Annotated in this window: 53 protein-coding genes and 3 tRNA genes (1 of these 56 only partly in view); 32 read left to right on the top strand and 24 right to left on the bottom strand. The window is 64.7% G+C overall.

Features of this window, described 5'->3' with window-relative positions; all coding sequences use genetic code 11:
• Nucleotides 1-55: 55 nt before the first annotated feature.
• Nucleotides 56-406: a PilZ domain-containing protein gene (locus tag MRBLSP13_RS09190; RefSeq protein WP_363735028.1), complete on the top strand. Its 351-nt coding sequence runs from the start codon at nucleotides 56-58 to the stop codon at nucleotides 404-406.
• On the opposite strand, the gene MRBLSP13_RS09185 is transcribed toward MRBLSP13_RS09190, so the two are convergent.
• Nucleotides 378-1469 (bottom strand): mechanosensitive ion channel family protein, encoded by a 1092-nt coding sequence (locus tag MRBLSP13_RS09185; RefSeq protein WP_363754091.1) that lies wholly within the window; start codon nucleotides 1467-1469, stop codon nucleotides 378-380. The genes MRBLSP13_RS09190 and MRBLSP13_RS09185 overlap by 29 nt on opposite strands.
• 134 nt (nucleotides 1470-1603) lie before the next feature.
• Nucleotides 1604-3667: an ATP-dependent DNA helicase RecG gene (gene recG / locus MRBLSP13_RS09180; RefSeq protein WP_363754089.1), complete on the bottom strand. Its 2064-nt coding sequence runs from the start codon at nucleotides 3665-3667 to the stop codon at nucleotides 1604-1606.
• A 144-nt stretch (nucleotides 3668-3811) separates the two neighbouring features.
• Here recG and MRBLSP13_RS09175 point away from each other — a divergent pair, with 144 nt between their 5' ends.
• From MRBLSP13_RS09175 to MRBLSP13_RS09160, 4 genes are all read left to right on the top strand, one after another.
• Complete coding sequence (locus tag MRBLSP13_RS09175) at nucleotides 3812-4081, top strand: succinate dehydrogenase assembly factor 2 (RefSeq protein WP_363735032.1); 270 nt, start codon at nucleotides 3812-3814, stop codon at nucleotides 4079-4081.
• A gap of 95 nt (nucleotides 4082-4176) precedes the next feature.
• Nucleotides 4177-7641: a transcription-repair coupling factor gene (mfd, locus tag MRBLSP13_RS09170; protein WP_363754087.1), complete on the top strand. Its 3465-nt coding sequence runs from the start codon at nucleotides 4177-4179 to the stop codon at nucleotides 7639-7641.
• Between the two features lie 223 nt (nucleotides 7642-7864).
• Nucleotides 7865-8275, top strand: a complete 411-nt coding sequence (locus MRBLSP13_RS09165) for a hypothetical protein (protein WP_363754085.1) — start codon at nucleotides 7865-7867, stop codon at nucleotides 8273-8275.
• Nucleotides 8262-8993 (top strand): TorF family putative porin, encoded by a 732-nt coding sequence (locus MRBLSP13_RS09160; protein ID WP_363754082.1) that lies wholly within the window; start codon nucleotides 8262-8264, stop codon nucleotides 8991-8993. The genes MRBLSP13_RS09165 and MRBLSP13_RS09160 overlap by 14 nt, the downstream gene beginning before the upstream one ends.
• 21 nt (nucleotides 8994-9014) lie before the next feature.
• Here MRBLSP13_RS09160 and MRBLSP13_RS09155 read toward each other — a convergent pair whose 3' ends face one another.
• Nucleotides 9015-11027 carry a putative bifunctional diguanylate cyclase/phosphodiesterase gene (locus tag MRBLSP13_RS09155; RefSeq protein WP_363754080.1) on the bottom strand — a complete coding sequence of 671 codons (2013 nt, stop codon included), beginning with the start codon at nucleotides 11025-11027 and terminating at the stop codon, nucleotides 9015-9017.
• Nucleotides 11028-11146: 119 nt separating this feature from the next.
• Here MRBLSP13_RS09155 and moaA point away from each other — a divergent pair, with 119 nt between their 5' ends.
• The 4 genes from moaA (at nucleotide 11147) to MRBLSP13_RS09135 (ending at nucleotide 13332) form a co-directional block, all read left to right on the top strand.
• Nucleotides 11147-12157 carry a GTP 3',8-cyclase MoaA gene (moaA, locus tag MRBLSP13_RS09150; RefSeq protein ID WP_133651891.1) on the top strand — a complete coding sequence of 337 codons (1011 nt, stop codon included), beginning with the start codon at nucleotides 11147-11149 and terminating at the stop codon, nucleotides 12155-12157.
• Nucleotides 12154-12930, top strand: coding sequence for an NAD kinase (locus MRBLSP13_RS09145; protein WP_363735038.1), 777 nt, complete (start codon nucleotides 12154-12156; stop codon nucleotides 12928-12930). Before moaA ends, MRBLSP13_RS09145 begins: the two co-directional genes overlap by 4 nt.
• 78 nt (nucleotides 12931-13008) lie before the next feature.
• Nucleotides 13009-13083, top strand: a tRNA-Asn gene (locus tag MRBLSP13_RS09140).
• A 174-nt stretch (nucleotides 13084-13257) separates the two neighbouring features.
• A tRNA-Asn gene (locus MRBLSP13_RS09135) sits at nucleotides 13258-13332 on the top strand.
• Nucleotides 13333-13395: 63 nt separating this feature from the next.
• Here the strand turns inward: MRBLSP13_RS09135 and MRBLSP13_RS09130 are convergent.
• The 7 genes from MRBLSP13_RS09130 to MRBLSP13_RS09100 all read right to left on the bottom strand — a co-directional run bounded on the left by MRBLSP13_RS09130 (nucleotide 13396) and on the right by MRBLSP13_RS09100 (nucleotide 20466).
• Nucleotides 13396-14370 carry a fumarylacetoacetate hydrolase family protein gene (locus MRBLSP13_RS09130; RefSeq protein WP_363754078.1) on the bottom strand — a complete coding sequence of 325 codons (975 nt, stop codon included), beginning with the start codon at nucleotides 14368-14370 and terminating at the stop codon, nucleotides 13396-13398.
• Nucleotides 14367-15395, bottom strand: coding sequence for an aromatic ring-hydroxylating dioxygenase subunit alpha (locus MRBLSP13_RS09125; protein ID WP_363754076.1), 1029 nt, complete (start codon nucleotides 15393-15395; stop codon nucleotides 14367-14369). The genes MRBLSP13_RS09130 and MRBLSP13_RS09125 overlap by 4 nt, the downstream gene beginning before the upstream one ends.
• Nucleotides 15396-15400: 5 nt before the next feature.
• The gene (locus MRBLSP13_RS09120; protein WP_363754073.1) at nucleotides 15401-16180 is read right to left on the bottom strand and encodes a cyclase family protein; all 780 of its coding nucleotides are present in this window, start codon (nucleotides 16178-16180) and stop codon (nucleotides 15401-15403) included.
• Nucleotides 16177-17334, bottom strand: a complete 1158-nt coding sequence (locus MRBLSP13_RS09115) for an alpha/beta hydrolase family protein (protein WP_363754071.1) — start codon at nucleotides 17332-17334, stop codon at nucleotides 16177-16179. The genes MRBLSP13_RS09120 and MRBLSP13_RS09115 overlap by 4 nt, the downstream gene beginning before the upstream one ends.
• 4 nt (nucleotides 17335-17338) lie before the next feature.
• Nucleotides 17339-18241, bottom strand: coding sequence for a VOC family protein (locus MRBLSP13_RS09110; protein ID WP_363754068.1), 903 nt, complete (start codon nucleotides 18239-18241; stop codon nucleotides 17339-17341).
• A gap of 28 nt (nucleotides 18242-18269) precedes the next feature.
• Complete coding sequence (locus tag MRBLSP13_RS09105) at nucleotides 18270-19385, bottom strand: FAD-dependent oxidoreductase (protein ID WP_363754066.1); 1116 nt, start codon at nucleotides 19383-19385, stop codon at nucleotides 18270-18272.
• A 172-nt stretch (nucleotides 19386-19557) separates the two neighbouring features.
• Entirely contained in the window at nucleotides 19558-20466 is a 909-nt protein-coding gene (locus MRBLSP13_RS09100) for a LysR family transcriptional regulator (RefSeq protein ID WP_363754063.1), read from the bottom strand.
• A gap of 123 nt (nucleotides 20467-20589) precedes the next feature.
• On the opposite strand from MRBLSP13_RS09100, the gene MRBLSP13_RS09095 reads away from it, so the two are divergent.
• Together MRBLSP13_RS09095 and MRBLSP13_RS09090 are read left to right on the top strand one after the other, a co-directional pair.
• Nucleotides 20590-22884, top strand: a complete 2295-nt coding sequence (locus MRBLSP13_RS09095; RefSeq protein ID WP_363754060.1) for a TonB-dependent receptor — start codon at nucleotides 20590-20592, stop codon at nucleotides 22882-22884.
• A 173-nt stretch (nucleotides 22885-23057) separates the two neighbouring features.
• Nucleotides 23058-24152 (top strand): amidohydrolase family protein, encoded by a 1095-nt coding sequence (locus tag MRBLSP13_RS09090; protein WP_363754057.1) that lies wholly within the window; start codon nucleotides 23058-23060, stop codon nucleotides 24150-24152.
• Between the two features lie 67 nt (nucleotides 24153-24219).
• Here the strand turns inward: MRBLSP13_RS09090 and MRBLSP13_RS09085 are convergent, their stop codons facing one another.
• Genes MRBLSP13_RS09085 through MRBLSP13_RS09075 form a run of 3 tightly spaced genes read right to left on the bottom strand, consistent with a single transcriptional unit; the run spans nucleotide 24220 to nucleotide 26821 of the window.
• Nucleotides 24220-25536 carry an SPOR domain-containing protein gene (locus tag MRBLSP13_RS09085; protein WP_363754054.1) on the bottom strand — a complete coding sequence of 439 codons (1317 nt, stop codon included), beginning with the start codon at nucleotides 25534-25536 and terminating at the stop codon, nucleotides 24220-24222.
• A gap of 13 nt (nucleotides 25537-25549) precedes the next feature.
• On the bottom strand, nucleotides 25550-26086 hold the full coding sequence (locus MRBLSP13_RS09080; protein ID WP_363735050.1) for a hypothetical protein: 537 nt from the start codon (nucleotides 26084-26086) through the stop codon (nucleotides 25550-25552).
• Nucleotides 26087-26101: 15 nt separating this feature from the next.
• Nucleotides 26102-26821, bottom strand: a complete 720-nt coding sequence (locus MRBLSP13_RS09075; protein WP_363754052.1) for a ParA family protein — start codon at nucleotides 26819-26821, stop codon at nucleotides 26102-26104.
• 164 nt (nucleotides 26822-26985) lie between these two features.
• On the opposite strand from MRBLSP13_RS09075, the gene MRBLSP13_RS09070 reads away from it, so the two are divergent.
• The 3 genes from MRBLSP13_RS09070 (at nucleotide 26986) to purU (ending at nucleotide 30022) form a co-directional block, all read left to right on the top strand.
• A complete protein-coding gene (locus MRBLSP13_RS09070; protein WP_363754049.1) occupies nucleotides 26986-27999 on the top strand; it encodes an SPOR domain-containing protein in 1014 nt (337 codons plus the stop codon).
• Between the two features lie 65 nt (nucleotides 28000-28064).
• Nucleotides 28065-29102 (top strand): 2-oxoadipate dioxygenase/decarboxylase family protein, encoded by a 1038-nt coding sequence (locus tag MRBLSP13_RS09065; protein WP_363735053.1) that lies wholly within the window; start codon nucleotides 28065-28067, stop codon nucleotides 29100-29102.
• An 80-nt stretch (nucleotides 29103-29182) separates the two neighbouring features.
• The gene (purU, locus tag MRBLSP13_RS09060) at nucleotides 29183-30022 is read left to right on the top strand and encodes a formyltetrahydrofolate deformylase (protein WP_414714705.1); all 840 of its coding nucleotides are present in this window, start codon (nucleotides 29183-29185) and stop codon (nucleotides 30020-30022) included.
• Between the two features lie 111 nt (nucleotides 30023-30133).
• Here purU and MRBLSP13_RS09055 read toward each other — a convergent pair whose 3' ends face one another.
• Nucleotides 30134-30784 carry an MOSC domain-containing protein gene (locus MRBLSP13_RS09055; RefSeq protein ID WP_363754044.1) on the bottom strand — a complete coding sequence of 217 codons (651 nt, stop codon included), beginning with the start codon at nucleotides 30782-30784 and terminating at the stop codon, nucleotides 30134-30136.
• Between the two features lie 57 nt (nucleotides 30785-30841).
• Nucleotides 30842-31060 carry a DUF2945 domain-containing protein gene (locus MRBLSP13_RS09050; RefSeq protein WP_133651874.1) on the bottom strand — a complete coding sequence of 73 codons (219 nt, stop codon included), beginning with the start codon at nucleotides 31058-31060 and terminating at the stop codon, nucleotides 30842-30844.
• A 285-nt stretch (nucleotides 31061-31345) separates the two neighbouring features.
• On the opposite strand from MRBLSP13_RS09050, the gene MRBLSP13_RS09045 reads away from it, so the two are divergent.
• The 5 genes from MRBLSP13_RS09045 (at nucleotide 31346) to MRBLSP13_RS09025 (ending at nucleotide 35990) form a co-directional block, all read left to right on the top strand.
• Nucleotides 31346-32524, top strand: coding sequence for a glycosyltransferase family 4 protein (locus MRBLSP13_RS09045; protein ID WP_363735056.1), 1179 nt, complete (start codon nucleotides 31346-31348; stop codon nucleotides 32522-32524).
• 28 nt (nucleotides 32525-32552) lie between these two features.
• Complete coding sequence (locus tag MRBLSP13_RS09040) at nucleotides 32553-33863, top strand: replication-associated recombination protein A (RefSeq protein WP_363735057.1); 1311 nt, start codon at nucleotides 32553-32555, stop codon at nucleotides 33861-33863.
• Nucleotides 33860-34720, top strand: a complete 861-nt coding sequence (locus MRBLSP13_RS09035; RefSeq protein ID WP_363754041.1) for a hypothetical protein — start codon at nucleotides 33860-33862, stop codon at nucleotides 34718-34720. Before MRBLSP13_RS09040 ends, MRBLSP13_RS09035 begins: the two co-directional genes overlap by 4 nt.
• A 31-nt stretch (nucleotides 34721-34751) precedes the next feature.
• Nucleotides 34752-34826: transfer RNA gene (locus MRBLSP13_RS09030), tRNA-Thr, on the top strand.
• An 861-nt stretch (nucleotides 34827-35687) separates the two neighbouring features.
• Entirely contained in the window at nucleotides 35688-35990 is a 303-nt protein-coding gene (locus MRBLSP13_RS09025) for a glycine zipper 2TM domain-containing protein (RefSeq protein ID WP_363735060.1), read from the top strand.
• Between the two features lie 70 nt (nucleotides 35991-36060).
• On the opposite strand, the gene MRBLSP13_RS09020 is transcribed toward MRBLSP13_RS09025, so the two are convergent.
• Together MRBLSP13_RS09020 and MRBLSP13_RS09015 are read right to left on the bottom strand one after the other, a co-directional pair.
• Nucleotides 36061-36345, bottom strand: a complete 285-nt coding sequence (locus MRBLSP13_RS09020; RefSeq protein WP_414714701.1) for a hypothetical protein — start codon at nucleotides 36343-36345, stop codon at nucleotides 36061-36063.
• Nucleotides 36346-36494: 149 nt separating this feature from the next.
• On the bottom strand, nucleotides 36495-36902 hold the full coding sequence (locus MRBLSP13_RS09015) for an EVE domain-containing protein (protein WP_363754039.1): 408 nt from the start codon (nucleotides 36900-36902) through the stop codon (nucleotides 36495-36497).
• 105 nt (nucleotides 36903-37007) lie between these two features.
• Between MRBLSP13_RS09015 and MRBLSP13_RS09010 the strand changes: the two genes are divergently transcribed.
• Nucleotides 37008-37952: an isopenicillin N synthase family dioxygenase gene (locus tag MRBLSP13_RS09010; protein ID WP_363754036.1), complete on the top strand. Its 945-nt coding sequence runs from the start codon at nucleotides 37008-37010 to the stop codon at nucleotides 37950-37952.
• Between the two features lie 48 nt (nucleotides 37953-38000).
• Here the strand turns inward: MRBLSP13_RS09010 and MRBLSP13_RS09005 are convergent, their stop codons facing one another.
• The gene (locus tag MRBLSP13_RS09005; protein WP_363735064.1) at nucleotides 38001-38384 is read right to left on the bottom strand and encodes a dihydroneopterin aldolase; all 384 of its coding nucleotides are present in this window, start codon (nucleotides 38382-38384) and stop codon (nucleotides 38001-38003) included.
• 151 nt (nucleotides 38385-38535) lie between these two features.
• Between MRBLSP13_RS09005 and MRBLSP13_RS09000 the strand changes: the two genes are divergently transcribed.
• The 4 genes from MRBLSP13_RS09000 to MRBLSP13_RS08985 are packed head-to-tail and all read left to right on the top strand — an operon-like array spanning nucleotide 38536 to nucleotide 41442.
• Complete coding sequence (locus MRBLSP13_RS09000) at nucleotides 38536-39030, top strand: GNAT family N-acetyltransferase (RefSeq protein WP_208108029.1); 495 nt, start codon at nucleotides 38536-38538, stop codon at nucleotides 39028-39030.
• Between the two features lie 45 nt (nucleotides 39031-39075).
• Entirely contained in the window at nucleotides 39076-39642 is a 567-nt protein-coding gene (locus MRBLSP13_RS08995) for a DUF1285 domain-containing protein (protein WP_363754033.1), read from the top strand.
• Nucleotides 39639-40250 carry a CoA pyrophosphatase gene (locus MRBLSP13_RS08990; RefSeq protein WP_363735067.1) on the top strand — a complete coding sequence of 204 codons (612 nt, stop codon included), beginning with the start codon at nucleotides 39639-39641 and terminating at the stop codon, nucleotides 40248-40250. Before MRBLSP13_RS08995 ends, MRBLSP13_RS08990 begins: the two co-directional genes overlap by 4 nt.
• Nucleotides 40231-41442, top strand: coding sequence for a CCA tRNA nucleotidyltransferase (locus MRBLSP13_RS08985; RefSeq protein WP_363735069.1), 1212 nt, complete (start codon nucleotides 40231-40233; stop codon nucleotides 41440-41442). Before MRBLSP13_RS08990 ends, MRBLSP13_RS08985 begins: the two co-directional genes overlap by 20 nt.
• On the opposite strand, the gene MRBLSP13_RS08980 is transcribed toward MRBLSP13_RS08985, so the two are convergent.
• The 3 genes from MRBLSP13_RS08980 to MRBLSP13_RS08970 all read right to left on the bottom strand — a co-directional run bounded on the left by MRBLSP13_RS08980 (nucleotide 41406) and on the right by MRBLSP13_RS08970 (nucleotide 46707).
• Nucleotides 41406-43148, bottom strand: a complete 1743-nt coding sequence (locus MRBLSP13_RS08980) for a putative bifunctional diguanylate cyclase/phosphodiesterase (RefSeq protein WP_414714611.1) — start codon at nucleotides 43146-43148, stop codon at nucleotides 41406-41408. The two genes, MRBLSP13_RS08985 and MRBLSP13_RS08980, sit on opposite strands and share 37 nt — an antisense overlap.
• Before the next feature lie 92 nt (nucleotides 43149-43240).
• Nucleotides 43241-45529: a DNA topoisomerase IV subunit A gene (gene parC / locus MRBLSP13_RS08975; protein ID WP_363754031.1), complete on the bottom strand. Its 2289-nt coding sequence runs from the start codon at nucleotides 45527-45529 to the stop codon at nucleotides 43241-43243.
• Nucleotides 45530-45786: 257 nt separating this feature from the next.
• Nucleotides 45787-46707: a LysR substrate-binding domain-containing protein gene (locus MRBLSP13_RS08970; RefSeq protein WP_363735074.1), complete on the bottom strand. Its 921-nt coding sequence runs from the start codon at nucleotides 46705-46707 to the stop codon at nucleotides 45787-45789.
• Nucleotides 46708-46818: 111 nt separating this feature from the next.
• Between MRBLSP13_RS08970 and MRBLSP13_RS08965 the strand changes: the two genes are divergently transcribed.
• The 6 genes from MRBLSP13_RS08965 to purC all read left to right on the top strand — a co-directional run bounded on the left by MRBLSP13_RS08965 (nucleotide 46819) and on the right by purC (nucleotide 52308).
• Complete coding sequence (locus tag MRBLSP13_RS08965) at nucleotides 46819-46980, top strand: hypothetical protein (protein ID WP_363735076.1); 162 nt, start codon at nucleotides 46819-46821, stop codon at nucleotides 46978-46980.
• A gap of 70 nt (nucleotides 46981-47050) precedes the next feature.
• Nucleotides 47051-47815, top strand: coding sequence for a trehalose-phosphatase (gene otsB, locus MRBLSP13_RS08960; protein ID WP_363735077.1), 765 nt, complete (start codon nucleotides 47051-47053; stop codon nucleotides 47813-47815).
• Nucleotides 47816-47914: 99 nt separating this feature from the next.
• Complete coding sequence (locus MRBLSP13_RS08955; protein WP_363735396.1) at nucleotides 47915-49693, top strand: glycoside hydrolase family 15 protein; 1779 nt, start codon at nucleotides 47915-47917, stop codon at nucleotides 49691-49693.
• A 25-nt stretch (nucleotides 49694-49718) separates the two neighbouring features.
• A complete protein-coding gene (gene otsA, locus MRBLSP13_RS08950; RefSeq protein ID WP_363735078.1) occupies nucleotides 49719-51122 on the top strand; it encodes an alpha,alpha-trehalose-phosphate synthase (UDP-forming) in 1404 nt (467 codons plus the stop codon).
• 31 nt (nucleotides 51123-51153) lie between these two features.
• The gene (locus MRBLSP13_RS08945) at nucleotides 51154-51282 is read left to right on the top strand and encodes a hypothetical protein (RefSeq protein WP_363735079.1); all 129 of its coding nucleotides are present in this window, start codon (nucleotides 51154-51156) and stop codon (nucleotides 51280-51282) included.
• Between the two features lie 243 nt (nucleotides 51283-51525).
• Nucleotides 51526-52308, top strand: a complete 783-nt coding sequence (gene purC / locus MRBLSP13_RS08940; protein ID WP_133651858.1) for a phosphoribosylaminoimidazolesuccinocarboxamide synthase — start codon at nucleotides 51526-51528, stop codon at nucleotides 52306-52308.
• 21 nt (nucleotides 52309-52329) lie between these two features.
• On the opposite strand, the gene MRBLSP13_RS08935 is transcribed toward purC, so the two are convergent.
• On the bottom strand, nucleotides 52330-53082 hold the full coding sequence (locus MRBLSP13_RS08935) for a sulfite exporter TauE/SafE family protein (protein WP_363735080.1): 753 nt from the start codon (nucleotides 53080-53082) through the stop codon (nucleotides 52330-52332).
• A gap of 56 nt (nucleotides 53083-53138) precedes the next feature.
• Nucleotides 53139-53288, bottom strand: coding sequence for a hypothetical protein (locus MRBLSP13_RS08930; RefSeq protein WP_363754028.1), 150 nt, complete (start codon nucleotides 53286-53288; stop codon nucleotides 53139-53141).
• 273 nt (nucleotides 53289-53561) lie between these two features.
• Here MRBLSP13_RS08930 and purS point away from each other — a divergent pair, with 273 nt between their 5' ends.
• A complete protein-coding gene (purS, locus tag MRBLSP13_RS08925; protein ID WP_133651856.1) occupies nucleotides 53562-53795 on the top strand; it encodes a phosphoribosylformylglycinamidine synthase subunit PurS in 234 nt (77 codons plus the stop codon).
• Nucleotides 53796-53798: 3 nt separating this feature from the next.
• A complete protein-coding gene (gene purQ, locus MRBLSP13_RS08920) occupies nucleotides 53799-54473 on the top strand; it encodes a phosphoribosylformylglycinamidine synthase subunit PurQ (protein ID WP_363735081.1) in 675 nt (224 codons plus the stop codon).
• 131 nt (nucleotides 54474-54604) lie between these two features.
• On the opposite strand, the gene MRBLSP13_RS08915 is transcribed toward purQ, so the two are convergent.
• Nucleotides 54605-55942, bottom strand: partial view of a GumC family protein gene (locus MRBLSP13_RS08915; protein ID WP_363754025.1) — the 3' portion only. The gene runs 771 nt beyond the window's last position; only the last 1338 of its 2109 coding nucleotides appear in the window; its start codon lies off the right edge, out of view — the gene reads right to left on this strand; the stop codon is at nucleotides 54605-54607.

The raw sequence follows: 55942 nt of genomic DNA, 5'->3' as shown, positions 1-55942 counted from the left end.
GGCCTTAACCACAATAGGTAAGGAAGAGGCCATCTTCCCTACCTATCCTGTTTCCATGCCTTCAGTGTTCGCCAGCCTTTCCCATCTGAACGAGCGGGGTCCCGCGGTCAGCCAGCGGCGCGTGCAGCGAGATCTGGTCGATATGGTCAGCCATATCACGGCAAAGGGCCGCAGCCATGGTGTGCGGATCATCAACATCTCTGCCCTGGGCCTGATGTGCCGGACAGAGGCGCCCCTGACCATTGGCGAGCGGGTAACGATATGGCTGCCCGTGGTGAAGAACCAGGCCGCGGAAGTGCGCTGGTCGGAAGAAGGGCGGATCGGCGTGGAGTTCCTGCAGCGGATCGAGCCCGAGGTCTATGACGCCATGCTCGCCCTCATACCGCCGCGCCAGACGGCCTGGTAAACGCCTTACCCAGATCATCCCCCGCCTCCAGCCGCTGACGCGATCGCACCAGCGCCTGCGGCATTTGCGTACGCAGGAAATGCATCATCGCCTCTCGCACCTCGCAGCGCAGGTCAAAGGCTATGCCGGCGTTGCGGGCGCTCAGAAGGCCGCGCAGTTCCAGCGCATCGGCGCGCTGGTCGGTCACCTGCATGATGGCGACGCGGCCGTCCCAGCGGCTGTTGGCCTGGACCGCCTCGATGAATCGCGCCCGTATCGCCTCTATGTCCGCGGCAGGATCGACATAAAGGAAGACGGTGCCGAGCAGGTCGGAGGTTTTCGTCGTCCAGTTCTGGAAGGGCTTTTCGAGGAAATAGGATACCGGCACAATCATCCGCCGGTCGTCCCAGATGCGGACGACGACATAGGTCAGCTTGATATCCTCGATCCGGCCCCATTCACCCTCGACGATGACGACATCATCCAGCCGGATCGGTTCGGAAAAGGCCATCTGTATGCCCGCGATCAGATTCTTGAGCGCGGGCTGCGCGGCGGCGCCGACGGCCAGCCCCGCCAGCCCCGCCGATGCCATCAGCGTAACGCCGATGCTCCGTACGCCGGGAATGGCGATCAGCATCAGCGAGAGGATCAGGAAGCCGACGATGAACTGCGTCACGCGGTAGAGGATACGGATTCGGGTATGCTGCCGCCGCGCCTTGAGATTGTCCGCCACGCTGATGTCGCTGCGGCGCTCCAGGATGATGCGCCCCGCCCGCATCAGGGAAAAGATCAGCCATCCCATGAGCAGGATGAACAGCATCCTGGAACCGATGGACCAGATCGCCTCCACGGTCGGGGTGAAGGTCAGCGGCTGGACGCCCGCCGACAAGGTCATCAGGACGATCAGCCAGCGCGTGGGGTGATAGAGGGCGGGCAGGATCACCGGTTCCATCCGCATCCGGTGGACGATGCGGGTCGCCAGCCAATAGGCCAGCCAATGGAGCAGGAAGGCGACGACGACCGACAGGCCGATCGAGATCGCCGCCATCGACGTGACATGGTGCAGGCTGATGTCGGATTGCATGGCGATGCAACGACAGGGCGGCGGGATGGTTTCGCACCTGCGGCAAGACGTTGTTTTCACAATATGTGCCGCGCCGTCCTGTCCCGTTCCTGGCCCTGTTCCTGGACCTGTTCCTGAAGGCAGGAGCAGGGACTCTACCCGCTGCGAAGCAGGCCCACCGCCGCGTCGCGTTCGAAAAGATAGAGGCAGGTTCTGGCTGCCTGCCCGCGTGCTTCGCTCAGGCCACCATCCCTGTCGATCAGCAAATGGGCGTCGTCCCGAGCCGGGTCCAGCAGGGCGGAGAGATGCTCCGGCGTAGCGAGCTTCAACTGCTGCTCGCCCGACTGGCGCGTGCCCAATATTTCGCCCGCGCCCCGCAGGCGCAGGTCTTCCTCGGCTATGCGGAACCCATCATTGGTTTCCCGCATCAGGGCAAGGCGCGCCCTCGCTGTTTCACTCAGCGCATTGCCGCGCAGGAGAATGCACACCGATTGATTCTGCCCCCGCCCGACGCGCCCGCGGAGCTGGTGAAGCTGGGCAAGGCCGAAGCGGTCTGCCCCTTCGATGATGATGAGGTTGCTGTTGGGAACATCGACGCCGACCTCGATCACGGTGGTCGCCACCAGGATTTTCGTGCGGGCCGAAGCGAAGGACTCCATCGCGGCGTCCTTTTCCGGCCCCTTCATCCGGCCATGCACGATGGCGACGCGTTCGCCAAAGCGCATCCGCAGCGTTTCCGCCCGCGCCTCTGCGGCGGCAAGGTCGCTATTCTCGCTTTCCTCGACCAGCGGGCAGACCCAATAAGCCTGTCCCCCGCCCTCCACATGGCGGGCCAGCGCCTCGACCACTTCGTCGAGACGTCCGGAGGACATGACGACGGTCTGGATCGGTTGCCGGCCCGGCGGCATCTCGTCCAGGCGCGACACGTCCATCTCGCCATAATAAGTGAGCGTCAGGGTGCGCGGGATCGGCGTGGCGGTCATCACCAGCAGATGCGGCGTGCGCTCCGCCTTGGCCGCCAGCATCATGCGCTGCGCAACGCCGAAGCGATGCTGCTCGTCGATCACTGCCAGGGCGAGGTTCCTGTAACGCACCGCATCCTGGAAAATGGCATGCGTGCCGACCAGAATGTCGATGCTGCCGTCGGCCAGCCCCATGAGGGTGGATTCGCGCGCCTTGCCCTTTTCCCGCCCGGTGAGGATGGCGATGTTCACCGGCAGGCCCGACGCCATCCTGCGCAGCGTTTCATAATGCTGGCGGGCCAGGATTTCGGTGGGAGCGAGGAGCGCGCCCTGGGCTCCCGCCTCCACCGTGTTGAGCAGGGCCATCAGCGCCACCAGCGTCTTGCCGGATCCTACGTCGCCCTGCAGCAGGCGGAGCATGGGGACAGGCTGGGCCATGTCCCCCTCGATTTCTCCGAAGGCGCGGCGCTGCGCGCCCGTCGGCGCGAAGGGCAGTTGCAGCATGGCGCGCAGTCGGCCGTCGCCGGCGATCGGCACGCCCCTGCGCTTGCGGGAGGACTGGCGGACCAGCATCAACGCAAGCTGGCCGGCGAAGATCTCGTCATAGGCAAGGCGCTCGCGGGCCATGGCGTCGCTGGGGTCGGCGTGGATGCGGGTGAGCGCTTCGCGCCATGTGGGCCAGCCCCTTTGCGCAAGGAGGCTGGGTTCGATCCATTCGGGGAGGTCAGGCGCGCGGGTCAGCGCCTGCGCCACCAGGTCGCGCAGGCGGTTGTTGCTGAGGCCTTCGGAGAGGCCGTAGACCGGCTCGCGCGCCGGGATGGTATCGGCTTCCTCCGGCGGGAGGACATGGTCGGGATGGACGATCTGAAGATTGTCGCCATAGGCCTCCAGCTTGCCGGAGACGAATTTGGGTTCGTTGAGCGGCAGCAGCTTGCGCGGCCATGCGCTGTTGCGGCCGAAATAGACCAGCGCGACGCTGTTGCCGTGCCTGTCCTGCGCGATCACGCGGAATGGGGCGCGGGCGCTGCCGGAGGCTCGGTAATCGGTCGGCGTCAGTTCAATGCCGATGACCCGGCCGGAGTCGGAGAGGATCAGTTCATCCACCATGCGGCGGTCGATGAAGCTGACCGGCAGGTGGAAGGCCACGTCCACGGCGCGAGCCAGCCCCAGCCGCTCCAGCGGTCGGGCGAGCGCGGGGCCGACGCCCTTCAGGGCTTCGATTTCGGTGAAGAGTGGGTTGAGGATATCGGGTCGCATGGCTATCTGAGGCGGTCTAGAGCATTTTCGAGCCGGACGGTACGTCTGGCAGCCCGGAAAATGCGCAAACAGAAAAACTCCAGCCGGGATGGTGGTTCAAACATCCGATCGGCGAATTTGTCATGTCCGCGCAAGGAACAAATTGTGAACGAAGACCCCCGCATCCGCCGCCTGCAATTCCGGGCCTGGCATCGTGGCATCAAGGAAGCGGACCTGGCGGTGGGCGGGTTCTTCGACCGCTACCATGGCGAATGGGGCGAAGCGGAACTCGACTGGTTCGAGCGGTTTATCGAGGAACAGGATGCCGACATCATGGCCTGGGCCCTGGGGACGCTGCCGCTGCCGGAAGAGTGGCGCGGGCCGATGTGGGACAGGTTCGTGAAGATGGATTTCGTGGAGATCGGCAGGAAGTAACCCCCTCCGTCCCGACCTGACCTGACCTGACCTGACCTGACCTGACCTGCCCTCCCCTGACCCCTCCCGTCTCCGGGCGGGCTACTGAGTAGCGAATGACCGACCTTCTCAAAATCCTCAAAGCATCCTCACCCATCACCCTTTCGGGCGTGCCTGCCGGTTTCCAGCCCTGGTTGCTGGCCGACATTGCGCGGGCGGCGCCTTCCCGCGCCCTGTTCGTCGCGCCTGACGAGCAACTCATGCGGGCGGTGGCGGACACGGCGCATTATTTCGCGCCGGAGATCGAGATTGTCGAGATTCCGGCCTGGGACTGCCTGCCCTATGACCGGGCCAGTCCTTCGCTGCGGACAGCGTCGGCGCGGCTGGCGGGGCTTCATGCCTTGCAGGCCAGGCCCAGGGGGCCGCAACTCGTCCTGACCACGCTCAACGCCCTCACCCAGCGCACCCTCACCCCGTTCCGCGTGCGGCAATTGGTGGCGAAGCTTGCGCCCAAGGAGCGGATCGCGATCTCGCGGCTGGCCGAAATGTTGCAGGCGAACGGCTATGTGCGCACCGACACCGTGCACGATCGCGGCGAATTCGCCATTCGCGGCGGCATTGTCGACCTGTTTCCGGGCGGCGAGGAACAGCCGCTCCGGCTTGATTTCTTCGGGGACGAGATAGAAACGGTCCGCCGCTTCGATCCCGCCGATCAGCGGACGAGCGGGAGTGTCGAGGGCTTCACCCTGCTGCCCGCGTCGGAGGCGTTGCTGGACGAGGAAACGATCAAGCGCTTCCGCGGCCGCTATCGCGAGATTTTCGGCGCCACGGCCACCGGCGACCCGCTCTACCAGGCGGTGAGCGACGGACGGCGACTGCAGGGCATGGAGCATTGGCTGCCGCTGTTCGAGGAACGGCTGGTGCCCCTGACCGATCATCTGGGCGACGACAGCCTTATCCTGCTGGACCACGGCGTCGCCGGCGCGGCAGAGGCGCGGTTCGAGGCGATCAGGGACTATCATGCCAATCGTGCGGCGGCGAAATCCTCCGATCCGGGGGCCTATCGGCCGCTGGAGCCCAAGGCACTTTATCTGGAGGCGGAGGAATGGGCCGCCCTCGCGCACGACTGGCCGATGCACGCCACCACGCCCTTCCATGAACCGGAAAGCGCTTCCGTCATCGACTTCGCCGTGGACGGCCCGCGCGACTTCGCACCGGAGAGGGCGCAGAACGCCAACGTCTATGAGGCGGTGGGCAAGCATATCGCCTCGCTTCAGCGGGCGAAGAAGAAGGTGGTGATCGCCAGCTATTCGGGCGGCGCGCGGGAACGGCTTTCCGGGCTGCTGGCCGACCATGGGCTGAAACGGATCGCCGCGGCGGACAGTTGGCAGGAGTCTCTGGGCCTCGCCGCCGGGGGCAGCACGGTGCTCACCGTCCTGCCGCTCGACCATGGCTTCACCGCCCCGGATGTCGCGGTGCTGACCGAGCAGGACATGCTGGGCGACCGGCTGGTGCGGCGGGCCCGGCGGAAGAAGAGCGCGGACGCCTTCCTGGCCGAACTGGCGACGCTCTCGCCGGGCGACCTGGTCGTGCATATGGACCATGGCATCGGCCGCTATGAGGGGCTGACCCAGATTCCCGTCGCCAAGGCGGCGCATGATTGCGTCGCGCTGGAATATGCCGGCGGCGACAAGCTCTATGTGCCGGTCGAGAATCTGGAGGTTCTCTCCCGCTACGGCTCCGAAAGCGAAGGCGTCAGCCTCGACAGGCTGGGCGGAGAGGCCTGGCAGCGGCGCAAGGCGCGGATGAAGGAACGCATCCGCGAGATCGCCGGGGAATTGCTCAAGACCGCGGCGGAGCGCGCCCTGCGGCCCGCGACCGTGGCGGAACCCGACAGCGCCGGCTATCCCGCCTTTGTCGATCGCTTCCCCTATCAGGAAACCGACGATCAGGATCGGGCGATCAGCGATGTGATCGAGGATCTGGGCGCGGGCAGGCCGATGGACCGGCTGGTCTGCGGCGATGTCGGATTCGGCAAGACGGAGGTCGCGCTGCGGGCCGCCTTCGTCGCGGCGATGGCGGGGATGCAGGTTGTGGTGATCTGCCCGACCACCCTGCTCGCCCGCCAGCATCACATGAATTTCGAGGAACGTTTCCGGGGCTTTCCGGTGAAGATCGGCCGCCTCTCCCGGCTGGTCCCGGACAAGGAGGCGAAGGCGGTGAAGGCCGGCCTGGCGGACGGCACCGTCGACATCGTCGTTGGCACCCACGCGCTGCTGGCCAAGGGGCTGGAATTCAAGCGGCTGGGCCTTGTCATCGTGGACGAGGAACAGCGGTTCGGCGTGACCCACAAGGAACGGCTCAAGTCGCTCAAGACCGACGTCCACGTGCTGACGCTGACCGCGACGCCCATACCGCGCACCCTGCAGATGGCGATGTCTGGCCTCCGGGAACTGTCGGTCATCCAGACGCCGCCGGTGGATCGCCTGGCGGTGCGGACCTACATCATGCCCTGGGACGGCGTGGTGGTACGCGAGGCGCTGCTGCGCGAACATTATCGCGGCGGCCAGAGCTTCTTCGTCGTGCCGCGCATTTCCGACCTGACGGAGATCGAGGAATTTCTCCGCACCGAAGTGCCGGAGGTGCGGCCGGTCGTCGCCCATGGACAGATGAGCGCGACGGAGGTGGAGGAACGCATGTCGGCCTTCTACGACAAGCGCTATGACGTTCTGCTCTCGACCACCATCGTCGAGAGCGGGCTCGACATCCCCTCCGCCAACACGCTCATCATCCATCGCGCCGACCGCTTCGGCCTGGCACAGCTCTACCAGCTTCGCGGACGCGTCGGACGCGCAAAGACCCGCGCCTATGCCTATTTCACCACGCCTGCCAACCGGGTGATCACCGAAACGGCGGAAAAGCGGCTGAAGGTCCTGTCAGACCTCGACACGCTGGGCGCCGGCTTCCAGCTCGCGTCCCACGATCTCGACATACGCGGCGCGGGCAATCTGGTCGGCGACGAGCAGTCCGGCCACATCAAGGAGGTGGGGTTCGAACTGTACCAGTCGATGCTGGAGGACGCGATCCTGGAGGCGAAGGCCGGCGGCGCGGGGCTGGACAAGGCGCGCGAGAGCTTCTCGCCGCAGATCACCGTCGATGCGCCCATCCTCATTCCGGAGGATTATGTGCCCGACCTCGACCTGCGCATGGGGCTCTACCGCCGCCTCAACGAAGTCGAGGACCGGCAGGGGCTGGAGGCCTTCGCCGCCGAACTGATCGACCGTTTCGGCAAGCTGCCCGCGCCGACGCAGAATCTGTTCAAGATCATCGAGATCAAGCAGAATTGCGTCACCGCCAACGTCGCGAAAATCGATGTCGGGCCAAAGGGCGCGCTGGTCAGTTTCTTCGAGGACCGCTTCCCCAGGCCGGAGGGGCTAGTCGCCTATATCCAGCGGCTGAACGGCGTGGCCCGGCTGCGGCCCGACAGCAAGGTGGTCGTGAACCGAGCCTGGGCCGATCCGGCCGCCCGCCTCAACGGCGCGTTGCAGCTTTCCAAGGGGTTGGCGAAGGCGGCGAACTAGAGCGATTTCCAAGCGATCGGAACCGATCGCTGGTTAAGAAATCGCGGCAAACAAGGAAACCAGAGCGGCAATCTGATTCAATCAGATCGAAACCCGCTCAGGCTGTATCGACATTCAGCCAGCACCCCTTTGTCATCCGCCAGACAACAGCCAGCAACAGTCGCAACCTAGATCCCGCTCTGACGACCGGACAGCAAAGTCCGGCGTCGAGCAGGAGATAGACATGAGTTTGACCCTTATTGCCCTGGCCGCGGCAGCGGCCACGCACAGCGTGCAGATCGACCATGGCGGAAAGCCGGTCGATGCGACCTACAGCGCCCGCGCCGAATTCCGCACGAGGACCATAGGCGCCCGAACCCCGAACCGCGCGGACGCGCAGCGGTGCCAATGGACCGCCACCATCCTGGTCGACCGGGCGCTCAGCCATGGACCTGCGCTCAGCCGCACGGTTTCCAGCGACAAGCAGTTTACGGGCAGCGAGCATGGCGCCTGCACGCCCGGCCGCCAATCGGGCGAGCGCAATCTGGCGCGCCATGAAGGCGAGATCCGCGCGCACCTGGTCGCGGTTGCGCAGGCGGACCACGCACCGCTACTGGCCGAGCTTGATGCCGTTCGCAATCTTGCCTCCAATTAAAAGGAAGGCTGCGCTGGCCTGCGCCTTTCTGGCCTCTGCCGGCGCCAGCCCCGCCTTCGCGCAATATGCCGATGGCGTATCTGGCACGATGGAGGCCGCCAGCGAGGAACGGCGCCGGGGACTGAGCTGGAGCGACGGCAACCTGGTGCTGCGCGGCACCCTCTCGGTACCCGTGGCGCAAGGGCTCAGCCTCGATGGCGCGGCCGTCTCGCTATGGGGCAGCGATCGGCATGGCGGAGCCGACGCTGTCGTCGACCTGGGTGCCACCTATGCGCGGCAGATCGGCGGATGGCGGCTGTCCGCCGAAGGTCGCTATCATCTTTTCCCCGGAAGTGCCGACCAGGCTTATGGCGAAATCGGCGCAGGCGCGGCTTTGCTGATCGGTCCGGCCAGCATCGATTTCAACGGTAGCTATGCCCCGCGGCAGTCGTCCATAGGCGGCGACAATCTCTATCTGTCCGCGTCGGCGACCATGGGGTTGCCCGGCACACCCTTGACCATCTCGGCGCGGATCGGCCGGTCTTCGGGCGATGTGCAAGACCCGGCCCGTGCCATGCGGCTGCGCCCCGATGGCACCTATTGGGATTATGGCGTGGGCGTCGATTATATGAAGGATCGCTGGTTCGCCGGGCTACGCTATGCCGACAGCAGCATCGCAGGCCCAGCCAGCCGACATGCGGGCGCAAGCCTGATCGCACGGATAGGACTGAGCCTTTAGCCTGCAACCGTGGCACGCCCCTTACGGTTTGAGCGCCAGCGCCACCAGATCGGCGGAGGACACCCCCGCCGAACGCAGGAAACCCTGATAATAATCGCAGCCTTCGCGCGTAAGGAGATCAAGCTGCTGCTCGGTTTCCACCCCCTCGGCGATCACCCGCAGACCCAGCGACTTCGCCATATGGATGACGCCGCGAACGACGATCCTGTCGCGGGACGTCCCGGCGATGTCCTGCGCCAGGCCGCTGTCGATCTTCAGATAATCAAGCGGCAGGCTCTTGAGATAGGCGAGGCTGGAATAGCCGGTGCCGAAATCGTCCACCGCCACCGCCAGCCCTTCTGCGCGCAACGCCGTCAGCAGCGCCGTGGCATTTTCGACATCCTCGATCAGGCCGCTTTCGGTGATCTCCACCGTCAGGCGCGACCGGGGAAAACCGCTCATGTCGACCAGGTTCAGGAATTGCGGCATGAAGCCGGGCTGGGCGATGTCCTCCGCCGTGACGTTGATCGACAGGCGAAGGTGGGACAGGGCGTGCGGCCAGGCGGCGGCCTGGCGCAGCGCTTCGGCCTGGATATGCGCCGAAAGCGGCAGCATATAGTCGGAACGCTCCGCCGTGGCGAACAGCATCCCCGCGCCCAGCGCGCCATATTGCGGGTGGTTCCAGCGCGCCAGCGCCTCTACCCCGATCATATGCTCGCCATCGACGGGATATTGCGGCTGGAACAATATGCCGATCTCCCCGCGATGAAGGGCAAGGCGCAAGTCGGTTTCCAACTGGTCGGCATCCACCTGGCGGCTGCGCTTTTCCGAAGAGAAGATGCGGATGCCCTCCCCACCCCCGACCCTGGCATCGGCCAGGGCAGTTCCGGCGCGACGGATCAGCCGGGTGGCGTCATCGTCGGGGCGCGACTGGGCAATACCGCAGCGCGCCGTCAGACGGATCAGATGGTCCCCCGCGCTGAACGGCCGGCCGATGGCGCCAATCAGTTGGCGGGCCAGGAAGGTCGCCTTGTCCGCGGTAGCCGCCTCTCCGGTCAGGCCGATCAGGAATTCCGTCCCGGCGATGCGCGCGACCATGGTGCCGGCCGCCATATCGATGGTCATCCGCTCTATGCGGCGGGCGATTCGTCCCAGCAAGGCATCGCCCACGACCTGGCCATAGGCGGCGTTCATCCGGTCGAACTGGCTGATCGACAACAGCAGCACCGTCGTCGCCAGTCCCTGCCGCCGCTCCAGCCAGTCGAGCGCCGCCTGGCGCGAACGCAGGCCGGTCAGGTCGTCACGGCCGGTCGCCTCATGGCCATGCGCATCGGAAAGCCATTCCACGTCCGCCGCAACGACACCGTCGATCAACCGAAGATGATGAACCAGCCTGTCACCCGGCCGGCCCGGCGCCGCGTGGGCGAACGCCTCCGGACGACCCGACCGCATCATGCCGCGCAGCGCCGCGATCACGGACCGGCGTTCCGACCGGGGCAGGCACCGGATAAAGCCCGCCGGATCGACGCTCTGCCCCTCGACGCCAAGATGGCGGGCGAGATTGTCGCTGAGGCGGATCCGGTTCCCATCCCGCTCCCAGAACAGGGCGTCGCCGCGCCGGATGCGTTGCGCCCGCCGGCTATGGGTGGTGCCGCCGACGAGCCGGTCGACCAGGCGCTGCGCCGAAGCCAGCGTCGCGCCCAGTTCGGCAGGCGTGAAGGGGGCCGCGAGATAATGCGTCGCCCCCGCCTCCAGCATGGCCGGCACGGCGGGAAGGTCATGCGCGTCCACCAACACGACCAGCGCACCCCCGCCCGCGTCCACCGCCGGCACCAGCGACGCGATCAGGCGAAGGTCGCCGTCCCGCGCGCCACGCATGTCGGTCAGCGCTATGCGGGCATCGCTGTGCAGGAAACGCTGCGCCGCATCGGTGGCGCGCCGCGCTGCGATCACGCGCCAGCCGGCCGACTGCGCGAGCTGCGACAGTCCATCGCGGTCGCCCGGCGAGAGAATGTAGAGGCTGCGCTGTCCGTCCAGTGCGGTCTCGCCGCTCACATCTTGCTCCTTGGGACGATCCACCAGCCCTTCCCTATGCTCTATCGGTTAGCGACCTGTTTACGCTCCCGCAACCAGTGACGCTTGCACGGGGCAGGTCCATCGCCTAACTTGCATATATGAAGACGACTGATCTTACGCGTGCGGCTCTGACCGATGCACTTGGCCGCCGGATCAGCTATTTGCGGATTTCGGTGACGGATCGCTGCGACCTGCGCTGCCGCTACTGCATGTCGGAACGGATGACCTTCCTTCCCAAGGACCAGGTGCTGACGCTGGAGGAGATCGGGCTGCTGGCCGACCTCTTCATCTCGCGGGGCGTTCGCAGGATTCGGCTGACCGGCGGCGAACCGCTGGTGCGCCGGGACATTGTCGACCTTGTCCGCCGCATTGGCCGCCATGTGGGCGAGGGTCTGGACGAACTGACGCTCACCACCAACGGCACGCGGCTCGCGCAGCATGCCGAGGCGCTGGCCCAAGCGGGCGTCAGGCGGATCAACGTCAGCCTGGACAGCCGCGACCCTTCGCGCTTCGCCCATGTCACTCGCAATGGCGACATCCGGCTCGTGTTCGAAGGACTGGAAGCCGCGCGGGCGGCCGGGCTGGCGATCAAGATCAACATGGTCGCGCTCAAGGGCCTCAATGAGGATGAAATCCTCCCGATGCTGCATTGGTGCGACGAACAGGGCTTCGACCTGACGCTGATCGAAACGATGCCGCTTGGCGAAACCGGGGAAGACCGCACCGATCATTATCTGCCCCTGACGGAGGTGGCCGACTCGATCCGCCAGCATCATGCCCTGACGCCGATACCGCATCGCACCGGCGGTCCGGCCCGCTACCATGCTGTGGAGGGGCTGAAGGCAAGGCTGGGGCTGATCACGCCGCTCACTCATAATTTCTGCGCCGATTGCAATCGCATGCGCATGACCTGCGAGGGCAAGATTTTCATGTGCCTGGGCCATGAAGATCATGTCGACCTGAAATCGGCCTTCCGGCAGGGCGGACTGCCGGCGGTCGAGCCGCTGATAGACCGCGCCCTTCGCCTGAAGCCGGCGGCGCATGATTTCCGCATCGGCGCTGGTGCTGCGCCGGCGGTGCGAAGACATATGAGCGTGACCGGCGGATGACCGAAGAGGTCCGGCGCGCCCTGGTCGCCTCCTCCAGTCCAGCAGCCAAGGCGGCGGAGGAAAGGTTGCGCGCCGCTTATGATTTCGTCCCGGTCGAGCAGGCGGACATGATCATCGCGCTCGGCGGCGACGGCTACATGCTCCAGACGCTGCACTCCATGCTGGAGGGGCGGCACATCCTGCCGGTCTTCGGCATGAATCTCGGCACGGTCGGCTTCCTGATGAACGAATGGCGGCTCGAACGGCTGGAACAGCGGATCGAGGCGGCGAAGCCGTTCAAGGTCAATCCCCTCCGCATGATCGTCGACACGGTGGATGGAGAGCGCTTTTCCATACCCGCGATCAACGAAGTGTCCCTGCTGCGCGAAACGCGCCAGACCGCCAAGCTGGAGGTCAAGGTCAACGATCGCACCGTCCTGCCCGAACTGGTGTGCGACGGCGTGCTGGTTGCTACGCCGGCCGGATCGACGGCCTATAATCTTTCCGCCCATGGGCCCATCCTGCCGCTGGGATCGGCGCTGGTGGCGCTGACGCCGATCAGCCCCTTTCGCCCCCGGCGCTGGCGCGGCGCGATCCTGCCTGAAAATACCGCGATCCAGTTCACCGTGCTCGATCCGGTGAAGCGGCCGGTCAGCGCCGTCGCCGATCAGCGCGAGGTTCGCGACGTGGCGCAGGTGGAGGTGAAGATCGATCGCGCGACGCCGCTGACCCTGCTGTTCGACCCGGAACATACGCTGGACGACCGGATCGCGGCCGAACAGTTCATCGCGTAAAAATTCCGTCATTTGCCGCTTGCCATTGCGGGAAAGCCGCTGCTATAGGCGCGGCCTGCCCGGCGAAGGCCGGGTTGCTCCCCGATAGCTCAGCGGTAGAGCATTCGACTGTTAATCGAATGGCCGTAGGTTCGAATCCTACTCGGGGAGCCACTTTTCAACCGGCGATCGAGCCGGAAAATCCACCATGATCCGACAGGCTGGCCGCCCCTCTTCACGGTACATCAAGCCACCGGTCCATTTTTTCGGGCGGACGGCTTTTGCCACCCTTGCCATTTCACGAAAGCCGCTGCATATGCGCGGCCTGCCCGGCGAAAGTCGGGTTGCTCCCCGATAGCTCAGCGGTAGAGCATTCGACTGTTAATCGAATGGCCGTAGGTTCGAATCCTACTCGGGGAGCCACTTTCCTTCCGGTGCCGAAGCCGTAGCCCGGCGGATCGTCATCCCGCCCCCGACAGCCTCCGTTCAGCCGCGCTGATCCGCCGCCAGGGCGCGCACCACCTTCTGGTCGACCGCCCCGAAATGGTCGCCGGCCGCCTGCATCTGCACGCGATCGCCGAACCGCAGGAAAGACGTCGCAGGGGCGCCAGAAGCGATCATTTCAATGGCGCGGCGTTCGGAAATGCAGGCCGAACCAACCCTGTCATAACTGGCATTGGACACGGTCCCCGAACCAATGATGGTCCCCGCGACGAGATCTCGGGTCCGCGCGGCATGGGCAACAAGTTCATGGAAACCAAAGGCCATCTCGCCCCCGTCGGGATTGCCGAACCACTGGCCGTTGACATGGACCTCCAGCGGCAGGTGCACCCTCCCGTCCTTCCACGCGTCGCCCAGTTCATCCGGCGTGACGGCAAAGGGAGCGGCGGAACAGGCCGGCTTGGCCTGTACCCAGCCAAAGCCGGTCTTCATCTCGACAGGCGCGATGGCCCGTAGCGACCAGTCATTGATGAGGATGACGAGCCTTATATGCTTCATCGCCTCCTGCGCGGTGATGCCCATCGGCACCGCATCGGTGATGACGCCGAACTCGCCCTCGAAATCGATGCCATCCGCCTCGCTGGGCAAGGGCACATCGGCGTGGCCCGGCAGGAAACGGTCGGACAGGCCCTGATACATCAGCGGCCGGTCAGTCTCGATCGGCGGCAGGTTGAAGGCGCGCTGCATAAGCTCGCCATGCTGCGGAAATGCCGATCCATCGAGCCATTGCCAGGAACGCGGCAGGGGAGCCAGCAGCGCTGCGGGATCCAGCGCCTCTCCCTCCCCCGCTTCCAGCCGGGCCGCCAGCCCCCGCATCGCCCGTTCGGCCTCCCCCCAATGCTCCATCGCCGCAATGAGGCTCGCAAAGCGCCCACCAACCGGCAGCAGGCGATCGCCACCGGCCGATATCACCACAAGTTCGCCATCCGCCTGACCGTTGGCCCGCGTTGCAACCCTCATGCGGACTGTTCCCCCTTGATCATCATTTGCAGCTTCCGGCGCGCCCGCGTCCCGCCGGAGTCTATGCCCAGCGAAAGCGGCTTTGCCGTCCAGAAATCCTCACCCTCCAGATTCTCGTAGGCGGCCTTGATGATCGGCTTGTCCTCCTCGTCAAATGCCTGGGCGAAAAGCGCCTTGAGAAACGCGTCCGTCTCCGGCGAGTCCAGATCATGCGTGCGCGCGGAGGCCCAGAAATAATGCGCCGTCGTCGCGCTCGCAGGCGTCAGCACGTGCGCCTGATACGCAACCACCCCCGTCTCGCGCAGTCCGCCCGACGGACAGGAACCGATCTCCAGCAGCATTGTCGCGGGCGCGTTCCACCGCATCTCCAGCCAGTGGTCGGTAATCATGTCGGGGGGATAGATGCCCATCGTGTGGCTCGGGGCGGGCACGCCGGGCATCCACCAGTTGGATCGCAGTGTGTCGCCTTCGTCGACCACCTCGTGACGGCCGGCAAATATGACGCCACCCCCGGCAAAGGACCCCTTGTGCACGAACTCGATATGCGAAAGGTCCATCAGATTGTCGGTGCCGAACTCATAGGGCGCCTCCAGCAGCGTATAGCCGCGCACGACGCGCACGGTGTCGCTGTCCTCGACCAGGCCAAGGTCCGGTATCATCGCGGGATCGGCGGATTGCGGCTCGCCACCCCATAGCCAGATCGCGCCATGACGTTCGGCGCACAGCCACGCGTCGATGCGGGCGGCAGCCGGAATATTCTCCGAAAAGGGGTTGCGGACGCAGCCGCCCGATCCATTGAAGGTCAGGCCGTGATAAGGGCAAACCAGCGCGTCGCCGTGCACCTCTCCCAGGCTCAATGGCGCAAAACGATGGGGACACCGGTCCGCCACCGCGCTGACGGCGCCCGCATCCGTCCGGAACAGGGCAATCCGGCGGTCACGAATGCGGCGGCTGATCACCTGGCCGGGACCAAGTTCCTCGCTCCATCCGGCCATGTACCAGACGTTGCGCAGATACTCGGCCATGGCCTTCACTCCTCGAAAATGGCGACGGCGCGGGTCCAGCCGGCCGAGGCGCCCTTGATCTTGTGCGGGAAGCAGCTGACGGTGAAGCCATCGGGCGGCAACACCTCCAGATTGTGCAGCTTTTCAAGGTGGCAATAGCCGATGTCGCGGCCCGCCTTGTGCCCTTCCCAGATCAGCGAGGTATCGCCGGTTTCCTTCACCTTTTCCGCCGTGTGGACGAAGGGCGCGTCCCACGACCATGCGTCGGTCCCTGTCACCCGCACGCCCCGGCTGGTCAGGTAGATGGTGGCCTCATAGCCCATGCCGCAGCCCCGGCTGACATAGTCCGGATCGCCCAGCGCCTTGCCCGCAGCCGTGTTGATCATCACGATTTCCAGCGGCTTCAGCTCATGTCCGATGCGCTTGAGCTCCGCCTCCACATCCGCCGCCGTGACCACATAACCGTCGGGAAAATGACGAAAGTCCAGCTTGACCCCTGGCTGGAAACACCATTCCAGCGGCACCTCGTCGATGGTCAGGGCCGGTTTGCCGCCATCCTGCGTCGGATGGAAATGCCAGGGCGCATCAAGATGGGTGCCGTTATGGGTGGTCAGCTTGACTGATTCCACCGCCGCAAAACCCTCGCCCCCCGGCGTTTGCTCCGCCGTCACGCCCGGAAAGAAAAAGCCAAGCTCCTGCATGGTTTCGCCATGCTTCTGATAGGTGATCTCCGGCCGCAGGAACGGCGGATCGCTCACCACCTCATTGCACAATGTGATCGACAGATCGACGAAGCGGCGCGTCATGCCGTATGTCCTCCCAGCGTTTCGGCAAACCAGTCGGCAATGCAATCACGGCCATAGCTCATATTGTCCGCGCCGACATGCTCCACCCCGCCCTCGCGCGCGGTGAAGATCACCTTCTCGCGCCGGGGGGAGTTCACGAGCTGCCCATAGAGATCGTCGGCATAGCTGGCGCTGATCTGCCGGTCCTGCGCGCCATGGGTGACGAGGAAGGGCACCTTGATGCGGTCCATATGGCCGTTGAGGTTCATGCCCTGCGACTTTTCCAGAAATTCGTCCATATCGCCCGCGCCAAAGGCCCACATGACATGCGCCCAGTAATGCGGCACCGGATTCTCGCCCTCGCGCTTCATCCGCTTGTCCTGCACCTCGCGCCAGTTGTGGTTGGCGCCCCAGACCGCGCCGGAGGCGAAGCGGGGCTCATAGGCGACCGCGCGGGGCGCGAAATGGCCGCCCAGCGAAATGCCGGTCATGCCGATGCGCCTGGGATCGACGTCGGGCTGCTGCTCCAGCCAGTCCACCGCCTTGCTCGCCCAGCTTTCGCTGTGCGGATCGACGGGAAGATTCTGCAGGCGAAGCGCCTCGCCGCTGCCCGGCTGGTCGACGCAGAGCGTCGAAACCCCGCGCCGGGCGAGAGCCTCGGGCAGGCGCGACCAGTAAAGCAGTTCCTTGCAGCTATCGAGGCCGTTGCAATAGACGACCACCGGATGCGGCCCATCCCCCGGCGCGCGGGTGTAGAGCGCGGGCATGGTTCCCTTTGCCAGCGGTACTTCGACACGCTCCCGATTGATCTTGCCGAGTGCGGTGGAACGGTCGAAGGTCTCCCGCGCCTTGGCATAGGTGGCCTGGCGTCCCGGATGGCCATGGCCCTGCATTCGCTCCGCATTCAGGAGGTAGAGCGCGGCGCGTTCCAGCTTGGCCGAAGCCGAAAAGGCCCGTCCCTTCGCCTCATCCTCGGCGGCGAGGTCAATCAGCTTGTCGCCCATCGCCGCCCATTGCGCCATGAATTGCGGCGTGCCCGCATCCGCGCCGCTCGCGGCCGCGTCCCGGATCGGCTGGCACATGTCCACGATCTCGCCGATCTGGCCGCCGCTCTCCATCGCGATGGCGACCGACAGGTTCCAGATATAGTTGGGGAAATATTCGAACAGAGCCATGCGATCAGGCCTCCACCGCCACGAACAGCCCTGGATTGGGCGTAGGATGCGGCAGGGTCTGCGGCCCGCCGGTGCCGATCCCCCATTGGTCCATGACCATCGGCGCGGGCGTGTAGACGGTCGGCTCCCGCGTCTCGAAATCCACCTCTTCCAGCTCCGACGTATATTCCGTGACAAAACCGTTCGGCGTCACGAAATAGCTGAACGTGTTGTTGCCGGCCGTGTGCCGCCCCGGACCCCAGCCGATGTCAACATTCTTCAGCTTCAACCGATGCACGCCGCGCATCATGTCGTCGACCGAAAGCATGTCATAGGCCACATGGTTTAGGCACGACGGCCCCGGAAGAATGGCGATGCGGTGGTGCGCCGAATTGCAGCGCAGGAAACACATGAAATCGCCCAGCCAGTCGGATATTTTGAAGCCCAGCACGTCGGTGAAGAATTTGACCAGCGCCGGATGGTCCGGCGAATGCAGCACGATATGGCTGATCTTGACCGGCAACCCTTCCCAGCGTGTCAGTTCGCGCTTCGGCCCGGTTTCGACATCGCTCGAAATCTCGAACTGAAGGCCGTCGGGCGAGAAGAAGCGAAAGCCATAGCCGCCGCCCGGCGTCGTCAGGTCGCGCGGTTCATGCACGATCTTCGCGCCCGCCGCCGCCACCTTGCCGCACAGGGCATCGACATCGGCACGACTCTCCGCGGCGAGGGCGATGACATCGACCCGGTTTTCGTCCGCCGGCCGCAACCGCACGACATGATGCTCGCCATGGCCGGGCGCCTTGAACCAGGCAAGACCATCGTCGGAGGGAACGGGATCAAGCCCGAAGACTTCGCCATAATAGCGGCGTTCGGCCTCGATATCGGTGACGCCATAACCAATATAGCGGATTTCAGTGACGCGGCTCATTGCCGGGTTCCTTGTTGCATGAGGGATTTCACAGTGGCTGGGATACGACGGCGAACATTTCCGCCGTCGCCTTGTGGTTGTCCACCAGCGGGCCCTTGCCCAACTGGCCGTAACAGATGGCCAGGCTGCTCTCGACGATATAACGGCAACGCTCATGGCGGCGATCGCGATAGGCCTTCAAGGCCGCCTCGACATTGTCGTGCTTCCCAAGCTCGTCGACGATGACGATCGCATCCTCGATCGCCATGGCCGCCCCCTGCCCCAGATGCGGCGTCGTGGCATGGACCGCATCGCCCAGCAAACCCACGCGTCCCCTGCTCCACGGACCATGAACCATCATGCCTTCAAGCGGGCGGTAAACGACGCCATCATCGTCGGTGATCTGTTGGGCCAGTGCGCGGATCGCCGGCGCGCAATTGGCGAGCTTGCCGCGCATGGCCGCCGCCAGCCCCTGGCGCGGATAGCGCGGATTGTCCGGCTCGGGCGTGGTGACATACATATACATGAGTTCCGGCCCGATCGGCACCAGTCCCACCCCGATAGGCCCGTTATAGGCCCGCAACGCATCCAGATCGGTATCGCGCGGCAGATTATATCGCCATACGGCCTGCCCGGTGAACACCGGGCGCTCCGCGTCGGGCAGGATAAGGTCGCGGACCTGCGAATAGACGCCGTCCGCGCCGATCACCAGGTCGAATGCGCCCGCCGAACCATCGGAAAAGGTCACATGGACTTGCGCACCATCATCCGAGAGGCTCTCCACTGTCACGCCGAGCCGGATTTGCGCACCCAGCCCCTTGGCGCTGTTCCCCAGAACGCCCTGCAGGGCGCGCCGGCCAATCCCGACATTCGCCGGCTTGCCCTCGACCAGCCGGGGCGTGGGGATACGCGCCACCCGGGTTCCGTCCGGGGCGAAAACCTCGACGGCGTCGAAACCGCAGGCCGCATCAAGGAAATTCTCCAGCACGCCAAGCTGATCCATGGCCCGCAGGACATTGGATTGCTGGATGATGCCGACACCATAGACCGACCATTCAGGATCGCGCTCGATCACCAGCACTTCATGGCCGGCGCGGCGTGCCGCAATCGCGGCGGACAGGCCGCCAATGCCCGCTCCGACGATCAGCATGATCAATTTTTGCATTCCAGGCTCTCCGTGAAGGCGTCGCACGGACCGATGCCGCCACCGCCGCATCCCTCCCCGCAGGCAGACCTTCTTCCAGGTCACTGCCGCACGCCGTCTTTTCTATTGCCCAAAAACTAGCCGGAAACGGATCATCCTCAAAAATAATTCTTTTTATAGTCTTTTATCGATTTCATGGATTTTGAGGGGCAGCCTCCATCAGCGTCCCGATCAACCAGCGCAGACCCGCATCGTCAGCCCGCGCCCTGTGATATTGCACCATTTCCCGCATGCCCGGCATGTCGAACGGCAGCGGCGCCGATTTGATCGGATAATGGAGCGAAGCCCTCTCCGCCAATCGTCGATGCATGACAGCCAGACGAGCCGTTCCGACCAGAAATTCAGGAATGAGGGTGAAGGAGGAAACGCGAATCTCGATCCGCCGCTCTATTCCTCGCGACCGCATGAAGGATTCGGCAAAGGACGCGCGGTTGACGCGCCCGATCTCCACGGCGACATGGCCGGCGGCCTGAAACTGGTCCATGTCGATCGCGCCTGCGAACATCGGGTTTTCATTCCAGCCGGCAACGACATGTTCTTCCTCGAACAACAGTTCGGCGGGATGATCCTCGCTGATATAGATTTCAGGCGCCAGCAGCATGTCGGTCTCGCCCCGGTCGAGCTCCGCCGTGGCCTCGTCACTCAGGGGCACGAGTTGTATCCGCAAATTGGGCGCCACCAATTCCATCTTCGGCAGCAGCGGCGCGATCAGCACGCTGGACAGAAAGTCCGACACGCAAAGCTTGAACGTCCTGTTGCTCGTGGCCGGATCGAAATAGGGGGACGTACTGATGAGCGAATCGACGTCGCCCAGCAAAGCCGTGATCGCCGGCAGCAGCCGCATCGCATGCGGCGTCGGCAACATCCGCTTGCCATGCGGAACCAGCAGCGGATCACCGAAGAACGCCCTGAGCCGGGACAGGGCTGCGCTGATGGCAGGCTGGCTGAGATTGAGCTGCTCGGCCGCGCGCGTGACGCTCTGCGCCTCCAGCAACGCGTTGAGGCAGACCAGAAGGTTCAGATCCAGACCCTTGTACCGCATTGTCGCTCCATTTTATCCATAACCAAATTTGTTACATAACAATAAAAACTAATCATTTCCATTATGACAACTCCCCTGCAAGGATGAAAATAACGATAGTCAAGAACATCTGGGGAGAGAGAAATGCTGTGCAGAACCTTGTTCCGCTCATCAGTCGCAATCACCGCGCTGGCGCTGGCAAGTCCGGTTGTCGCGCAGGAAGGAAGCGATGCCCGGCCTGATCCTGCCGCCTCCGGCAACGGCCTTTCCGATATCATCGTCACCGCGCAGCGCCGCGAGGAAAATCTCCAGCGCGCCGCCCTTGCGGTCAGCGCCGTGAACGGCGATGTGCTGGTCAACCAGAGCGTCACGCGGGCCGATGACCTGACCCGCCTCGTGCCCGCGCTGCAAGTCGCGCCGGCTTCCTCCTTTACCCAGATCTACCTTCGCGGCATCGGCACCTTCGGGGCGAACGCCTTTGCCGAACAGGGCGTCGCCTTCAACCTCGACGGCGTCTATCTGTCCCGTCCGGCGGCACCGGCCGCCCTCTTCTATGACCTGGAGCGGTTGGAGGTGCTGAAAGGGCCGCAGGGCACGCTCTATGGCCGCAATGCATCGGGCGGCGCCGTCAACGTCATCACCGCCAAGCCGAAGCTGGGGGAAAGCTCCGGCTTCCTGACCGGCGAATATGGCAATTACGACACCTTCAAGACCTCCGGCGCCATCAACCTGCCGCTGGGCGACCAGGCGGCCCTGCGCATTTCGGGCCAGCGCGCCAGGCATGACGGCTATATGAGCGACGGTTATGACGACGAGGACACATGGGCGCTGCGCGGCCAGTTGCGCTTCGATACGGGCGGCGGGTTCAATGCCAATCTGATGGTCGATTATGGCCATGTCGGCGGCATGGGATCGGGCGGCACGATCATGCCTCTGCTGGCCGGCAAGAAGCGGCTGGGCCCAAGCGACCCGGCCGTGATCGCCGCCTATCTGGCGAGCCCGCCCACACTTCCAGTGCCTCAGATCATCGCCCGCGACGATGGCTATCAGGACAATGAATATTATGGCGCGATCGCGACCCTCAACGCCGATCTGGGCTTTGCGGAACTGACGGTCATTCCTGCCTGGCGCAGGACAAATCTGGATTTCCTCGGCTACGCGTCCAGCTTCCTTATCGACGTGACCGAGAAATCGGACCAGATGTCGCTGGAAACCCGCCTCGCCAATCAGAGCGACAGGCTGAAATGGGTGCTCGGCTCCTATTATTTCGTGGAGGGCGTGTCGGCCCGCCAGTTCTTCGACCAGGGCAGCAACGGCACGCGCATCAACTCGGAACTGGAAACCAACAGCTATGCGGTATTCGGCGAGGCGACCTATTCGCTGACCGACCGTTTCCGCCTGACCGGCGGCTTGCGCTATACCCATGACAACAAGAAGCAGGATACGGAAGCGCACACCTATCCCTTTGTCGGCTTCGTGCCGCCCGCCTTCCCCAACTTCACGCCAATCATCCTCGACCTGCGCACCGACGCCACGTCCGACGTGAATTTCAGCAAGGTGACATGGAAGGCCGGCGTGGAATATGACGTCGCCGACCGCTCGCTGCTTTACGCGACCGTCTCCACGGGCTTCAAATCAGGCGTGCTTTTCTCTGCGCTGGGGCAGAATTTTTCCCGCCCCGAACGGTTGACCGCCTACACCATCGGCAGCAAGAACCGGTTCCTGGACAACCGGCTGCAACTCAATGTCGAGGCCTTCTACTGGGATTACAAGGACCAGCAGATTTCGCATCTGGCGCCGGTCCAGGTCGCCATGACGCCGGGCGGCCCGATATATGGTCCGGTTTTCGCGACGGAGAATGCGGGCGCCGCGACCCTCTATGGCGCGGAACTGGAAATGCTGTGGAAGGTCATGCGCGACGGCGTCCTGTCGCTCAATGTCCAGTATCTCCACACCAAATATGACGACCTCAACTATCAGGCCTATTCCACCAGCGGCCCCGCGCCGGTGATCGGTTGCGCGGTGACGCCATCGTCGCTGACAGGAGCCTCGCCCGCCGCGCGCATCTACAATGTCGATTGCTCCGGCCGTCCGCTGGTGAATGCGCCGAAATGGGTGGTGAACGCCGGCTATGAACATAGTTTCGACCTTGGCGGCACCGGCCGGATCAGGGCGGGCATCGACACCCGCATCGAAAGCTCGCGCTATCTGTCGCTGGATTATCTGTCGCTGGGCCGGCAGGGCAGCTACATGATGTCCAACGCGCGCCTCACCTATGAAACGGCTTCGGGCAAGCTGGCGGTGACCGCGTTCGTGAACAATATCGAAAATAGGCTGGTATTCGCCAATTCGGTTCAAAGCCCCGCAAAGTCGGGCGTGATCTACAATCAGATCCGTCCACCGCGCACCTATGGCATCCGCGGTACGGTACGCTTCTGATCGCGTCGCGGGGCGGGTTGGCGCCCCCGTCCCGCGCGCTTCTCTCGGCATGGGGCAACGGGTTCGCAACAGCAGACTGGCGGAACAACCGGCATAGACCGGGCCAGCAATATACAGGTCAGCAAATGGAGGACATCATGGCAGGGACCGGACCGACTTTCCCAGGCGTCAGCATGGATCGTCGCGCCCTACTAGCGGCTGGCGGCGCGACCGTGGCGGGGGCATTGGCCACGCGCGCCGCCGCCGCACCCCCCTCCCCCCTGCGCCTGATCGCCGTCGAAGAGGCCTGGGCCTGCCCGGAGTGGATGGAGGCGATGGCGGCACTGCCGGCGCGCGGGCTGGAGGAGGATGAGGTCCGCGCCTTCCAGATGCTTGCGCATATCGGGGACATTCATGCGCGCCTCCTGGACATGCAGCTTCGCCAAGCGGCAATGGACGAAAATGCCGTGGACATGCACGTGCTCAGCCTGACCGCGCCGGCCGTGCAATCGTTCGACAATGCTTCCGCGCTTCGGCTCGCGCGGCTGACCAATGACCGGCTGGCGCGGATTGTCGCGGACCAGCCCCGCCGCTATGCGGCGCTTGCCTCCGTTCCTCCACAGGACGTGCCGGGCGCGATCATGGAAATCCGCCGCGCCCGGCGCGAACTGGGGCTGAACGGCATCATCATCAATTCCCACACCCGTGGCGAATATCTGGACGACCGCAAATATTGGCCGTTGTTCGAAGCCGCGGCCGAAACCGGCGCGCCGGTCTACATCCACCCGCGCACGCCCAATCCGACCATGGCGCCGCTGTTTCGCGATTATAATCTGTGGGGCGCGATCTACGGATATGGCGCTGAAACCGGGCTTCATGTGATCCGCCTGATCTCCAGCGGCCTGTTCGACGCCTATCCCGACCTCAAGGTCGTGATAGGCCATATGGGCGAGGGATTGCCTTACTGGTTCTACCGCATCGACCATATGCACCATAATATGGTGACGCTGGCCAAACCGCCGCTCCGGCCGGTGCTCGGGAAAATGCCCAGCGAATATTTCAGGTCCAATATCTCGATCACCACCAGCGGTGTGAACTGGCACCAGGCCCTGGCCTTCGCGGAGGAGGTCGTCGGCGCGGACAACATCATGTTCGCAATCGACTACCCCTATGAACGAACGGAACCGGCGGTTGCGTTCATCCGCTCCGCCCCCCTTACTCCCGACAAGCTGGAGCGGATCGCCTATCGAAATGCCGAGAGAATTTTCGGCATCAAACCGGCCTCCTGAAAAGATTTGCGGGCGGACACCATGGGTGCCGCCCGCAAATCATATCCCTTTGGTCGCCGACTTTTTTTCAGCGTGACGCGTATTGGCGGCCCCTGGTCGCCAACGCCCAGCGCTGCGGCGTTGCGTCGGCCACATTTTCGCGCACGAAGCACTGGCCGCGCCGCGCCTGGATCGCGCGGCAAAGCGCAACCGCCTCCGCACGTGCGTCGAAACCGCCGACCGCCAACCGCGCGAAGGTGGCGCCGTTCACCGTGATCTGGCTGGTAACGACCGGCAAATTCGCCAGCACGCCGTTGCGGCGAGCCATGGAGAACCATTTTTCCTTGGCAATGGCCGCATTGTCATAGGCGCCAAGCTGGACCACCCAATGACCATCGTCCTTTCCGCTGAAGCGGAAGGCAGCTTGCTGGAACCGTGCGGCCGCCGTGGCACGGACGGGCGCCATCCCACGCGAAACCTCGCGAACCGGTGCGGCGATCGCCTGGATCATCGGTGCCGGCGCCTCGAATGTGACCGGGGAAGGTGCGGGTGCCGGATCGGCGGCGGCGATTTCGACTGGCGCGGCCTCGACGGCCTGCTCGGCCGGAGCGGCTTCGGCGGACCGGACTTCGGCGGACTGGACTGGCGACGACTCGACGGGTGCCGACACCGGCGCCGCCAGCGCAAGGGCAACCGGCTGCCCGGCGTCCGCGCCGTCGATCGTCACGCCCATCAGGGCGGCGACCCGCTGCTGCGAAAGGCCCGGCGCGGCGGTCTGCGCCCATTGGGTGATGCGCTGGTTGGCGGCAAGCGGATCAAGGTCGAAGCCCGCCATCATGCGCGCATCCTTCCATCGTCCGGCCAGCGCATAGGCATAGGCCAGGTTCTGGCGGGTGCGGGCATTGGCCGACGGATCATGGATCATCTCGGACAGGATGCGCACGCCCTCCGGCGCGTCGCCCGCCATCGCCATGGCCAGGCCATAATCGGCGGCGGGCAGGACGTCGGCATGGCTTGCGAGCAGGTCGCGCGCGGCGCGATCCTTGCCCAGCCCTACCTGCACCAGCGCAAGGGTGATGATGGTCCGCGCATCGCCATTGCCCAGCGTCATCGCGTCAGACAGAGCGGTTTCCGCCGATGCGAAGCGACCGTCAGCGACATAGGCGCGACCCAGCAACTGGCGGTAGCGGGCATCCTGCGGCGCCGCCTGCACGGCCGCCTCGGCCAGGTCGACCGCGCGGGCACCCTCGCGATCCGCCAGCGCCTTCTCGACGCCGGCCGCAAGACGGTCGGGCTGTTGCGGCGCGACGGCGGCGGTGCGGAACGCCGCCCCGGTGCATCCCACCATGGTCGTGCCGATCATCATCGACGCGACCGCTGCTTTGGCGAAGGCGTTGCGCTTCATCGCTTCCCAACCCTTAATTGTCGCCGCGGGCGCGCGGCAGTTGCTGGGCCAGCCGGTCGACGTCCGGCAGGCTGCCAAGATAAGCGTCCAGTGCTTCGGTCACCATCTGCTGCGCGGACCGGCCGACAATGGCACTGGCCAGACGCAGCTTCAGATGGCGGTCGGCATCCAGCCGCAGGGTGAAGGCGGCCTTGCGCCCCTTCGCCACGGCGGAGGCGCGGGGCTTTTTCCCGGCCTTTTCGACCTTGGCGGGCACAGCCGCTTCGGCAATGCGTTCGGCCAGCTCCTCGCGTTCGGTGACCACGGCGGGCACCGGCGCCACGGCGGGAACCGCCGTCATGGGCGTCAAGCCGGCAACGGAGCGGGCTTCGGACGGCGCCGGTTCCGGCTGCGTCACGTCAAAGCCCATGTCGTTCCAGCCCAGATCCTCCTGCAGCGCCGTCGCTCCGGCGGTCATGCCGAAGACGGGGCGGCGCATGGCGGGCGAGGCGGCGCCCTTGCGCGCCAGCAGGCCGGAAGTCAGCGAAGCGAGAGGTTTCGGTTCGACCATGATGCTCCCCTTCCCTTATTGCGAGACCCGGCGGCCGAAGCCACCGCTTGTCGGACGGGCCGTCCCCGCCGCGCCGACCGCATTGTGCGGAACGGAAAAGACGGTGCGACGGAAATTCTTTTCCAGCCGGTCGGACACATAGGTCCAAAGCTGCACGACTTCGCTGGCGGATCGACCATTGGGATCGACCTCCATCACCGTGCGGCCATCGATCATCGATGCGGCGAAATCCGTGCGGTGGTGCAGCGTGACCGGCGCGACGGTGCCGTGCTGCGACAGCGCGACCGCCGCTTCGGATGTGATGCGCGCCTTGGGCGTAGCGGCGTTGACCACGAAGATCAGGGGCTTTCCCGCCCTTTCGCACAGGTCCACCGTGGCGCCCACGGCGCGCAGGTCATGCGGGCTCGGACGGGTTGGAACGACGATCAGCTCGGCTACGGAAATGACGCTCTGGATCGCCATGGTGATGGCCGGCGGCGTATCGATGACGGCCAGCTTGAAGCCCTGCTGGCGAAGGATTTCAAGGTCCGCCGCCAGACGCGCGACCGTGGTCTGGGCAAAGGCGGGATATTCGGCCTCGCGCTCGTTCCACCAGTCAGCCAGCGAACCCTGCGGATCGATGTCGATCAGCACGACCGGACCAGCGCCAGCCATCTGCGCCTGAACGGCCAGATGCCCTGACAGGGTCGTCTTGCCAGACCCCCCCTTTTGCGATGCCAATGCCAAAATGCGCACGCAACTTCCCCCAGAAAACCAATGCATGGCAGGATTGCCACAGGCCCGCCTAAGAATTGGTTAATCCGCGTGGAAGCCTGACAGCCGGTAAAAAGGCGATGTTCTTAATGCTAAGTCGCTATTAACCTTGCCGTGGCATAGACCGGGCAGGAACCCTTGGGAGCATGAGCATGAAGCATATCTGTGGCGTGCTGGCCGCCGGCGCGGTGTTGATCCTGGCGCAACCAGCGCTGGCCGACGTCAAGGCAGGCGTCGATGCCTGGCAGCAGGGCGACTATGTCAAGGCCGTCGCCATATGGCAGCCGCTGGCGCAGTCCGGCGATCCCGACGCGCAGTTCAACATGGGCCAGGCCTACAAGCTGGGCCGTGGAGTGAAGACCGATCCGTCCGCCGCGATCGACTGGTACGGCAAGGCCGCAAGGCAGGGCCATGCGCGGGCCGAGGACAATCTGGGGCTGCTGATGTTCCAGCAGGGTGACCGGGCTGGCGCCCTCCCCTATCTTCAGCGCGCCGCCGAGCGGGGCGAGCCGCGCGCGCAATATATCGTCGGCACGGCCCTGTTCAACGGAGACCTGACCGCGAAGAACTGGGTACGCGCCTATGCGCTGATGACGCGGGCGTCCGAATCCGGCCTCGCCCAGGCAACAGCCAGCCTCCGCCAGATGGACAAATATATTCCGCAGGATCAGCGCAACCAGGCCGTCGCCATGGCCCGCTCCATCGGCCAGCAGAACAGCAGCCTGGCGGCGGATGAGCCTCGCCGGCCCGCGCCGGTCATGCGGGAAGCTCCCGCCCCGGTGCGGAGCGCGCAACTGCCGCCCTCCGCTTCGTCCGCACCCAGGACGGCCGAACCGGCCCCCCGGCCCGCACCCGCGAAGACAGCCGCAGCCAAGCCCCCGGAAGCCAGGCCGACCGCCTCCAAGCCCGCTCTCCCCAAGCCCGCAAGCGGCGGCTGGCGCGTGCAGATCGGCGCCTTCAGCGCGGAAGCGCGCGCCCGCACGCTCTGGACGCAACTCAGCGCGAAGGTGGGCGGCCTGTCCGGCTATCAGCCCTATATCATGACCAGCGGCGGCGTGACCCGCCTGCAGGCGGGTCCCCTGGCGAGCAGCGCGGACGCCACCCGGCTGTGCAGCGCGATCAAGGCGGCCGGCGCGGAGTGCATGCCAAAGAAGATGTAATTCTTGCTACGACTTGGAATTTTATTTCAACCATGCGATAATGGAAACTCAGCACGGAGCGTCCCATGTCGGTGGAAAATCTGTCGGTGATCAATGCGCTGGTCGAGGGGTTTCTTGGCCCCGAACCGGCCCGGGCGGCGCTGGCCGCGCTCGATCTGGACAGCCGCCTGACCGAACAGAGCGGCCCCCATGTTTCCCGCGCCGCCTTCGCCATGGCGATGAACGTCGCGCTGTTCCACGATCTTCTCCAGCGCGTGCCGAGCGGGGCGGCCTATGTCGCGGACCGGCTGGCGCGCGGCGGCAGGGTGGTGTTCGACCATGGCGCGCTGCGCACCGTAAGGCTGGTCGAGGGTGCGACCGGGCAATTGCCGCCGGGCGAGGAGGCCTTCACCCGCATATTGCTGCCCCTGGGCTATGAGATGGCGGCGGTCTACCCGCTCGACCGGCTGCGGATGACGGGCCGGGCCTATCGCCATGTCGACCTGCCCGAATCGATCCCGCAATTCTTCCTGTCGGAACTGCATGCCGACCGCTTCGACCCGGAATTTGCCGAAGCCGCGGCGCGGGTGTTCGGCACGTCCCGCGATCCGCTGACACCGGAAGCGCAGGCCGTGCTGGAAAAATTCGCGGACAATCGCCCCGTCACGCGGGCGGAGGCGGCCGCCGCCCTGCCCGCGATCGTGGCCGCCTTCGACCGACAGCACCAGCCGCCAAGCATGGAGGATTATGAACTGCTGCTCTCCCGATCCCATGAAGCGGGCTGGATCGCGACGGAGGGCAATGCCTTCAACCATGCGACGGACCGGGTGGCGGACGTCGCCGCTTTGGCGGAACGGCTGAAGACGCAGGACTGGCCGATCAAGGAGCGTCTGGAGATCTCGATCACCGGCCGGGTGCGGCAGACCGCCCTGCGCGCCGACACGGTCGAACGGCTCTTTGCCGGCAACGAACTGCGCCGCGTTCCCGGCTCATTCTACGAATTCATCAGCCGCGACATCGATCCGGAAACCGGCAGGCTGGACCTTGCCTTCGACACCGGCAACGCCACCGGCATCTTCGCCATGACCAGCGCGGCGGACGAGGGACGCCCTCAACAGGGTTGATCGGCGGGCGCGCTTGAGGCAACGGGTTCGCCGAATTTGCGGGGAGATGCACGTTGACTGATCCGGTTGTCCCATCCTGGGTGCTGACCCTGGCCTGCGCCGACCGGGTCGGCATCGTCGCGGCCGTCAGCCAGTTCCTGGCGGAACGTGGCGGCTTCATCACCGACAGCCAGCAATATGCCGACCGGGAGGCAGGCCGCTTCTTCATGCGCGTCGCGTTCGAGGCGACGGACCAGCGCATGGGCGACACCGACCGGCTGCGCGGCGAATTCGGCGATATCGGCACCCGTTTCGCGATGGACTGGCGGCTGACCAGCGCCGATGAAAAGCCGCGCATGCTGATCGCCGTGTCCAAGGGGTCGCACTGCCTGGCGGACCTGCTGCACCGATGGCAGACGGGAACGCTGGCGGTCGACATCATGGGCGTGGTGTCCAACCATCCCGACATGCGCCGGATCACCGAATGGCACGGCATCCCCTATCATGAGCTGCCCCCCAATGGCGACAAGGCCGCGCAGGAGGAGGCGCTGTTCAACCTGTTCGAACGGACGCGCTCGGAATATCTGATCCTCGCCCGCTATATGCAGGTGCTCTCGGGCGAACTGGTCGAAAATCTCGCCGGGCGCTGCGTCAACATCCACCACAGCTTCCTCCCCGGTTTCAAGGGCGCGCGCCCCTATCACCGCGCGCATGAGCGGGGCGTGAAGCTGATCGGCGCCACTGCCCATTTCGTCACCGCCGACCTCGACGAAGGGCCGATCATCGAACAGGCGGTGGAACGCGTGGACCATCGCGCGACGGCGGAGGACATGATCCGCATCGGACGCGACATCGAAGCGCAGGTGCTCGCCCGCGCCGTGACATGGCTGGCGGATCGCCGCGTCCTGCAGAATGGCGGCAAGACGGTGGTGTTTCGCTAAGCTGTATTGCCCCCACCGTGCTCCTGCGAAGGCAGGAGCACGGCAGACATGGGGTACCCTGCGTTTGATCGGAAGGCAGGTCGTGAATCGCCCGATCCCGCCTCCCCCATATCAAGCCAGCTTCCGCGCCCGTTCCCGCCATGCCTCGGCCAGCACCGGCATGTCCGCCAGCGCCCGCACGGCGTCCGGCTCACCCTTGTGCCCGCCCCCGATCAGCAGCCGGAACACTCGTGCGATCGACCATTGGGGCAGGGGCCGCTCCAGCAATTCCATCATCGCGCCGGCCTCCGCCTCTCCCTCCCGCAGCACGCGGAAATAGATGCCGCAGCGGGCGGTCTTCACGATCGTCGCCATGACGTCGCGCGCGCCGAAACGATGGTCGAGCTTCCAGCAGGGCTGCCGCCCATGGCTCACCTCGACCACTGCGCTGCCCAGCGAAAAGCGGTCACCCAGGCAGACCTCCTCCTCCGTCATCCCGTGGGAGGCGATATTCTCGCCAAAGGCGCCCGGCTTCTCCAGCAAAGGATGGCCGGGCTTGCGCTCGCGCCACCAGCCATAATGGTCCTGCGGATAAAGGTGGATCGCCTTGTCCCACCCGCCATGATGCACGGGGTCGGCCACGCTGTCGCCCGCCAGGCCCAGCCAGCCGATCCGCACCGCGCCCGACACCGGCTGCTTCGCGATCGCGCTGTAATCGCTATCGCGGAAGGGAACGGGTATCCCCGTCAGCAGCGCGTCGACAGTCATGGAGGAAGCGGTCATGCCTCCCCATGCCACGGAAGCAACCGCGAGGAAAAGGCCGCCTGATGGAAAAAGGATTCAGCCGGGGGAAAGCTCCGAACCCAGCTTCAGCACTTCGGAACCGCTGTCGGTGGTCACCAGATAGGCGGGATTGCGGCTGGACCCGTTACGCCTGATGACCGCGCCTTCTATCCGGCACTCCACCTGCCGCTCGAACCGCTCCGCTATTCTCCCACGGCCGACGCCCTGCCCCCAATTCCACTTGACCCTCGCTCCTTTTCGAAAGCTTTCGGTCATCAAGCATCTCTCCTTCGGGGAACAACCACGACGGCCGGCCGTCATCGCTGCCGCTACTGTGGTGGATTTGAAATACGCCTCATTATGGCGGCCAGGTGGGAAGCGTATTTCAAATCCAAAGACCACAGTAGAATCATATAGTTGCTAGTGACCCTGATAAATCTGAAGTTCGTTCAACGCCCACCCAGCAGTGTGACGAACTTCAGATTCGGGTCACTAAGCAAAAATCCCGAATGCCGCGCTGGTTCCCTTGGGTTTTGCGCTTGCCTGGGTTAAGGGCGGCGGATGGATGTCACGGGGCTTCGCGTCGCACTCTTCAGCGGCAATTACAACTATGTGCGCGATGGCGCGAACCAGGCGCTCAATCGCTTCGTCGGCTATCTGCTGCGGCAGGGAGCGAATGTGCGCGTCTATTCACCCACCACCGATACGCCGGCCTTCGAACCGGCGGGCGATCTGGTCAGCACTCCGTCCTTTCCGGTTCCGGGCCGCCGCGAATACCAGGTTCCCTACCGCATGTCGGGCGCGGTGCGCCGCGACCTCAAGGCCTTTCGTCCGAACCTGGTCCACGTCTCCAGCCCCGATCCGCTCGGCCATCGCGCCGTCGCCTGGGCGCGCCGCCACGGACTGCCGGCGGTCGCCTCCGTCCACACGCGCTTTGAAACCTATCCGCGCTATTATGGCCTCGCCTTTCTGGAGCCGGTGATCGAATCGCTGCTTCGCCGTTTCTACCGCCGCTGCGACGCCATCGTCGCGCCGTCCGAGTCGATGGCGCAGCTCCTGCGCGAACAGCGGATGAGCTATGATGTCGGCATCTGGACGCGCGGCATCGACCGCGAAATCTTCCATCCCGGCCGCCGCGACATGGCCTGGCGCCAGTCGCTCGGCATCGCCGACGATGAACCGGTGATCGGCTTCATCGGCCGCCTGGTGATGGAAAAGGGCCTCGATGTCTTTTCCGACACGATCGATCATCTGGCGGCGAAGAATGTGCGGCACAAGGTGCTGATAATCGGCGAAGGGCCGGCGCGGGAATGGTTCGCGAACCGCCTGCCGAACGCCGTCTTCACCGGATTCCAGAAGGGCCCCGACCTGGGCCGCGCCGTCGCCGGCATGGACATGCTGTTCAACCCCAGCGTCACGGAAACCTTCGGCAACGTCACGCTGGAGGCGATGGCCTGCGGCCTGCCCACCGTCGCCGCCCGCGCCACCGGCAGCGAGAGCCTGGTCGCGGACGGGATCACAGGCCGGCTGATCCGGCCGGGCGCCATCACCGCCTTCGCCAACGCGCTGACCGTCTATTGCACCGATTCCGCTGCCCGCGCCGCCGCCGGTGCCGCCGCCATGGCGCAGGCGGAACATTATGGCTGGGATCAGGTGAACCAGGCGCTGGTCGACACCTATCTGCGCATCATCCGCCAGCGCGAACATGGCGCGCTGGTCCGGTCGAGCCCTGTTCCCTGAAATCAAAAGCCTGACTATATCCGGGGCAATGGCCGATCTTTTCGCTCCCCACGATCTCCCCCCTGTTCCAGCCGACGCGCCGCTGGCCGACAAGCTGCGGCCCCGCACCCTGGCGGAGGTCGTCGGCCAGGATCATCTGACCGGGCCGGAGGGCGCGATCGGCCGCATGGTCGCCGCCGGCCGCCTCTCCTCGATCATCCTCTGGGGCCCGCCGGGCACGGGCAAGACCACCATCTCACGCCTGCTGGCGGATGCCGTCGGCATGCGTTTCGAACCGATCTCCGCCGTCTTCTCCGGCGTTGCCGACCTCAAGAAGGTCTTTGCCGCCGCGAAGGAACATGCCCGGCGGGGCGAGAAAACCCTGCTCTTCGTGGATGAGATCCACCGCTTCAACCGGGCGCAGCAGGACAGCTTCCTCCCCTTTGTGGAGGACGGCACGGTGACCCTGGTCGGCGCGACCACCGAAAATCCCAGCTTCGAACTCAACGCCGCGCTGCTCTCCCGCGCACAGGTGCTGATCCTGCGCCGCCTGGATGCACCCGCGCTGGAACAGTTGCTGGAACGCGCCGAAACGGTGATGGAACGCGCCCTGCCGCTCGACACCGCCGCCAGGGACGCCCTGCTCGCCAGCGCCGACGGCGATGGACGCTTCCTGCTCAATCAGGTCGAGACCCTCTATTCCATCGACATTCCGCAGCCGCTCGATCCGGCGGGCCTTTCGGCCCTGCTCCACCGCCGCGTCGCGGTCTATGACAAGGATCGGGAGGGCCATTACAACCTCATCTCCGCCCTTCACAAATCCCTGCGCGGTTCCGATCCGCAGGCCGCGCTCTATTATCTGGCGCGCATGCTGACCGCGGGTGAGGAGCCGCTTTATGTCCTGCGCCGCCTCGTCCGCTTCGCCGTGGAGGATATCGGCCTTGCCGACCCGCAGGCGCTCGTCCAGTGCCTCGCCGCCAAGGACAGCTACGACTTCCTCGGCTCGCCCGAAGGCGAACTCGCCATCGTCCAGGCCTGCCTCTATTGCGCCACCGCGCCCAAATCCAACGCCGCCTACAGCGCCATGAAATCCGCCTGGAGGTCCGCCCGCGACACCGGCTCGCTCATGCCGCCGCAGAATATCCTGAACGCCCCGACCAAGCTCATGAAAGACGTGGGCTACGGCAAGGGCTATCACTATGATCATGACGCGGCCGACGGCTTTTCCGGTGACGATTACTGGCCCGAAGAGATGCAGCCCCAGACCTTCTACGCCCCCACCGAACGCGGCTTCGAGGCGCGCATTGCCGAACGCATGGCCTATTGGGACCGCTTGAGGACCGAACGCCGCCAGAAATGACGCCCCGTTTCACCCGCTACGCTGTCATCGACTGGTCCGGCGCAAAGGGATCGCGCCACAAGGGAATTGCCGTCGCCCTGTGCGAAGCCGGCGATGCGGCACCCCGGCTCCAGCATCCCGACGGCGGCGGCGTCTGGTCGCGCCGCGCCGTCGCGGACTGGCTTGTCCGAACCGCGCGGGAGGCCCCGACCCTGTTCGGCTTCGATTTCAGCTTCGCCCCGCCCTATGTCGCGCGCCAGAGCTACCTGCCCGGCGACATCGTGCCCACCACCGCTCCGGCCTTCTGGGCCTATGTCGACAGCATTTGTGCGGATGAGGATCTGGGCGCCGCCAGCCTGCTCGAACACACCCACCGGCGGCATTTCTATTTTGGCAAGGTCGACGGCATCAAGGCGGACTATATGCACAACCGCGCCTGCGAGGCGCACTATAATGCCCAGGGCGGCGGCAAGCCCTCCACCGTCTATGACGCCATCGGCGCGGCGCAGGTCGCCAAGGCGAGTTTTTCGGGGATGCGCCTGCTCCACCACGTCCATCCCCATGTCCCGGTCTGGCCGTTCGACCCGCCGCCGCCAAAGGGCTCCCTGATCGTGGAGATCTACACCAGCATCGCCGCCCGCGCCGCCGGACGCCCCAAGGGAAAGGCCAAGATGCGCGACCTCCCCGCGCTGAACGACGCGCTCCTCGCCGTCGGATCGCAACCGCACAGGGGCCTCCCGCCTGACGACCATGGCGCCGACGCGATCCTGACCGCCGCCTGGCTGCGACGCATGGCCCCGCGCCCCGGCCTGTGGAACCCGCCGCCTCTCGACGAAAAAATCGCCGCAACAGAGGGCTGGACGTTCGGCATCATCTGATAGTAAGGCGCTCCCCGTCCGAAACGGATATGCCGGATTAGCACAGCGGTAGTGCAGCGGTTTTGTAAACCGAAGGTCGGGGGTTCGATCCCCTCATCCGGCACCATATTCCCCTCGCGCCCGCGACGCAACGGTCGCCACCCCAACGCACTCCAGCTTTCAACCGATCCTGCCGCCGCTTCACGCGATGCCCCGGATCGCCCGCCGCGCCAGAAAAATAGCCCGAAAAGCAAAATGGGGGCCGGCATTTCTGCCGGTCCCCACTTCCGTCGTGTCTCTCGATCCGCTTCTCTTTCAAGATGCGATCATCGGACTCGGCGCGCGATAGGTCCGCCGCAAGGGCTTTGCTATCGTGTCGGCTCCGTTTGCCCGGCCGGTCGGCCGTTTTCCCGCAGCCTGTCCTCTTTATTCGATGCCCGACGTTCACTTTCGCGCGTGCACAGCATCGTCTATTGAGGCTCATCGGATTTCCGCATTTTCCTTCCGGTCCATGCTTCTTTCCCGACGCTCGAAAATTCCTTCAAGTCGCTGATTTCTCACCGACTTTGGCATCCAGATTTCTCTGTCTCCCGGTCTTTCCGATAGGGAGATCGTCTCACCAAAAGCGAGTCGCTCAAAGCGGAATCTTGCACCCTGAAGACCGTGTCACGCTAAAGCTGTGGATAAATGTGGATAAATTTTCCAGAAGGCTCGGCGGCCATGCGATCAGCCTCGCGGCGCCGGCGCTACCCACCGAAAATTCTGATCGCCGAACCAGGCCGCGCCCTGGCGACGTCCAGCCCTCTACACGCGGCCCAGATCAACCAGCGGATCAACGCCGTCCCCGCTTCATCGGAACCGCCCATCGCCTCGTCTCAAAATTTATCGCTTCAGAAACAACATGATGCGCCGTTGTCGCAGGTTCATGCAACCTCCATCAATATGCGTGGGTTGAACGATCAAAACACGCCTTTTTGGAGGAGAAAAAATGCGTAAAGCCCTTATGGCACTGGCCGCCGTCTCGCTGGCCATTCCCGCTTCCATGGCGATCCCGACTGAGGGCGCCAATGCCCGCCGTCATTATGAATATCGCGAATGGCGCGGTCGCGACGGCCGCATGTACTGCCGCAAGTCCAATGGCACGACCGGCCTCATCGTCGGCGGCGTGGGCGGCGCGCTGGTCGGCCGCGCGATCGACACCCGCGGCGATCGCGCCACCGGCACGATCCTGGGCGCCGCGGGCGGCGCGCTGCTGGGCAAGGAAATCGACAGCAAGCGTCGCTGCCGCTGAGATATGCGCAAAAAGGGGGGCGGCTTCCGATCGGAAACCGCCCCCCTTTTTAATCCGAAATGCCTGGGGCTTATTCGGCCGAGGCGCCGCGCGCGTCTTCGACCTTGAACGTCACGGCCTGACCGCCGGACATGCCCGACACGCGGCCATTCTTCACCGCAAGGTTGAAGGCAACGGCATCGGGGTAACGACGGCCCGAAATCACCCTGCCGGTCTTGGTGTCCTTGACGGCATATACATAGGTATAGCCCTCATGCGTGAACTTCTGCTTGGCAGCGTCTTCGGCATGGGCCGGGGCGTTGGCGGCGCCGGCGGCGAACAGGGCGGAAAGAACAAACTTGGACAGCATTCGCATGGGTAAACTCCTTGTGAATGCCGATCAAACACCTCTGGAATATTCTTTTCTGTTGACGTCGATTTATGGAGCGCCGCCAAAGGAGCACAATCGCAAACAAGGGCGGAACGATTGCGTTTCCCGCAATCGCCTTTCAACCCTTTGGCCTTTCAACTCTTTGACAGGGCGACGATATGCCTGAACTCCGCCTCTGTAAGCGGGGACACGGAAAGCCGCGACTGGCGGATCATCGCCATATTGGCCAGCGCCGGATCGGCCTTCATCGTCTTCAACGTGACCGGCTTGGCGAGCTTTTCCTTCGGCCCGACATGCACCGCCATCCACTTGCCCGTTTCGTCCGTGCTGTCTGGCGCCGCCGCCTCGACGATCTCCATGATGCCGACCGCCTCGACCCCGATATTGCTGTGGTAGAAGATGGAAAGGTCGCCCTTGCGCATCGCCCTCATATGGCCCTGCGCGGCATGATTGCGCACGCCGTCCCACTCGGCCTTCCCCTTCTTGACCAGATCGTCATAGGAAAAGACATCGGGTTCCGATTTCATCAGCCAATAGTTCATGGCTTCTCCTTGCATCAGCCGCCAAGGACGATCAAGGATGCTCGCATGGCCAGCATGGCGCCGGACGGCGCGTCGGCTCTATCCAGTTGAGTTTCGGAGAATAACGTGTCGCAAACGGTGCCCGGACAAGTGCCCGTCCTGTCCATGGGCAATATGGACAAGGCCGACTTCGCCGCGGCTTTCGGCGGTTCCTTCCAGCGCTTCGGCTTCGCCATGGTGAAGGATCATGGCATGGACCAGGCGCTGATAGACAGGGGCTGGGCACTGGTCCGCCGGTTTTTCGCCCTGCCGGAGGGGGTGAAGCGCCGCTACGATGCCGCCAATAATGGGGGTCAGCGCGGCTACACGGCCTTTGGCGTGGAAATCGCCAGGGGCGCGAGCGAGAATGATCTCAAGGAATTCTGGCATGTCGGACGCGACCTGCCCGCGGGCGATCCGCTGGCGCAAAGCATGCCGCCCAATGTCTGGCCGGACGAACTGCCGGAATTCCACGCGACATTCGCGCCTCTCTATGCCGAATTCGACCGCGTCGGCGGGGAACTGCTGTCCGCCATCGCCCTGTTTCTGGGGCTGGAGGAGCAGTGGTTTGAAAAGCCGGTCGAAAACGGCAATTCAATCCTGCGCCTGCTCCATTATCCGCCCGTCTCTGCGGAAGCGCCGGGCATCCGCGCCGGCGCGCATGAGGATATCAACCTCATCACCCTGCTCCTGGGCGCGGAGGAAGGCGGGCTAGAACTCAGGGATCGCGACGGCAACTGGCTGCCCGTGGTCCCGCCGCCCGGCGCCCTTGTCATCAATGTGGGCGACATGCTCCAGCGGCTGACCAACCATTATCTCCCTTCGACCAGCCACCGCGTCGTCAACCCGCCGCCGGAACGGCGCGGCCATTCGCGCTATTCCATGCCCTTCTTCCTGCACCTGCGACCGGATTTCCTGATCGACGCGCTGCCCCAATGCGTGGATGCGGACCACCCCCGCCGCGACCCGCCGATCACCGCGCACGACTATCTGTCGGAACGGTTGCGCGAAATCGGCCTGATCAAGGGGTAAGGGCGGCGATTCAGGAAAACCTGGGCCGGGAAAACCCGATGGAACAGGCTATCTGCGCCCGCGCGCCATGGTGATCCCGATCTCCTCGCCCTTCTCGCTCAGGGCCAGCTTGACGATCTTCACCTCGACATGGGTCACCTTGTCATCCTGCAGGAAGATCGTCTCGATGATATGGTCGGCCACCGCCTCGATCAGCGTGAAATGCTGCCCCTCCGGCAGAGCGGTGGTCGCGGCATGTTTCAGGTCCATGTAATTTTTGGACCGCGACAGCGGCGTGTCGGGATCATAATGATCCGCGATCTTCAACCGCGCCCTGATCGATATGCGCAGCGGTTGCGGCAGGTGCGTCTCCTCCGAATAGATGCCGGTCAGGACATCCACGTCCAGATTATTCACCTCCAACGTCAGAAAATCGTCAAATACGCTGTTCATAGCTCGCCACATTCGGGCCCTCCCTGCCGCGGGCGGGCCCCAGTTTAGACTTTTATTTTGCCAGCCACGCGCTAAAGCCCGCCGCTCTCGGCGCGTCCATGCGCCATTGAGGACGGATCGGCAAGACGTGTCTGTGATAGTGCCCCTCAAGATGATGTCGCATGACGCGGTTGAGCGGTTGCTGGATGCGGCCTTCGGCCCTGACCGGCACGGGCGCACCGCCTATATGATTCGCGACGGCATGCCATGGCTTCCCGAACTCTCCTTCGGCATGAGGGATGAGGACGGCCGGCTCATCGGTTCGCTGCAAAGCTGGCCCGTCGCGCTCGTCCATGCCGACGGCGGCCGGACGCCGCTCATCATGGTCGGCCCGGTCGCCGTCGATCCGGCGGTGCAGGGCACCGGGCACGGCCGCGCGATGATGGACGCCGTCGTCGCGGCCGCCCGCGCGCAGAACAGCGCCCCGCTGATGATGATCGGCGATCCGGAATATTATGGCCGCTTCTGGGGCTTTTCGGCGGAAGGGACCGGCGGCTGGAACTGCCCCGGCCCGTTCGAGCCGCGCCGCCTGCTGGCGCTGTCGGTCGACGGCCGGCCCATAGGGGGCACGGGCATGCTGGGTCCGCGCGCCATTGCCCGCGCCTGAAATTTCCCTTTTGCCTTCGCCCTCAAGCGCCCCTATCTCGGCCCCATGCCGATGGAGCCGTCCCCTGATCTTTCCAGCCTGTCGCTGACCGACGTCGCCCGCCTGCTGGCGGAAAAGCGTCTGCCGCCGGTCGAGAAATGGAATCCGGACCATTGCGGCGACAGCGACATGCGCATCGCCCGCGACGGCACCTGGTTCCACCAGGGTTCGCCCATCGGGCGGGAAGCCATGGTCCGCCTCTTCTCGACCATCCTGCGCCGCGAACCCGATGGCGGCTACGTCCTGGTCACGCCGGTCGAAAAGCTCTCGATCGAGGTGGAGGACGCCCCCTTCCTCGCCGTGGAGCTCAAGAGCGAAGGCGAAGGCCGGGCACGCAGCCTCGCCTTTCGGCTCAACACGGGCGATCTGGTCGCCGCCGGGCCGGACAACGCCCTTGTCCTGCGCGAAACGCCTGACGGACCGCATCCCTATCTCCACGTCCGCGGCGGGCTGGAGGCGCTGGTCGCCCGCAGCGTCTATTATGAACTGGTGAACCTGGCGCTGGACGAAGGCGCCGAACCAGTCGGCCTCTGGAGCAACGGCGCCTTCTTCGCGCTGGACGGGTCGGCATGACGCTGGCGGAACGGCTGCGGATCGCCCTGAAGGAGGGGCATGAGCGGGAGATCGGCCTGATGCCGTCCGACACCCGTGATCCCCGGATCGACGGCGACATCATGCTGTCTCCTGCGGCCGTGCTGGTCGCGATCACCGATCGTCCCGAACCCGGCCTGATCCTGACCCAGCGGTCCGCCAGGCTGCGCAAGCACGCCGGGCAAGTCGCCTTTCCGGGCGGCCGGGTCGACGACCACGACCCCGACGAAATCGCTGGCGCGCTGCGGGAAGCGCAGGAGGAAATCGGTCTCCTGCCCGACCTGGTCGACATCATCGGCACGTCGGACCGCTATCACACCTTCACCGGCTTCGACATCGTCCCCGTGCTGGGCGTGATCCCGCCCGACCTTCCCCTCCTCCCCCAGGAGGCCGAGGTCGCGGAACTGTTCGAACTACCCCTCTCCTATGCCCTCAATCCCGCCAACCGGATCAGAAAGTCCATGGAGTTTCAGGGCATTGAGCGGCATTATTACGAAATATTCTGGGAAGGACGACGCATCTGGGGCATCACCGCCGCCATCCTCGCCAATCTGTCGCGCAGGCTAGGCCATGACCAGCCTGCTGCCTGACGCCGACTGGCGCCACCGCCCCGGCCTGGACGCGCTGCTCGACGCGCTTGGCGCGGAACAGGGCCTCGTCCGCTTCGTCGGGGGCGCCGTCCGCGACGGCCTTCTGGGCCTGCCGGTCAACGATCTCGACATCGCCACCATATCGGAACCGCAGTCGGTCATCGACCGCCTCAGGGCCGCCGGAATAAAGGCCGTGCCCACCGGCATCGACCATGGCACGATCACGGCCGTCATCCATGGCTGGCCGGTGGAGATCACGACCCTGCGCCGCGACGTCAGCACGGACGGCCGCCGCGCCACCATCGCCTATACCCATGACTGGCGCGAAGACGCCGCCCGGCGGGATTTCACCATCAACGCGCTCTATGCCGACCCGCTCACCCACGCCATCACCGATTTCTTCGGCGGCGTCGCCGATCTGCGCGCGCATCGCGTCCGCTTCATCGGCGATGCAAACGCCCGCATCGCGGAGGATCATCTCCGCATCCTGCGCTATTTCCGCTTCCTGGCCCGCTTCGGCCATGACGAGCCGGATGTGGAGGCTTATGCCGCCTGCCGCGAAGCCGCCAACAGCCTGATGGCCCTGTCGCGCGAACGCATCGCGGACGAACTGCTCAAGCTGCTCGCCCTGCCCGCCCCGCTGGCCTCGTTCCAACTCATGGTCGACGGCGGCATATTGCTGCCCGTCCTTCCGGAGATCGACCAGGACGGGCTGGCCCGCCTGTCCACACTGATGCAGCGGGAAGCCGCCTCCGGCACCAGTCCGTCAGCCCTGCGCCGTCTTGCCGCCCTGCTCGCCCATGATCCGCGCACCGCCGAGCAGGTGGGCGCGCGCCTCAAATTGTCCAACAAGGCCCGCAAGCGCCTGGCCACCGCGCTGGAGGGTGCCACGGCCCCCATGCCCCCTCGCGCCCTCGCCTTCCGAGTCGGCTTGGAGGGCGCGATCGACCGCATCCTGCTCGATCCTTCGGCTCCGCTCGACGGCCTGAAGACACTCGCTGACTGGACGCCGCCACGCCTGCCTCTGGGCGGCGGCGCCCTCATTGCCCGCGGCCTTCAGCCCGGCCCGGATGTGGCAAAAGCCCTGGCCGAGGTCCAGGATATCTGGGTTGCGGAGGGTTTTCCCGACGAAGCCCGCCTCGCCGAAATCGCGGATCAGACCGTTTCGAAATTCCAGCGCGCCCGCCAATAGTCATAGGCGTCGCTCTCCGGCATCGGCCGCGCGAAATAATATCCCTGCCCCTGCCAGCAGCCCATATTCTGCAGCGCATGGGCAAGCTGCTGCGTCTCGATCCCTTCGGCCGTGACACGCAGTCCCAGCGATTCGGCCAGCGACAGGATGGTGCGGACCATGACCACCTTGTCCCGGTCCTCCAGCATGGAGGTCACGAAACTGCGGTCGATCTTCAATATGTCGATCGGCAGGCTGTGCAGGCTCGCCAGGTTGGAATAGCCGGTGCCGAAATCGTCCATGGCGATCGGCATTTGCAGGTCCTTGAGCGCGAACAGCAGCTTACGCGCCTTTTCCGGGTCCGCCACGATCGCGCTTTCGGTCAGCTCCGCGGTCAGGCGATTGCCCGAAATTCCCGAATAACGCAGCGCTTCCTCGAACATGGAGGCGACATCGTCCCGCGCCATCTGGATGGGGGACAGGTTCACATTGATGCCGACGGGCAGCGACTGTCCGAATTTCGCGTCCCACCGGCTGAGCGCCTGCGCCGCCTCATAGGCAGCCCAGCGACCCAGCGAGGTGATCTGGCCACTCTCTTCCGCCACGGCAATGAACTCGGCGGGCGACACATGGCCCAACTCTTCATCCTGCCATCGAGTCAGGGCCTCGAAGCCCGTGATTTCACCAGTCTGCAGATGGATCAGCGGCTGGAATGCCAGGGTCAGTTCTCCCTGCGCCAGCGCGTCGCGCAACCGGCTCTCGACGGAAAAGCGCCGCTGCGCTTCCTTCAGCACGCCGTTGCGATAGATTTCCACCTTGCCGCTGCGCTTGGCGATCTTCACCGCGGCCTGCGCCTTGCGCACCACATCCTCCGGGTCTTCGGTCAGGCTGGTCGACAGGGCGCATCCGATCGCGCAATCGACCCGGATCTGCAAATCGCTCAACCTGATCGGATAGCTCAGCCCATCACGAATGCGCTGAACAATATGAAGAGCATCCGACAAGCCATTGTTCAAGCGCGCAAAAATAGCAAAGTCATTGCCGCCGATGCGGGCCAGCACATCCCCCTGCCGCAGGCTGGACTTCAACCGCTTGGCCACGGTGATCAGCAATTCGTCGCCGGCCATTGGCCCCAGCGACTCATTGACCCGACTGAACCGGCTCAGGTCGATGGCAAGGATGCCGAACTGCGCATTGTCGGGCCAGCTCGTATTGGCCAACCGGTCCTCGATCTCCTCGCCGAACCCCGTCCGGTTGGGCAATGCCGTCAGACCGTCGGACAGCAATTCCCGCCGGAGATTCTTCTCCATCGTGCGGTCGCTGGTGCGATCAAGCGCCGTGAACAGGAAAAGGTCGGACTCGCCGTCCCGCTTGGGCAGGCGTCCGACCGAGCAGCAGAAATATTCCGGCCCCAGCGATCCGTCGCGGCGCAATTCGAAACTTTCCGAATCACGGCCCGACCGGACGCTCTGCACGATCCGGTCGCGCCATTCGGCAGCGTGCGGTTTTTCCGGCTCGCCTGAACCACTCACCCTGAAACGGTGGTGGAATGGCGCATTGGCAACTACGGTTGATAAATGATTGTTTGCAAAGGAAAGTACCGCTGCGGGATAAGGCAGCGCCGCCAGCCATTCGGTGATCGCCAACCCATGCGAAAGATGCGCTCCGTCCTGCCCCGCAAGGAGCTGTCCGCCCGGCATTGAGATTGGCCGATCGCGCATCGACATGGATTCCATAGGGCTGGCGATAGGCCCAAAGGGTAAATTTTCGGGAAACAACATTCCCGATTCCGACGCGATGGCAACAAAAAATCGCTTTCTCAGAAACGGTTATCGCGTGGAAAGCCGGTTGGCGGCATCCGCCCCGCCGCGCCCCTTGCAACGCGCCATGGCGTCATGTCCGCTTCCGTGCGAACCCGCCCGGATTCTCCCCCCATGGCCCAGCTCAGGCCATCCGACAGGCGGAACGCGATCGCATCGGACAGGCCGCCGTCACGATAGCGCTGCATCTGCACGCCCTGCCCCCGCGCCATGCGCGGCATTTCGATCAGCGAGAAGACCAGCAGCTTCCGGTTTTCACCCACCACGGCGACGCTGTCCGCCTCCGGCGCGATGGGATGCACGACACTCAGCTTCGCGCCGGTGCGTACATTGACCACCTGCTTGCCCTTGCGCGTCTCCGCGATCACATCGGCGACCGTCGCCACGAAGCCGCGCCCGTCCGAGGATGCAAGCAGCAATTCGCCGCCGACGCGGGCAGGCAGAAGCGCCACGATATTGCCGGTGCCGTCCATGTCGACCAGCGATCGCACCGGGTCGCCAAAGCCGCGCCCGCCCGGCAGCTTGTCCGCGCCCAGCGTGAAGATGCGCCCGGTCTCCGTCGCCAGCAGCAGCTTGTCGGTGGTCTGCGCGTGGAAGGCGATCATCGGACCATCGCCTTCCTTGAATTTCAGCGTGTCGGCCGAGGCCAGGTCGCGATGCCCGCTCATCGCCCTGATCCAGCCGCGTTCGGACAGGATCACGGTGATCGGCTCGCGCTCGATCATCGCCTCCAGCGGGATTTCCCGCGCCGGCGCCGCTTCCTCGACCAGCGTGCGCCGGCGGCCGAAATCGCTTTCGGGCGAATAGCGCTTGCGAAGGTCGGCCAGGTCCTTCTTCAACCGCGTCCGCTGCCGCGCCGGGCTTTCGACCAGCCTGGTCAGCTCGTCGCGTTCCTTCAGCAATTCGGAATGCTCGCGCCGCAGTTCCATCTCCTCCAGCTTGCGCAAGCTGCGCAGCCGCATGTTGAGGATCGCCTCGGCCTGCCGGTCGTTCAGGCCGAACTCGGCCATCATCACCTCCTTGGGCTCATCCTCGGTCCGGATGATCTCGATCACCCGGTCCAGGTTCAGATAGGCGATGATATAGCCGTCCAGCAGCTCCAGCCGCGCCGCGATCTTGTCCAGCCGGTGCTGCGCGCGCTTCACCAGAACGTCGATCTGGTGCCTCAGCCATTCGACAAGGACGGTCTTCAGGCCCAGAACGCGGGGCGTGCGCGTCGCGTCGAGCACATTCAGGTTCAAGGGAAAACGGTTTTCCAGATCGGTCAGCCGGAACAGGCTGTCCATCAGCACGTCCGGATCGACGGTGCGCGCGCGGGGCTCGATGACGATGCGGATCTCCGTATCGCTCTCGTCGCGCACATCGGCCAATATGGGCAGCTTCTTGTCGTTGATCAGCACGGCGATCTGCTCGATCAGCTTGGATTTCTGCACCTGAAAGGGGATCTGCGTGACCACCGCGACCCAGGTACCGCGCCCGCCATCCTCCTTGTGCCAGCGCGCACGGGTTCGAAACGATCCCCGCCCCGTCGCATAAGCCTCTGAAATCATGGAAGCACTGTCCACCAGCACGCCACCAGTGGGAAAGTCCGGACCGCGCACGATCTGCATCAGTTCGGCATGTTCGGCTTCCGGATTTTCGATCAGCAGGCTCGCCGCATCGATCAGTTCCGCGACATTGTGCGGCGGGATGCTGGTCGCCATGCCGACAGCGATACCGGTGGCGCCGTTGGCCAGCAGATTGGGGAACAGGCCGGGAAAGACCTCCGGCTCCTGGTCCTCGCCATTATAGGTCGGGCGGAATTCGACGGTGCCTTCGTCCAGCCCCGCCATCAGGTCGGCCGCGGCCTGGGTCAGCCGCGCCTCGGTATAGCGCATCGCCGCCGCATTATCGCCGTCGATATTGCCGAAATTGCCCTGCCCATCCACCAGCGGCGTGCGCAGCGAGAAATCCTGCGCCAGACGCACCATGGCGTCGTAGACCGAGGCATCGCCATGCGGGTGATATTTGCCGATGACGTCACCAACCACGCGGGCGCATTTCTTGTACGACGTGGTGTTGCGCGCCGGATTGGCGACCAGCACCTCGGGCGACGCGCCGCCCGGCTCCATCCGCAGCAGCCGCATCGCCCACAGCAGCCGCCGGTGCACCGGCTTCAACCCGTCGCGCAGGTCCGGCAACGACCGCGCCGTGATGGTGGAAAGCGCATAGACGAGATAGCGCTGGGACAGCGCATCGTCGAACGGGTGATCCTTGATAGCGTCGAACGGGTCGCGAAATTCGGTCATCGCAGGGGGGAATAGCAGTGCCGCGACGAAACGGAAACGGGGTTTAATCCCGAAGATGCCGACCGGAATGGCTCAGGCCGGTCGCCACCTGCCCCGCGACCGCCACGCGCGCCTGCCACTCCGCCGTGCTCCCACCGCCCTGCCGTGCTCCTGCGAAGGCAGGAGCCCAGTTCCGACGCCGCGATTTCATGCCGCGACAGAAACAGCATCCCATAAACCGCTAGCCCGCGTCCCACCCCTCCGCAACACCACCCCCATCATCGCGGCAGAAACCGGGCCTCCGGGTCCGCGGCGATTTCCCGCCTGAATTCCGCGGAAATCCAGTCGCGAAAGGCCTTCACCTTGGCCGTGTTGCGGGCGTGGGCAGGATAGACCACCCAATAGCTCGCCCGTTCCCGGACATAGGATGGCACCGCCTCCACCAGCAATCCCGCCTCCAATTCCGTCCTCCACATGAAGGGATTGACGATGGCGACGCCATGCCCGGCCATCGCGGCGCGGCCCTCCATTACCTGGGAATCGAGCGCGATGGCGGGCGGCAGCCCCCTGCCGTCCTCGTCCACCCCCATGGCGACGAACCATTCCTGCCACCAGCTATCGCCGGGCGACAGCCGCGGCATGGCGTGCAGCACCCGCGCATCGGCAATCGGCCCATTGGCCGCCAGCCATGCCGGGCTGCAAAGTGGCGCCAGCCGGTTATGGGTCAGCAGCTTGGCCTCCAGCCCCGGCCATTCGCCCCGCCCGCCCCGCACCGCCACGTCGACGCCGTCGCGGGCGAAGTCCACCACCCGGTCGGTCGCGTCGATCCGCACGGCCAGCCCCGGCTGGCGCATCTGGAACGTCCCGATCCGCTGCGCCAGCCAGAGATGGGCGAAACTGTTGGTGCAACTGATCGTCAGGATGGTCGAATGATCCTGCGTCAGCGCGGCGAACCCCTCCCGCATCTGGTCGAAGGCGCGGGACACGACCATGGCGATCTCGCGCCCCTTCTCGGTCAGCGTCACTTTCCGCCCCGTCCTCTGGAACAGGCTGATGCCCAGCCGCTCCTCCAGCAATTTCACCTGATAACTGACGGCCGCCTGCGTCATCCCCAACTCCTGCGCGGCGGCTGTGAAATTCTCCAGCCTTGCCGCGGCTTCGAACACGCGAACGGCCGACAGGGGAGGCAATGGGTTCATCCGGTTCAGATAAGCCAGACTTATGATTCGCGTCCATCCTTTTGTTGGCTGCCGCTACGGAAATCAGCGATAGGAATTGCCACGAAACGCAATCCATTCACCGGATCATTCATGGAAAGGCACGTCATGCACTTGTCGAACGACGCCCGGTTGCCCACCCGCAGCCTTGAAACCACCAGCGGCCTTTCAGGCCTCCTCACCTCCATCATGCAGGCCTTCTGCGCGCTTCATCGCATCAGCTGGTCGGCCCCCTGGACGGAACAGGGGCAATGAGATCCGCCAAAAATCGCCAGGATCGTTCAACAGGGCTTGCACTATCCGCGCCACGCGCCAACTTGCGCCCGTGCCCGATTCCCGTCTTTCCCCTGTTCCCGATCTTCCCCCTCCGCCGCCCGGGCTGCTGACCGGCGCCGCCTTGTTCCTCGATTTCGATGGAACCCTGGCTCCCATAGCGGATACGCCCGACGGGGTGGTGGTCGATGACGATCTGCTCACCCTTCTGGAGCATTTGCGCGACCGGCTGGATGGCCGGCTTGCCATTGTCAGCGGCCGTTCCGTCGCGACGCTGCGCGATTTCGGCTTCGACCAATTCCTGCTGGCCGGCACGCACGGACTTGAGCTGGCGGAACCCGGCCGCCCGGTCGAGGCGCCTGCCCGCCTCCCCGCCATCAACGAGGCCGAAGCCGCCTTCCAGACCTTTGCCGCCGGAAAAGCCGGCGTCCTTGTCGAACGCAAGACAATCAGCGTCGGCCTTCATTTCCGCGGCGCACCACAATGGGGTCAGGAGGCCGGCGACCTCGCCACCGGCCTGGCGGATCGGCTCGACCTTGCCCTGCAACCGGGCAAGATGCTCTACGAATTGCGCCCCGGCGGCGCCGACAAGGGCAGCGCCATCCGCGCGCTGATGCGCCGCGCGCCCATGGCAGGCGGCACACCGCTGTTCATCGGGGACGACGTGACCGACGAAGAGGGTTTCGCCGTGGCGCGCGACCTGGGCGGCGCCGGCATTCTCGTCGGCGTGCCCAGGGCAACGCTCGCCGCATTCTCTTTGGAACAGGTTGCCGCCGTCAGGCATTATCTTGCCCAGGGGGTTGCTGGCGCCGTCTGATCCGATCGTCCGGCACCCCTGTCATGCACGAACAAGGGGGACGGACCAATAGCAACGCAGAAAAACGAACTTCCGGGCGGGAATGAACGCTCGCTCGACCTGTGGCCCATCGGCAATTGCCAGGCATCGGCGCTGATCGACTGCGCCGGGCGCATGATATGGGCCTGCGTGCCCCGCGTCGACGGCGACCCCGTATTCTCGGCCCTGCTGGACGATGGGGCCTGGGACGAGCCGGATTCGCGAGGCTTCTGGGCCATAGAGCTCGAGAATTGCGTCCGGATCGAGCAGCATTATATCCGCAATACTCCCGTGCTGGTGACGCGCCAGACCGATGGGCAGGGCAATGCGATCGAGCTCTATGATTTCTGCCCGCGCCACAAGCATCAGGGCCGGATGTACCGCCCGGTGGCGTTCGCCCGCGTCGTCCGGCCGGTGTCAGGCAGCCCGCGCGTACGGGTCAGATTGCGTCCCACCACCTCATGGCATTCGGAACGGGTGCCGATCAGCTATGGCTCCAATCACATCCGGCTGGTACTGTCCTATATGGCAATGCGCGTTTCCACCAATGCGCCCATCGGCCTCATTTCCCAGGAAAGCTGGTTCCGGCTGGAACATGACATGCATTTCTTCCTGGGTCCGGATGAGAGCTTTTCCGACGCCCTTCGCCCCGCCGTGGAGCGGATGCTGGACGACACGATCCACGAATGGCAAATCTGGGTCCGCGGCCTGGCGATTCCGGCCGAATGGCAGGAGGCGGTGATCCGCTCCGCCATCACGCTCAAGCTTTGCCAGCATGAGGAAACCGGCGCCATCGTCGCCGCGCTGACCACCAGCATCCCCGAACATGCCGACAGCGGCCGCAACTGGGATTATCGCTATTGCTGGATCAGGGACGCCTATTACACGGTGGAGGCGCTGAACCGGCTGGGCGCGCTGGACGTTCTGGAAAGCTATCTCGTCTATCTCCGCAACATCGTCGATGGCGCGCGGGGCGGCCATATCCAGCCCCTCTACGACGTGCGCGGCAAAGCCACGCTGGAGGAGCGGGAGGCGCAGAACCTGCCCGGCTATCGCGGCATGGGGCCGGTTCGCGTCGGCAATGCCGCCTATTCCCAGGTGCAGCATGACGCCTATGGCCAGATCGTCCTGTCCTCCGTTCAGGGTTTCATTGACCAGCGCCTGCTGCGCATGGCGGGACTGTCGGACTTCGAGGCGCTGGAGGCGGTCGGCGAACGAGCGTGGCAGGTCTATGACCAGCCTGACGCCGGCCTGTGGGAATTGCGCACCCGCGCCCATGTCCACAGCTATAGCGCGGTGATGTGCTGGGCGGCATGCGACCGCCTCGCCCATGCGGCAGCTGCTCTCGACCTGCCGGAACGCGAGGTTCATTGGCGCGAGCGGGCGGAGGTCATGAAGGCACGCATCCTCCAGTCAGCGTGGCGGACCGACAGCAATGCCATCTCCGCCAATTTCGAGGACGATGCCAGGGACGCCTCCCTGCTCCAGTTGATCGACCTGCGTTTCCTGACGGCCGACAATCCCATGTTCCTGGGAACGCTGAAGGCGCTGGAAAAGGATCTGCGCCGCGGCAATGACATGTTGCGCTATAGCGCGCCGGACGATTTCGGGGAGCCGGTCACGGCCTTCAACGTCTGCACCTTCTGGCTGATCGAGGCGCTGCACCGTACGGGACGCGGCGAGGAAGCCCGCGCCCTGTTCGAGGAGATGCTGTCCCGCCGCACCGCCGCCGGGCTGCTTTCCGAAGACATCGATCCCGTTACCGGAGAATTGTGGGGGAACTATCCCCAAACCTACTCATTGGTCGGCATCATCAATTGCGCCGTGCTCTTGAGCAAACCGTGGAGCGTGATGCGATGAGGCGATTGCTGTGGAGGCGCTCGGCATGAGCCGCCTGATAGTCATTTCCAACCGGGTCAGTCGCCCGACCAAGACCGGCAACCAGGGCGGCCTCGCTGTCGCGCTTTCCCAGGCCCTTAGGGAAAGCAGGGGCATATGGGTCGGCTGGTCCGGAGAGGTCACCGAGAATTTCACCGGCCAGATCGGCTTTTCCGAGGATGAAGGGGTCAAGACCGCGACGATCGACCTGGAAGAGCAGGATGTCGACGAATATTATAATGGCTATGCCAACAAGACGCTGTGGCCGCTGTTCCACTTCCGCATCGACCTGGCCGAATATGCCCGCGATTTCGAGGGCGGCTACAACCGTGTCAATCAGCGCTTCGCCGACACGACCAGCCCGCTGATCGAACCGGACGACATCATCTGGGTCCAGGATTATCACATGATCCCGCTCGGCCGGATGCTGCGCGACCGGGGCCATGACAATCGCATGGGATTCTTCCTGCACATTCCCTGGCCGCCGACGCGGCTGCTGGTGTCGCTGCCCCATCACAGCAAGCTGGTTCAGACGCTGTTCGCCTATGATGTCGTCGGCTTCCACACGGAGGAATGGCTGGAGTCCTTCCGACACTATGTGGAGCGGGAGATGGGCGGATCGGTGGACGGCGATTTCGTGACGCTGGGAAACCGCACGATCCAGGCGATCGCCTGCCCGATCGGCATCAACGCGCAGGAATATGCCAGCGCCGCCGTCAGCGACGCGGCGAAGGATATGTATGAAAAGGTCCGCCGTTCGCTTCAGGATCGTCCCATGATCGTGGGCGTCGACCGCCTCGACTACAGCAAGGGGCTGGAAGAGCGGTTCAACGGCTATGCCCGCTTCCTGAAGGATCATCCTGAACAGCATCGCAACATCGTGCTGACGCAGATCGCGCCGCCCTCCCGCGGGGAGGTGGAAAGCTATCAGCAGATCCGCGCCACGCTCGACGCGCTGGCGGGCCGCATCAACGGCGAATATAGCGACGTCGACTGGACGCCGATCCGCTACGTGAACCAGGGCTATCCGCGCGACAAGCTGGCAGGGATATATCGCGCGGCGAAGATCGGCCTGGTCACGCCGCTGCGCGACGGCATGAACCTGGTCGCCAAGGAATATGTGGCGGCACAGGATCCCGACGATCCGGGCGTCCTCATCCTTTCGCGCTTCGCCGGCGCCGCGCAGCAGCTCAAGGACGCGCTGCTGATCAACCCCTACAGCCCGGAGGAGATGTCGGACGCGATCACCCGCGCCCTTGCCATGCCGCTCGACGAACGCAAGCGCCGCTGGCGCGCCATGATGGACATCGTCGAGAAACAGGACATCAGTTGGTGGCGGCAGCGCTTCACAGAACGGTTGATGGCGGTACAGCGCAATGGCGAGCTGAAGCCGGAGGCGCAGCCCGCTTAACTTTCCCGCACATGCCGCTACTGTAGGTGTAATGGAAGACGAGGAAGAAGCGGGCGGCACCCTTGCCGCCATTCGCGCCAGATCAGGTGTCATATTGGGCATTCTCGGCCTCGCGGCGTGGCTGGCACTGATCTGGTTCATGTTCGGTGACGTGTTGTAACGAACTTCCGGGCCTGAACGGGGCCATTTGCACCCCCGCCCCTTTTGGTCTAAGGGCCAGCCCAAGCAGCCCCGGCACCCGCTGATCCTTCCCGATTCGCGTTTGCCGGGGCACATTCTTTCCGGAGCAGGCCATGATCCGATTCATCGGTTATGGGCCTGCTCCAGTTTTTGATTCACCGCGTTTTTGAAGCAGGTGATTCCACCTGCTTCAAAAACGCTCCAGGGAAGACAGGAACCGCATATGGCCCGTCGCCGCCAGATCTATGAAGGCAAGGCAAAGATCCTTTACGAAGGCCCCGAGCCGGGTACGATCATCCAGTATTTCAAGGATGACGCGACTGCCTTCAACGCCCAGAAGAAGGGCACGATTTCAGGCAAGGGCGTCCTTAACAACCGCATTTCCGAGCATATTTTCACGCTGCTCGGCCAGATCGGCGTTCCCACCCATTTCATCCGCCGGCTCAACATGCGCGAGCAGCTCGTCCGCCAGGTCGAGATCGTGCCGATCGAGGTCGTGGTGCGCAACGTTGCCGCCGGCTCGCTCAGCAAGAAGCTCGGCATCGAGGAAGGGACGCAGCTTCCCCGCACCCTGATCGAATATTGCTACAAGGACGACGCGCTGGGCGACCCGCTGGTGTCCGAAGAGCATATCGCCTGCTTCGGCTGGGCCAGCCAGGACGAGATGCACGACATTGCCGACATGGCGATCCGCATCAACGACTTCATGTGCGGCCTGTTCGCGGGCATCGGTATCCGCCTGATCGATTTCAAGCTGGAGTTCGGCCGGTTGTGGGATGGCGAATATAGCCGCATCATCCTGGCTGACGAGATCAGCCCCGACGGTTGCCGCCTTTGGGACATGGCCACTGGCGAAAAGCTGGACAAGGATCGTTTCCGCCGCGATCTGGGCGGCGAAGTCGAAGCCTATCAGGAAGTCGCCCGGCGCCTGGGCCTTATGCCCGAGGGCGTTGATACGACGGTCCTGGACCTCGACACCCACCGCAAGAAGCGGAGCAAGGACTGACGCGAATGGCGGACGCGCCGTTCAGGCGAGCAGCGCGTCCGCCATCAGCTTGATCCCCAGCAACACCATCAGCACATAGATGAGCGTGTAAAATCGCGCGGCATCGACGCGACGCACCAGTACGACGCCCGCCAGAGTCGATGCGATAGCCACGGGGATCAGGGCCGCCGTCGCCAGCAGATTGGCCCTGGTGAACTGCCCCAGCGCCGCATAGGCGGGCACCTTGATCCAGTTCACCGCGGCAAATGCGATGGCGGTAGTCCCGATGAGCGTGTCGCGCGGCAAACGCTTGGGCAATACCCACATCTGGAACGGCGGAGATCCGGCATGGGCAATATGGCTGGTGAAGCCGCTCGCCACGCCGAACAGCATACCGATCCAGCCCGGCGAATTGGACGGCAGCACCATCGCGCCGCCGCGCTCGGCCCATAGTCGTTGAAGCCCGAAAAGAGCCGAAATCAGGCCCAGTACACCGAGCACCGCGACTTCGGACACCTGGGCCGCAAAAAGATAGCCGATCGCAACCCCTGCGGCCATTCCCGGCAACATAACCATCAGAACATGCCTGTCCCAATGATGGCGGAACGACCAGACGCTGACGACGTCCTGCAGGATCAGGATAGGCAGCATGATCGCCGCCCCCCTCACCGGATCCACGCCCAGTGCCATGATGGGCATGGCGAGTGCCCCGATCCCGGCAAATCCGCCCTTGGCGAGACCAGTGAGGATCACGGCGGTGATGGCGCAGGCATAATAGAAATAGTCCGGATTCATGGAGCCCGCCTAAAGCAAAGCATCCCATCCGGGGAGCAAATTTTGTTGTCGAACAATCAGCTCTGGGCGCGATATCCGATCAGGACGCCGAAGGTGAAGGTCGCAAGGAGCGTCAGTTGAACCCGGCCATAAGGATCATCATAGCCCATGATCTGCTGACCAAAGGCGAAAAGCCCCACGAACATCGCCAAAGCAAGACCGGCCATGCGAAAATCCTTCCCTCCGCTGGCCACCATAGGGGCACGGCGCTAACAAAAGCATAATGCCAGGGTTAAGGCCGCGCAGCACCTGGGCGTTACCAAGACGCTGATGCCTCAGCATCACTGCATCCTGGTATAATGCCTTGCCCGCGGAGCGCTCCGCGACTAGAGGGCTGGACGATTCAAACGATCGCCAGCCCTCCGGTTTTCGCGGCTTGCGCATTCTGCAAGCAGGATGCCCTGGGGGCGCGAAAGACTGTCTTATGGAGTCCCACGCTCATGAAAGCCCGCATCTTCGTCACCCTCAAGGGCGGTGTCCTCGACCCGCAGGGCAAGGCGATCCATCACGCGCTCGAAGGCCTGGGCTTCGCTGGCGTCAATGATGCGCGCGCGGGAAAGCTCATTGAACTGGATCTGGCCGACGGCACCAGCGACGAGGATATTGACGCCATGTGCCGCAAGCTGCTGGCGAACACGGTGATCGAAAATTACCGCATCGAAAAGGTGGCCTGAGCCATGAAGAGCGCCGTCATCGTCTTTCCCGGCAGCAATTGCGACCGCGACCTCGCCGTGGCGTTCGAGAAAGCGACCGGCGCGAAGCCTGCCATGATATGGCATCGCGATACGGAACTGCCAGACGATATCGACCTGATCGGCGTGCCGGGCGGTTTTTCCTACGGCGACTATCTGCGTTCGGGGGCGATGGCGGCCCGCTCGCCGGTGATGCAGGCGGTGGCGAAGGCGGCCGATCGGGGCGCCTATGTGCTCGGCATCTGCAACGGCTTCCAGGTATTGACGGAAAGCGGGCTGCTGCCCGGTGCGCTGCTGCGCAATGCGGGCGGGCATTTCGTCTGCCGCGACGTGGCGCTTACGGTTGATAATGCGCAAAGCGCTTTCACCAGCCGTTATGGGGCGGGGGAAGCGATCAACTTCCCGGTGGCGCATCATGACGGCAATTATTTCGCCGACGCGGAAACGCTGGACCGGCTGGAAGGCGAAGGCCGCGTGGCGCTGCGCTACGCGGAGAACGTCAACGGATCGGCGCGGAACATTGCGGGCATCCTGAACGAAGGTGGCAATGTGCTGGGCATGATGCCGCACCCGGAGCGCGTGATCGAGACCGCCCATGGTTCGACCGACGGCCGCCGGCTGTTCGAAGGATTGGTGGAAGGGCTGCTTACCCAAGCCTGAGTCCGACGGATATGGCGTTCGACAACTCGACCGGGTCTGGCAAGCAGGGACGGCCTTGTCCCCGTCATTCGCACGATCATTGTTAGCGCACTAAGCAAATTTGCCGTCTTAGTCGCGCCGCGCTACTTGGCTCACCCGCCACGATGATAGTCATATTCAAAGGCACGGCCTTCCTGTTTGGTGAGGATCGCGCCAATGATCGCCCCGCCCGCCCGGCGCAACCGATCGACGGCAACGCGCAGGCCGCCATGATGATTGCGTCCCCATTCGACGACCAGCAGCGTCACCTGCGCCTTGCTCGCCAGCAGGCAGGCGTCGGACAGGCCCAGAACGGGCGGCGCATCGATCAGCACGGTGTCGTACCGCCCCCGGACGGTTGCCAGCAGGGAGTCCATCGCGGGCGTCACCAGTAATTCGGCGGGATTGGGCGGGATCGCGCCGCAGGGCAGCAGGGCTACCCCCGGCAAGCCGCTGTCCACGACAACCTCCTCCATCTTCGCCTGGCCCGTCATCAGTTCGCTGATCCCCCGCGCTGGCGAGATGCCGAACAGGCTGTGCTGCTTGGGCCGACGCATGTCGGCATCAATCACCAGCACGCGCTTGTCCAGCTTCGCCAACGCCTTGGCCAAGGCATATAGGGTAGAGGACTTCCCCTCCCCCTCCTGCGCGCTGGTGACCAGGATGGAACGCGGCAGCCCCGCTGCAGACCCCAGAAGCAGGGAGGAAGCCATCGGCGCGAAAATCTCCGCCGCCGGCTTCTCGCCCGCCGGGACCGCGCCGAGCAAAGGCAGGTTCACCCGCTCCGCCAGCGTGTCGGCAGACGTAACGGCGTCATCAAAAATATGTCGCCCGACCACTGCCATCAGTCCGAGGATCAGCCCGCCCAGCGAAGCGAACAGCATCGTGATGCCGATATTGGGCGAGGATGGCCGGGAGGGCACGGCCGCCCGGTCCAGCGGCTGGATACGCCCCGCCTGGAACCCGGCCTGCGATGCCATGTCGCGATAGCGCTGGAGCAGGCTATCGTGCAGCAGGCGATAGGTATCGACCTGCCGTTCCAATATGCTCATCTGCACGCCGCGCCCGCGTTCCGCCGTGGCCTGCCGCTCGACCTTGGCGATCTCGGACTGGATCTGCTTTTCGCCATGGACGGCGACGTCATATTGTTCCTTAAGCGACGCGCGGATCGTGCCCGCCATTGCTTCGGCCTGATCATCCAGCGCCGCGAGCCGGGCGCGCGCCTCGCGCATCTCAGGATGGGCGTCCTTGCGGAACTGGCGTTCCTGCACGACCTGAGCCCGCGCCTGCGCCCGTTCCGTCATGATCTGCTGCATCGCGCCATTGTTCAGCACTTCGGGCAGGGTCTCGACACTCGACATGCGGGCGCTTTCCCAGCGCTTCTGCGCGGCGATCCGATCCGCTGTCGCCTGCGCGCGGAAGGCGTTGAGCTGGGCAAGCCGCGTTGCCGT

Origin of the sequence: Sphingobium sp. LSP13-1-1.1 (genome assembly GCF_040676415.1) — a bacterium.
Classification (GTDB): domain Bacteria; phylum Pseudomonadota; class Alphaproteobacteria; order Sphingomonadales; family Sphingomonadaceae; genus Sphingobium.
This window is presented reverse-complemented; position numbering and strand designations above follow the sequence as displayed.

Bases quoted from the DNA above. Each gene is read 5' to 3' on its own strand.
- MRBLSP13_RS09125 (WP_363754076.1), bottom strand. From the start codon at position 15,395: ATGGCCGAGTATCTGCGCAACGTCTGGTACATGGCCGGATGGAGCGAG.
- MRBLSP13_RS09145 (WP_363735038.1), top strand. From the start codon at position 12,154: ATGACCGAAGAGGTCCGGCGCGCCCTGGTCGCCTCCTCCAGTCCAGCA.
- purS (WP_133651856.1), top strand. From the start codon at position 53,562: ATGAAAGCCCGCATCTTCGTCACCCTCAAGGGCGGTGTCCTCGACCCG.
- MRBLSP13_RS09100 (WP_363754063.1), bottom strand. From the start codon at position 20,466: ATGCGGTACAAGGGTCTGGATCTGAACCTTCTGGTCTGCCTCAACGCG.
- MRBLSP13_RS09055 (WP_363754044.1), bottom strand. From the start codon at position 30,784: ATGACCGCTTCCTCCATGACTGTCGACGCGCTGCTGACGGGGATACCC.
- MRBLSP13_RS09020 (WP_414714701.1), bottom strand. From the start codon at position 36,345: ATGCGAATGCTGTCCAAGTTTGTTCTTTCCGCCCTGTTCGCCGCCGGC.
- mfd (WP_363754087.1), top strand. From the start codon at position 4,177: ATGACCGACCTTCTCAAAATCCTCAAAGCATCCTCACCCATCACCCTT.
- MRBLSP13_RS09005 (WP_363735064.1), bottom strand. From the start codon at position 38,384: ATGAACAGCGTATTTGACGATTTTCTGACGTTGGAGGTGAATAATCTG.
- MRBLSP13_RS09085 (WP_363754054.1), bottom strand. From the start codon at position 25,536: ATGAAGCGCAACGCCTTCGCCAAAGCAGCGGTCGCGTCGATGATGATC.
- MRBLSP13_RS09040 (WP_363735057.1), top strand. From the start codon at position 32,553: ATGGCCGATCTTTTCGCTCCCCACGATCTCCCCCCTGTTCCAGCCGAC.
- MRBLSP13_RS09035 (WP_363754041.1), top strand. From the start codon at position 33,860: ATGACGCCCCGTTTCACCCGCTACGCTGTCATCGACTGGTCCGGCGCA.
- moaA (WP_133651891.1), top strand. From the start codon at position 11,147: ATGAAGACGACTGATCTTACGCGTGCGGCTCTGACCGATGCACTTGGC.
- MRBLSP13_RS08995 (WP_363754033.1), top strand. From the start codon at position 39,076: ATGCCGATGGAGCCGTCCCCTGATCTTTCCAGCCTGTCGCTGACCGAC.
- MRBLSP13_RS09110 (WP_363754068.1), bottom strand. From the start codon at position 18,241: ATGAGCCGCGTCACTGAAATCCGCTATATTGGTTATGGCGTCACCGAT.
- purC (WP_133651858.1), top strand. From the start codon at position 51,526: ATGGCCCGTCGCCGCCAGATCTATGAAGGCAAGGCAAAGATCCTTTAC.
- MRBLSP13_RS09120 (WP_363754073.1), bottom strand. From the start codon at position 16,180: ATGACGCGCCGCTTCGTCGATCTGTCGATCACATTGTGCAATGAGGTG.
- MRBLSP13_RS08970 (WP_363735074.1), bottom strand. From the start codon at position 46,707: ATGAACCCATTGCCTCCCCTGTCGGCCGTTCGCGTGTTCGAAGCCGCG.
- MRBLSP13_RS09070 (WP_363754049.1), top strand. From the start codon at position 26,986: ATGAGCATGAAGCATATCTGTGGCGTGCTGGCCGCCGGCGCGGTGTTG.
- otsA (WP_363735078.1), top strand. From the start codon at position 49,719: ATGAGCCGCCTGATAGTCATTTCCAACCGGGTCAGTCGCCCGACCAAG.
- MRBLSP13_RS08935 (WP_363735080.1), bottom strand. From the start codon at position 53,082: ATGAATCCGGACTATTTCTATTATGCCTGCGCCATCACCGCCGTGATC.
- MRBLSP13_RS09190 (WP_363735028.1), top strand. From the start codon at position 56: ATGCCTTCAGTGTTCGCCAGCCTTTCCCATCTGAACGAGCGGGGTCCC.
- parC (WP_363754031.1), bottom strand. From the start codon at position 45,529: ATGACCGAATTTCGCGACCCGTTCGACGCTATCAAGGATCACCCGTTC.
- MRBLSP13_RS09015 (WP_363754039.1), bottom strand. From the start codon at position 36,902: ATGAACTATTGGCTGATGAAATCGGAACCCGATGTCTTTTCCTATGAC.
- MRBLSP13_RS08990 (WP_363735067.1), top strand. From the start codon at position 39,639: ATGACGCTGGCGGAACGGCTGCGGATCGCCCTGAAGGAGGGGCATGAG.
- MRBLSP13_RS09185 (WP_363754091.1), bottom strand. From the start codon at position 1,469: ATGCAATCCGACATCAGCCTGCACCATGTCACGTCGATGGCGGCGATC.
- MRBLSP13_RS09025 (WP_363735060.1), top strand. From the start codon at position 35,688: ATGCGTAAAGCCCTTATGGCACTGGCCGCCGTCTCGCTGGCCATTCCC.
- MRBLSP13_RS09050 (WP_133651874.1), bottom strand. From the start codon at position 31,060: ATGACCGAAAGCTTTCGAAAAGGAGCGAGGGTCAAGTGGAATTGGGGG.
- MRBLSP13_RS09095 (WP_363754060.1), top strand. From the start codon at position 20,590: ATGCTGTGCAGAACCTTGTTCCGCTCATCAGTCGCAATCACCGCGCTG.
- MRBLSP13_RS09090 (WP_363754057.1), top strand. From the start codon at position 23,058: ATGGATCGTCGCGCCCTACTAGCGGCTGGCGGCGCGACCGTGGCGGGG.
- MRBLSP13_RS09045 (WP_363735056.1), top strand. From the start codon at position 31,346: ATGGATGTCACGGGGCTTCGCGTCGCACTCTTCAGCGGCAATTACAAC.
- purQ (WP_363735081.1), top strand. From the start codon at position 53,799: ATGAAGAGCGCCGTCATCGTCTTTCCCGGCAGCAATTGCGACCGCGAC.
- MRBLSP13_RS09105 (WP_363754066.1), bottom strand. From the start codon at position 19,385: ATGCAAAAATTGATCATGCTGATCGTCGGAGCGGGCATTGGCGGCCTG.
- MRBLSP13_RS09130 (WP_363754078.1), bottom strand. From the start codon at position 14,370: ATGAGGGTTGCAACGCGGGCCAACGGTCAGGCGGATGGCGAACTTGTG.
- MRBLSP13_RS08965 (WP_363735076.1), top strand. From the start codon at position 46,819: ATGGAAAGGCACGTCATGCACTTGTCGAACGACGCCCGGTTGCCCACC.
- MRBLSP13_RS09065 (WP_363735053.1), top strand. From the start codon at position 28,065: ATGTCGGTGGAAAATCTGTCGGTGATCAATGCGCTGGTCGAGGGGTTT.
- MRBLSP13_RS08980 (WP_414714611.1), bottom strand. From the start codon at position 43,148: ATGTCGATGCGCGATCGGCCAATCTCAATGCCGGGCGGACAGCTCCTT.
- MRBLSP13_RS08930 (WP_363754028.1), bottom strand. From the start codon at position 53,288: ATGGCCGGTCTTGCTTTGGCGATGTTCGTGGGGCTTTTCGCCTTTGGT.
- MRBLSP13_RS09080 (WP_363735050.1), bottom strand. From the start codon at position 26,086: ATGGTCGAACCGAAACCTCTCGCTTCGCTGACTTCCGGCCTGCTGGCG.
- recG (WP_363754089.1), bottom strand. From the start codon at position 3,667: ATGCGACCCGATATCCTCAACCCACTCTTCACCGAAATCGAAGCCCTG.
- MRBLSP13_RS08985 (WP_363735069.1), top strand. From the start codon at position 40,231: ATGACCAGCCTGCTGCCTGACGCCGACTGGCGCCACCGCCCCGGCCTG.
- MRBLSP13_RS09115 (WP_363754071.1), bottom strand. From the start codon at position 17,334: ATGGCTCTGTTCGAATATTTCCCCAACTATATCTGGAACCTGTCGGTC.
- MRBLSP13_RS08945 (WP_363735079.1), top strand. From the start codon at position 51,154: ATGGAAGACGAGGAAGAAGCGGGCGGCACCCTTGCCGCCATTCGCGCC.
- MRBLSP13_RS09000 (WP_208108029.1), top strand. From the start codon at position 38,536: ATGATGTCGCATGACGCGGTTGAGCGGTTGCTGGATGCGGCCTTCGGC.
- MRBLSP13_RS09165 (WP_363754085.1), top strand. From the start codon at position 7,865: ATGAGTTTGACCCTTATTGCCCTGGCCGCGGCAGCGGCCACGCACAGC.